Source organism: Kitasatospora sp. NPDC098663, from assembly GCF_044760075.1.
In the GTDB taxonomy this organism is placed as follows: Bacteria; Actinomycetota; Actinomycetes; order Streptomycetales; family Streptomycetaceae; genus Kitasatospora.
In genome coordinates, this window is the sequence record NZ_JBIWAP010000022.1 from 1 (window position 1) to 57,188 (window position 57,188).

At 74.1% G+C, this 57,188-nt stretch carries 44 protein-coding genes, 3 tRNA genes and 1 pseudogene; 29 read left to right on the forward strand and 19 right to left on the reverse strand.

All coding sequences use genetic code 11. The annotated features are described in order from the left end of the window. Positions 1–198: 198 nt before the first annotated feature. The 4 genes from ACIQVZ_RS23295 to ACIQVZ_RS23310 form a co-directional block, all read right to left on the reverse strand. Positions 199–873, reverse strand: a complete 675-nt coding sequence (locus tag ACIQVZ_RS23295; protein ID WP_402452570.1) for a nucleoside/nucleotide kinase family protein — start codon at positions 871–873, stop codon at positions 199–201. Positions 874–904: 31 nt separating this feature from the next. Further along, entirely contained in the window at positions 905–1,861 is a 957-nt protein-coding gene (locus tag ACIQVZ_RS23300) for an LD-carboxypeptidase (protein WP_402452571.1), read from the reverse strand. Between the two features lie 161 nt (positions 1,862–2,022). Further along, positions 2,023–3,078 (reverse strand): tryptophan--tRNA ligase, encoded by a 1,056-nt coding sequence (trpS, locus tag ACIQVZ_RS23305; RefSeq protein WP_402452572.1) that lies wholly within the window; start codon positions 3,076–3,078, stop codon positions 2,023–2,025. Positions 3,079–3,315: 237 nt separating this feature from the next. Beyond that, the gene (locus ACIQVZ_RS23310; protein WP_350882517.1) at positions 3,316–4,887 is read right to left on the reverse strand and encodes an APC family permease; all 1,572 of its coding nucleotides are present in this window, start codon (positions 4,885–4,887) and stop codon (positions 3,316–3,318) included. A 321-nt stretch (positions 4,888–5,208) separates the two neighbouring features. On the opposite strand from ACIQVZ_RS23310, the gene ACIQVZ_RS23315 reads away from it, so the two are divergent. Both ACIQVZ_RS23315 and ACIQVZ_RS23320 read left to right on the forward strand, forming a co-directional pair. Continuing rightward, a complete protein-coding gene (locus tag ACIQVZ_RS23315; RefSeq protein ID WP_350882519.1) occupies positions 5,209–6,324 on the forward strand; it encodes an iron-siderophore ABC transporter substrate-binding protein in 1,116 nt (371 codons plus the stop codon). 118 nt (positions 6,325–6,442) lie between these two features. After that, complete coding sequence (locus ACIQVZ_RS23320; protein WP_402452573.1) at positions 6,443–7,606, forward strand: hypothetical protein; 1,164 nt, start codon at positions 6,443–6,445, stop codon at positions 7,604–7,606. Positions 7,607–7,748: 142 nt separating this feature from the next. On the opposite strand, the gene ACIQVZ_RS23325 is transcribed toward ACIQVZ_RS23320, so the two are convergent. After that, entirely contained in the window at positions 7,749–8,282 is a 534-nt protein-coding gene (locus ACIQVZ_RS23325; protein WP_350882524.1) for an NUDIX domain-containing protein, read from the reverse strand. Positions 8,283–8,377: 95 nt separating this feature from the next. Between ACIQVZ_RS23325 and ACIQVZ_RS23330 the strand changes: the two genes are divergently transcribed. Next, the gene (locus tag ACIQVZ_RS23330) at positions 8,378–9,343 is read left to right on the forward strand and encodes an ATP-grasp domain-containing protein (RefSeq protein WP_402452574.1); all 966 of its coding nucleotides are present in this window, start codon (positions 8,378–8,380) and stop codon (positions 9,341–9,343) included. 56 nt (positions 9,344–9,399) lie between these two features. On the opposite strand, the gene ACIQVZ_RS23335 is transcribed toward ACIQVZ_RS23330, so the two are convergent. Together ACIQVZ_RS23335 and ACIQVZ_RS23340 are read right to left on the reverse strand one after the other, a co-directional pair. Beyond that, a complete protein-coding gene (locus tag ACIQVZ_RS23335) occupies positions 9,400–13,407 on the reverse strand; it encodes an ABC transporter transmembrane domain-containing protein (protein ID WP_402452575.1) in 4,008 nt (1,335 codons plus the stop codon). Between the two features lie 378 nt (positions 13,408–13,785). Beyond that, positions 13,786–14,427: a TetR/AcrR family transcriptional regulator gene (locus tag ACIQVZ_RS23340; RefSeq protein WP_402452577.1), complete on the reverse strand. Its 642-nt coding sequence runs from the start codon at positions 14,425–14,427 to the stop codon at positions 13,786–13,788. Positions 14,428–14,559: 132 nt separating this feature from the next. Between ACIQVZ_RS23340 and ACIQVZ_RS23345 the strand changes: the two genes are divergently transcribed. The 4 genes from ACIQVZ_RS23345 (at position 14,560) to ACIQVZ_RS23360 (ending at position 21,115) form a co-directional block, all read left to right on the forward strand. Then, positions 14,560–16,272 (forward strand): carboxyl transferase domain-containing protein, encoded by a 1,713-nt coding sequence (locus tag ACIQVZ_RS23345; protein WP_350882532.1) that lies wholly within the window; start codon positions 14,560–14,562, stop codon positions 16,270–16,272. Positions 16,273–16,459: 187 nt separating this feature from the next. After that, the gene (locus tag ACIQVZ_RS23350) at positions 16,460–18,769 is read left to right on the forward strand and encodes an acetyl/propionyl/methylcrotonyl-CoA carboxylase subunit alpha (protein WP_402452578.1); all 2,310 of its coding nucleotides are present in this window, start codon (positions 16,460–16,462) and stop codon (positions 18,767–18,769) included. Next, positions 18,766–19,752 (forward strand): hydroxymethylglutaryl-CoA lyase, encoded by a 987-nt coding sequence (locus ACIQVZ_RS23355; protein ID WP_402452579.1) that lies wholly within the window; start codon positions 18,766–18,768, stop codon positions 19,750–19,752. The genes ACIQVZ_RS23350 and ACIQVZ_RS23355 overlap by 4 nt, the downstream gene beginning before the upstream one ends. Positions 19,753–19,924: 172 nt before the next feature. Beyond that, a complete protein-coding gene (locus tag ACIQVZ_RS23360; protein ID WP_063349303.1) occupies positions 19,925–21,115 on the forward strand; it encodes an acyl-CoA dehydrogenase family protein in 1,191 nt (396 codons plus the stop codon). A 170-nt stretch (positions 21,116–21,285) separates the two neighbouring features. Here the strand turns inward: ACIQVZ_RS23360 and ACIQVZ_RS23365 are convergent, their stop codons facing one another. Next, a complete protein-coding gene (locus ACIQVZ_RS23365) occupies positions 21,286–21,765 on the reverse strand; it encodes a universal stress protein (RefSeq protein WP_350882661.1) in 480 nt (159 codons plus the stop codon). A gap of 72 nt (positions 21,766–21,837) precedes the next feature. On the opposite strand from ACIQVZ_RS23365, the gene ACIQVZ_RS23370 reads away from it, so the two are divergent. The 3 genes from ACIQVZ_RS23370 (at position 21,838) to ACIQVZ_RS23380 (ending at position 23,898) form a co-directional block, all read left to right on the forward strand. Continuing rightward, positions 21,838–21,999, forward strand: a complete 162-nt coding sequence (locus ACIQVZ_RS23370) for a hypothetical protein (protein WP_402452580.1) — start codon at positions 21,838–21,840, stop codon at positions 21,997–21,999. Between the two features lie 72 nt (positions 22,000–22,071). Further along, a complete protein-coding gene (locus ACIQVZ_RS23375) occupies positions 22,072–22,404 on the forward strand; it encodes a hypothetical protein (protein ID WP_350882541.1) in 333 nt (110 codons plus the stop codon). Positions 22,405–22,830: 426 nt separating this feature from the next. Continuing rightward, on the forward strand, positions 22,831–23,898 hold the full coding sequence (locus ACIQVZ_RS23380; RefSeq protein ID WP_402452581.1) for an HAD-IA family hydrolase: 1,068 nt from the start codon (positions 22,831–22,833) through the stop codon (positions 23,896–23,898). 196 nt (positions 23,899–24,094) lie between these two features. Here the strand turns inward: ACIQVZ_RS23380 and ACIQVZ_RS23385 are convergent, their stop codons facing one another. Beyond that, entirely contained in the window at positions 24,095–24,895 is an 801-nt protein-coding gene (locus ACIQVZ_RS23385; protein WP_402452582.1) for a GNAT family N-acetyltransferase, read from the reverse strand. Between the two features lie 991 nt (positions 24,896–25,886). On the opposite strand from ACIQVZ_RS23385, the pseudogene ACIQVZ_RS23390 reads away from it, so the two are divergent. From ACIQVZ_RS23390 to ACIQVZ_RS23410, 5 genes and pseudogenes are all read left to right on the forward strand, one after another. Then, positions 25,887–26,886, forward strand: a pseudogene (locus tag ACIQVZ_RS23390) (helix-turn-helix domain-containing protein); the annotation flags it as partial. A gap of 913 nt (positions 26,887–27,799) precedes the next feature. Next, on the forward strand, positions 27,800–28,402 hold the full coding sequence (gene orn, locus ACIQVZ_RS23395) for an oligoribonuclease (protein ID WP_350882546.1): 603 nt from the start codon (positions 27,800–27,802) through the stop codon (positions 28,400–28,402). A 126-nt stretch (positions 28,403–28,528) separates the two neighbouring features. Next, positions 28,529–28,604 (forward strand) — tRNA-His (locus ACIQVZ_RS23400). Between the two features lie 133 nt (positions 28,605–28,737). Further along, positions 28,738–29,184: a DUF4442 domain-containing protein gene (locus ACIQVZ_RS23405; RefSeq protein ID WP_350882547.1), complete on the forward strand. Its 447-nt coding sequence runs from the start codon at positions 28,738–28,740 to the stop codon at positions 29,182–29,184. Between the two features lie 110 nt (positions 29,185–29,294). Further along, positions 29,295–30,206, forward strand: a complete 912-nt coding sequence (locus tag ACIQVZ_RS23410; protein ID WP_402452585.1) for a hypothetical protein — start codon at positions 29,295–29,297, stop codon at positions 30,204–30,206. Between the two features lie 95 nt (positions 30,207–30,301). On the opposite strand, the gene ACIQVZ_RS23415 is transcribed toward ACIQVZ_RS23410, so the two are convergent. Together ACIQVZ_RS23415 and ACIQVZ_RS23420 are read right to left on the reverse strand one after the other, a co-directional pair. Next, positions 30,302–31,237 (reverse strand): fused MFS/spermidine synthase, encoded by a 936-nt coding sequence (locus ACIQVZ_RS23415; RefSeq protein ID WP_350882551.1) that lies wholly within the window; start codon positions 31,235–31,237, stop codon positions 30,302–30,304. A 116-nt stretch (positions 31,238–31,353) separates the two neighbouring features. Beyond that, a complete protein-coding gene (locus tag ACIQVZ_RS23420; RefSeq protein WP_350882553.1) occupies positions 31,354–31,872 on the reverse strand; it encodes a hypothetical protein in 519 nt (172 codons plus the stop codon). A gap of 438 nt (positions 31,873–32,310) precedes the next feature. On the opposite strand from ACIQVZ_RS23420, the gene ACIQVZ_RS23425 reads away from it, so the two are divergent. Further along, complete coding sequence (locus ACIQVZ_RS23425; RefSeq protein WP_350882555.1) at positions 32,311–33,900, forward strand: tetratricopeptide repeat protein; 1,590 nt, start codon at positions 32,311–32,313, stop codon at positions 33,898–33,900. A gap of 21 nt (positions 33,901–33,921) precedes the next feature. Here ACIQVZ_RS23425 and ACIQVZ_RS23430 read toward each other — a convergent pair whose 3' ends face one another. Continuing rightward, entirely contained in the window at positions 33,922–34,578 is a 657-nt protein-coding gene (locus tag ACIQVZ_RS23430; protein WP_350882557.1) for a histidine phosphatase family protein, read from the reverse strand. Positions 34,579–34,815: 237 nt separating this feature from the next. Between ACIQVZ_RS23430 and ACIQVZ_RS23435 the strand changes: the two genes are divergently transcribed. The 6 genes from ACIQVZ_RS23435 to ACIQVZ_RS23460 all read left to right on the forward strand — a co-directional run bounded on the left by ACIQVZ_RS23435 (position 34,816) and on the right by ACIQVZ_RS23460 (position 40,513). Continuing rightward, on the forward strand, positions 34,816–36,075 hold the full coding sequence (locus ACIQVZ_RS23435; RefSeq protein ID WP_402452587.1) for a hypothetical protein: 1,260 nt from the start codon (positions 34,816–34,818) through the stop codon (positions 36,073–36,075). Next, positions 36,072–37,697, forward strand: coding sequence for a hypothetical protein (locus ACIQVZ_RS23440; protein WP_402452589.1), 1,626 nt, complete (start codon positions 36,072–36,074; stop codon positions 37,695–37,697). Before ACIQVZ_RS23435 ends, ACIQVZ_RS23440 begins: the two co-directional genes overlap by 4 nt. Then, on the forward strand, positions 37,694–39,058 hold the full coding sequence (locus tag ACIQVZ_RS23445) for an AAA family ATPase (protein WP_402452591.1): 1,365 nt from the start codon (positions 37,694–37,696) through the stop codon (positions 39,056–39,058). The genes ACIQVZ_RS23440 and ACIQVZ_RS23445 overlap by 4 nt, the downstream gene beginning before the upstream one ends. 211 nt (positions 39,059–39,269) lie before the next feature. Continuing rightward, the gene (locus ACIQVZ_RS23450) at positions 39,270–39,644 is read left to right on the forward strand and encodes a hypothetical protein (protein ID WP_350882564.1); all 375 of its coding nucleotides are present in this window, start codon (positions 39,270–39,272) and stop codon (positions 39,642–39,644) included. 169 nt (positions 39,645–39,813) lie between these two features. Then, positions 39,814–40,371: a bifunctional DNA primase/polymerase gene (locus ACIQVZ_RS23455; protein ID WP_402452592.1), complete on the forward strand. Its 558-nt coding sequence runs from the start codon at positions 39,814–39,816 to the stop codon at positions 40,369–40,371. 68 nt (positions 40,372–40,439) lie between these two features. Next, positions 40,440–40,513: transfer RNA gene (locus ACIQVZ_RS23460), tRNA-Lys, on the forward strand. Between the two features lie 139 nt (positions 40,514–40,652). Here ACIQVZ_RS23460 and pgi read toward each other — a convergent pair. Together pgi and ACIQVZ_RS23470 are read right to left on the reverse strand one after the other, a co-directional pair. Beyond that, positions 40,653–42,314, reverse strand: a complete 1,662-nt coding sequence (gene pgi / locus ACIQVZ_RS23465; RefSeq protein ID WP_350882566.1) for a glucose-6-phosphate isomerase — start codon at positions 42,312–42,314, stop codon at positions 40,653–40,655. Between the two features lie 184 nt (positions 42,315–42,498). Continuing rightward, on the reverse strand, positions 42,499–44,082 hold the full coding sequence (locus tag ACIQVZ_RS23470; protein ID WP_167745871.1) for a Na+/H+ antiporter: 1,584 nt from the start codon (positions 44,080–44,082) through the stop codon (positions 42,499–42,501). Between the two features lie 194 nt (positions 44,083–44,276). On the opposite strand from ACIQVZ_RS23470, the gene ACIQVZ_RS23475 reads away from it, so the two are divergent. From ACIQVZ_RS23475 to ACIQVZ_RS23490, 4 genes are all read left to right on the forward strand, one after another. Beyond that, positions 44,277–45,185: an NADP-dependent oxidoreductase gene (locus ACIQVZ_RS23475; RefSeq protein WP_402452595.1), complete on the forward strand. Its 909-nt coding sequence runs from the start codon at positions 44,277–44,279 to the stop codon at positions 45,183–45,185. Positions 45,186–45,258: 73 nt separating this feature from the next. After that, a tRNA-Lys gene (locus tag ACIQVZ_RS23480) sits at positions 45,259–45,332 on the forward strand. Between the two features lie 163 nt (positions 45,333–45,495). Continuing rightward, entirely contained in the window at positions 45,496–46,467 is a 972-nt protein-coding gene (locus ACIQVZ_RS23485; protein ID WP_402452597.1) for a GlxA family transcriptional regulator, read from the forward strand. After that, a complete protein-coding gene (locus tag ACIQVZ_RS23490) occupies positions 46,467–47,102 on the forward strand; it encodes a DJ-1/PfpI family protein (RefSeq protein WP_350882572.1) in 636 nt (211 codons plus the stop codon). Before ACIQVZ_RS23485 ends, ACIQVZ_RS23490 begins: the two co-directional genes overlap by 1 nt. Here ACIQVZ_RS23490 and ACIQVZ_RS23495 read toward each other — a convergent pair. Then, positions 47,099–48,289, reverse strand: coding sequence for an MFS transporter (locus tag ACIQVZ_RS23495; RefSeq protein ID WP_402452598.1), 1,191 nt, complete (start codon positions 48,287–48,289; stop codon positions 47,099–47,101). The two genes, ACIQVZ_RS23490 and ACIQVZ_RS23495, sit on opposite strands and share 4 nt — an antisense overlap. Before the next feature lie 62 nt (positions 48,290–48,351). Further along, the gene (locus ACIQVZ_RS23500) at positions 48,352–50,067 is read right to left on the reverse strand and encodes a chitinase (protein ID WP_402452600.1); all 1,716 of its coding nucleotides are present in this window, start codon (positions 50,065–50,067) and stop codon (positions 48,352–48,354) included. Positions 50,068–50,303: 236 nt separating this feature from the next. Between ACIQVZ_RS23500 and ACIQVZ_RS23505 the strand changes: the two genes are divergently transcribed. Continuing rightward, positions 50,304–53,507 (forward strand): S41 family peptidase, encoded by a 3,204-nt coding sequence (locus tag ACIQVZ_RS23505; protein WP_402452602.1) that lies wholly within the window; start codon positions 50,304–50,306, stop codon positions 53,505–53,507. Between the two features lie 77 nt (positions 53,508–53,584). On the opposite strand, the gene ACIQVZ_RS23510 is transcribed toward ACIQVZ_RS23505, so the two are convergent. Then, entirely contained in the window at positions 53,585–53,818 is a 234-nt protein-coding gene (locus ACIQVZ_RS23510) for a hypothetical protein (protein ID WP_350882580.1), read from the reverse strand. A 173-nt stretch (positions 53,819–53,991) separates the two neighbouring features. Here ACIQVZ_RS23510 and ACIQVZ_RS23515 point away from each other — a divergent pair, with 173 nt between their 5' ends. Then, the gene (locus ACIQVZ_RS23515; RefSeq protein ID WP_402452604.1) at positions 53,992–54,798 is read left to right on the forward strand and encodes a phosphoribosyl-dephospho-CoA transferase MdcG domain-containing protein; all 807 of its coding nucleotides are present in this window, start codon (positions 53,992–53,994) and stop codon (positions 54,796–54,798) included. Between the two features lie 417 nt (positions 54,799–55,215). On the opposite strand, the gene ACIQVZ_RS23520 is transcribed toward ACIQVZ_RS23515, so the two are convergent. Then, on the reverse strand, positions 55,216–55,353 hold the full coding sequence (locus tag ACIQVZ_RS23520; protein ID WP_402452605.1) for a hypothetical protein: 138 nt from the start codon (positions 55,351–55,353) through the stop codon (positions 55,216–55,218). 102 nt (positions 55,354–55,455) lie between these two features. Here ACIQVZ_RS23520 and ACIQVZ_RS23525 point away from each other — a divergent pair, with 102 nt between their 5' ends. Then, positions 55,456–55,851, forward strand: coding sequence for a multiprotein-bridging factor 1 family protein (locus ACIQVZ_RS23525; protein ID WP_402452607.1), 396 nt, complete (start codon positions 55,456–55,458; stop codon positions 55,849–55,851). Between the two features lie 160 nt (positions 55,852–56,011). Here the strand turns inward: ACIQVZ_RS23525 and ACIQVZ_RS23530 are convergent, their stop codons facing one another. After that, positions 56,012–57,142 carry a methyltransferase domain-containing protein gene (locus tag ACIQVZ_RS23530; protein ID WP_402452608.1) on the reverse strand — a complete coding sequence of 377 codons (1,131 nt, stop codon included), beginning with the start codon at positions 57,140–57,142 and terminating at the stop codon, positions 56,012–56,014. Positions 57,143–57,188: the final 46 nt, after the last annotated feature.

Genomic DNA, 57,188 nt, shown 5'->3' on the forward strand with positions numbered 1-57,188 from the left:
CCGTCCGACGTTTCAAACTCTAGCCGATCCCCACTCCGAAAAGCGAATCGGCCGCAATCCAATAAAACGAACACGCCGAATAAGAACCAAGCCGCAGCAAGACACGACCCGACCCGAACCAGGAAATGGTGTTTCAAAAGGATTGGCCGCCCCGGGACCGTCCGCGCCGATGCGTGTCCGGTGCTCCCTGCCGAGCGACTAGAGAACACTACCCCTGGTCGGCGTCGTGGGCAAGCCGCTGCCGGGGACGGTCCGGGTGCAGAGTGCACGGCCGGCTTTCACGTACTCGCCGTTGGGGTGGTCGTTGCCGGCCACCCAGTGGCGGGCAGTGGCCTCGTCGCGGCCGCCGTCGCGGTGGCGGCGAAGCAGGCGTTCCTCGCGGAGGGCGTCGTCGGTGTCCACGTACCAGAGTTCACGCAGCAGGCGGCGGGCCTCCGGCCACGGGGTGTCGGCGGAGGCGAGGTAGTTGCCCTCGGTGATGACGAGGCGGGTGTGCGGGTGGACGACGTGGCGGGCGGCGACCGGTTCGTCGAGGGTGCGGTCGAAGTCAGGGACGTAGATGTCCTGGAAGCGGTCGGCGGCGATGCGGCGCAGCAGGGCGACGTAGCCGTGGGCGTCGAAGGTGGCGGGAGCGCCCTTGCGGTGGGTCAGGGCGAGGCGGTCCAGTTGGGCGGCGGACAGGTGGAAGCCGTCGAGCGGGACGTACGCGGCGCTGCCGGGGCCTTCGGTGCGTTCGATCTCGGCGACCAGGCGCCGGGCCAGGGTGGACTTGCCGGCGGCGGGCGGGCCGGCAAGTCCGAGGATCGTACGGGCGTTGCTGCCCGGGCCCCGGAGGAAGCCGAGGGCGAGGGCGGTGAGGCGGTCCTCGTTCATGGCCGCACCCTACTCACCGTCGGCACGGGCCTCACCGCTCGGCGAGGGCGGGTACCTCCAGGGTGAGGGTGCCGGCGTCGGCGTCGAGGAGGGCGGGGACGCCGAGCGGGACGGTCAGGGTCGAGGGGCAGTGGCCGAAGCCGAGTTCCCAGATGACGGGTATGCCGAGCGGGCCGAGGCGGTCGAGCATGACGTCCCGGACGCGGTCGAGCCGTCCGCAGCCGTCCCAGGAGCCGAGCGCGATGCCGGCGACCCCGTCGAACGCGCCGGAGCGCAGGAACTGGGTGAGGAGCCGATCGAGCTGGTACGGGTGCTCGTGGACGTCCTCCAGGATCAGGATGGCGCCGGCGTAGGAGGGCCGGGCGGCGGGCGTGCCGCGCTCGGCCGCGAGGACGTGGAGGCAGCCGCCCGCGGTGACGCCCCGGGCGCGGCCGGGGACGAGGGCGGTGGCGGTCGGTGAGGTGAGCACGGTGGTGGCCGTGGGCTCGAAGAGGGTGCGGCGCAGGTGCTCGGCGGTCGGTCCGTCGGTGATGAAGGAGCCGGCCGCGCTCATCGGCCCGTAGAGGGTGGCAATGCCGAGCCGCTGGGCGAAGGCCTCCTGGAGGGAGGAGACGTCGCTGAAGCCGATGAACGGCTTGGGCGGGACGGCGCGCATGGCGTCCCAGTCGAGCAGGTCGACCATGCGGTGGACGCCGTAGCCGCCACGGGCGCAGATGACGGCGTCGACGGTGGGGTCGAGCCAGGCGGACTTGAGGTCGGCGGCGCGGTCGGCGTCGGTGCCGGCGAGGTAGCCGAGGGTGGGGTGGGCGTCGAGGACGTGCGGGGCGACGGTGACCCGCAGGCCCCAGGAGCGGAGGATCGCGCAGCCGTCGGTGAGTCGCTGGGAGTCGATCGGGCCGCTGGGGGCGACGACGGCGATGTGGTCGCCGGGGCGCAGGTGCGGCGGGCGGGTCAGACCCTGGCCGGGTGTGGTCGGGTGCTGGTCCATGGGCCGGGACGCCTTTCGGGGGAGGCCGGGTACGGGCGGCCTCGGCGTGGTCGAGGCCGCCCGGTGACGATATGCCCCCGTGTCGACGGGCCGATGTCCGCGAGCCGACGTCTTCGGGCCGAAGGTGCCCCGAAGGTGCGCGGGAGGCACGGGGCGGTCCTTCAGATCGCCCCCATCACCTTCCTGACCTCGTCGAGGGTGGCGTCGGCGACGGCGTTGGCGCGTTCGGCCCCGTCGCGCAGGACCTGGCGCAGGTGGCCTCGGTCGGCGGCGAGTTCGGCGCGGCGGGCGCGCAGGGGGCGGAGGTACTCGTTGACGGAGTCGGTGACGGCGCGCTTGAGCGCGGCGGCCCCGCCGTCGCCGAGTTCCTCCGCGATCTCCTCGGGTGCGCGGTCCTGGCAGAGCGCGGCGAGCAGGACGAGGCCGGAGACCTCGGGCCGGTTGACCGGGTCGTAGTCGATCCGGCGGTCGGCATCGGTTCTGGCGCCGCGGATGATTCGGGCGGTCTCGTCCTCCGTCGCGCCGAGGGGGACGGAGTTGCCCCGGCTCTTGCTCATCTTGCCGCCGTCGGTGCCGAGCAGCAGCGGGGCGTCGGAGAGCAGTGCGCGGGGGGTGGGGAAGACGGCGCCGCCGCCGGCGTGCGGGTAGCGCTCGTTGAAGCGGCGGGCGATGGTGCGGGCGACTTCGAGGTGGGGCAGCTGGTCCTGGCCGACCGGGACGAGGTTCGCCTTGCAGAAGAGGATGTCGGCGGCCTGGTGGGCGGGGTAGGTGAACATCAGCCCGTTGACGGCGGACTGGCGGGAGTGCGCGATCTCGTCCTTGACGGTGGGGTTGCGGTTCAGTTCGGCGACGCTGACCAGGCTGAGGAAGGGCAGCAGCAGCTGGTTGAGGGCGGGGACGGCGCTGTGCGCGAAGATCGTGGCGCGGTCGGGGTCGAGGCCGGCCGCGAGGTAGTCGAGGACGAGGTTCTCGGTGTGTTCGGCGAGCCGGTCGGCGATGTCCCGGTCGGTGATGACCTGGTAGTCGGCGATCACGACGAACATCTCGACGCCCTGGTTCTGGAGCTGGACGCGGTTGTGCAGGGTGCCGAAGTAGTGGCCGAGGTGCAACGGTCCGGTGGGGCGGTCCCCGGTGAGGACGCGGTGGCCGGTCGGGTCTGCGGTGAAGGTGGCGGTGGTGGCCACGGACGGGGTCGTCGGGGTGGTCGCGGTGGTCATCGGGTTTCTCCCCGGTACGGCGGTGGTGGCGGCCGTCCGGGGCGGGGCCCGTTCCGTGGGAAACGCGAAAGGGCCGTCCGTTCCGGACGGCCCTGGTCGAGCGGGTGGGGTGGCCGTCCCTCAGGACGGCCACCAGCACTGGCCCGCGTAGAGCTTCATGCGGTCGAGGATAGCGTCGGTGCCCGGCGGCGTGGCCGGTTTTCGGCGCCCCCGGTCCTCCCGGTCCTCCCGCTCCTCTCAGTCCTCGACGACCAGCGCGGGGGTGTCCTTGCGCAGCGTCTCACCGCGGAAGAACTCCGGCCGGGCCAGCCCGTAGCAGGTCATCAGGACGGCGCCGAGCAGCAGGATGCCGACGCCGATGACGAACACCGAGCCGATGCCGAAGACGGCGCTGCTGCCGTAGTCCGGGTTCCAGGCGTCGGTGAGGGTCTGCAGGAAGACCCCGCTCAGCAGCACGCCGCCGAGCAGCGGGGCGATGCCCTTGAGGAACAGGTCGCGGGGGCCGGTGCGCAGCGAGCGGCGGAAATACCAGACGCAGGCGAACGCGGTCAGCGCGTAGTAGAAGCAGATCATCAGGCCGAGCGCCAGGATGGTGTCCTGGACGACGTTCTCGCTGATCAGGCTCATGCCGACGTAGAAGACGGCGGTGGCGATGCCGGCCGCGACGGTGGCGTACCCGGGGGTGCGGAACCGCGGGTGGACGGCGCCGAAGCGCGGCGGCACGGCGCGGTAGGCGCTCATCGCGAGGAGGGTGCGGGCCACCGGGATGAAGGTGGTCTGGAGGCTGGCGGCGGCGCTGGCGACGACGGCCAGGAAGAGCAGGACGCTCCACGGCGAGCCGAGGACCGGGCGGGCGAGCGCGGCGAAGACGTTGTCGGAGGTCTCCGGGTTGCTGAGGCCGGAGCCGGTGGAGCCGACGCCCGCGAACATCTGGGCGGAGATCGCGACCAGCAGGTACGAGCCGACCAGGGTGACCATGGAGACCATCGCGGCGCGGCCGGGGGTCTTGGCGCTGCCGAGGGTCTCCTCGTTCATGGTGAGACAGGTGTCCCAGCCCCAGTACATGAAGATCGACAGCGACAGGCCGGCGGTGAAGGCGCTGAAGGAGCTGACCTGGAGCGGGTTGAGCCAGGAGAACGAGAAGCCGATCGAGTCGGGCAGGTCGCCGGCGGCGGCCTTGCCGATGGCGATGGCCGAGAAGAGCACCAGCACGGCGAGTTGGAGGCCGACCAGGCTGTACTGGAACCACTTGGTGGCGGTCATCCCCCGGTAGCTCATCGCGGTGGCGCCGGCGATCAGCAGGACGACGGTGAGCAGGTGGACGGCCTGGTTCTGGTCGAGTTCGGCGACCCAGCTCCTGCCGGTCATCTCGCCGAGCATCAGGTAGAGGAAGTCGGTCGCGACTCCGGCCAGGTTGGAGAGCACGATGATGGTCGCGACGGTCAGGCCCCAGCCGGCCATCCAGCCGACCCGGGGGCCGAAGGCCTTGACCGTCCAGGTGAAGGACGTACCGCAGTCCGGGAAGTCCTTGTTCAGCTCCTTGTAGGCGAACGCGACGAGCAGCATCGGCAGGAAGCCGGCCAGGAACACGGCGGGCATCTGGACGCCGACCGCGGTGACGGTCGGCCCGAGTGTCGCGGTCAGGCAGTAGACCGGGGCGACCGTGGAGACGCCCAGAACCACACTGCCCAACAGGCCCACCGAGTTGCCCCGTAGCCCCTTGTCCCCCGCTCCCCCAGCTGTCCCCTGGTCGGGGACTCCACCACTGATGCCACTGACCGGGGCACCCTGCGGAGCGTCGGGCGCCATTGCCCGGCCGCTGCTTCCGTGCTCTGAGAGCTGCTGATCAAACACCAGCGCACCCTAGGCGCGAGCATGGAAGGTTGAGTAGACCAACCCTTGGTGATCTAAACCACTTGCTTCGATTCGTTCTCGACGAAGCCCATCAAGGTGCAGCATTAACGGCACGTTAAGCGGTGTACCTTGGTTTCAAAGGATCAGGGTCAAGAGAATTTCTCCCCTATGTCAAGGTTTGAGATGGTTCGCCCTCGGCCCGGACGGGCCGCTACGCCCCCCTCGGGCACTTCGGATAGGTTTGCCTCACCTAACCTCGATTCGAAGGAGCGTCGCGTGTCCCCCCACCCCGACGGCCTGGTCCTCGCCCCCCGCACCCCCTCCCGCCGCAGGTTCCTCTCCGCCGGGATCGCCGGCGGGGCGGTCCTCGGCCTCGGCGGACTGCTCACCGCCTGCGGCAGCTCCGGCGGCTCGGGCGGCAACGGCGGCTCCGGCGGCGCGACCCCCGGCACCGGCGGCGCATCGCCCGACCAGAAGTCGGTCAAGCAGGGCGGCGACGACTACGCCACCGTGATCGAGAAGATGAAGGGCTTCGGCACCGACGCCGCCCCCGGCGTCTACCCGCGCACCGTCAAGCACGCCATGGGCGAGACCGTCATCCCCGCCAAGCCCACCCGGGTCGTGGTGCTGGACACCGGCGAACTCGACAACGTCGTCGCACTCGGCATCCAGCCGGTCGGCATCGTCTACACCGACGGCTCCAAGTCCCTGCCGTCCTACCTCAAGGACAAGGCCGGCAACCCGGCCAACGTCGGCACCATCAACAGCCTCAATCTGGAGGCCATCGCCGCACTCAAGCCCGACCTGATCCTCGGCAGCCAGCTGCGCGCCCAGGACCAGTACGCACAGCTGTCCAAGATCGCGCCGACCGTCTTCTCGCTGCGCCCCGGCTACCCCTGGAAGCAGAACTTCCAGCTCAACGCCAGCCCGTTCGGCCTGGAGGCCGAGGCCAAGACCCAGCTCGACGCGTACCAGGCGGCCGCCACCGCGATCGGCACCAAGCTCGGCGACAAGCGGCCCACCATCACGCCGCTGCGCTTCATGCCCGGCCGGACCCGGCTGTACGCCGAGCTGTCCTTCATCGGCACCATCCTCACCGACATCCCACTGCCGCAGCCCAAGATCGAACAGGTCAAGGAGCTTGCGGTGGAGGTCAGCCCGGAGCAGATCGACAAGGCCGACGCCGACTGGATCTTCTACGGCGTGTACGGCAGCCCCAGCTCCACCAACCAGGACGCGGTGCTCGGCGGCGCGCTCTGGAAGACCCTCGGCGCGGTCAAGTCCGGTCAGGCCCGGCCGGTTTCGGACGAGACCTGGTTCCTCGGGCTCGGTGTCATGGCCGCCAACGCGGTACTCGCCGACCTCAAGGGCTTCGTCGCGCCCGGCACCTGAGTCGACACGGGGCGTAGCGGCGGGCAGTGGTCTCGCGCACACCCCCGGAACTGACTCTTGGAGCTGGTCGCGCGGTGCGGGAGGATCATCCGGACCGTCCGCCGAAGGGCCCGTGCCGATGACCTCGCTCCACCCCGCCGCAACCGACCCGCCCCTGCCCGGCCCGCCCGGGGGCAGCGGCGAGTCCGCGCCCCCGCACGCCGCGCGCTGCTCCATCGCGACGGCCGCCGAGACCGGCCCGGCCGGCGCTCCGGGCTCCGCCCCGGCCGGCACGGTCGGCGGGCCGCGCCAGGCCGGCGGCTCACGCCACGACTCGGTGCCGCAGCCGCGCGGACGGGAGGACGGCGTGGGGGACGGCGGACTCGCGACGGCGGCGGGCGAGGCGGCTGCGGACGATCCGACCACCTCGCGGCTGCGGGCGGCGCTCGCCGACCGGCTGCGGGCCGCCCGCGCCCAGGGCCGCTCGGTCGCCGACCTGGCGGCCGCGTGCCGGCGACCGGCGACGGAGGTTCGGGCGCTGCTCGGCGAGAGCACCGAGGACGGCGGGGCTGGCGAGGACGGCGAGGACGGCAAAGGCGGAGACGGCGGGGTCCGTGAAGACGTTCCGGGCGGCGAAGCCGAGGCCATGGGCGGGCGGACCGGGGGCGGCCGGTTCGGTCGGCCGGCTGTCGCGCCCGAGGGTGACCCGGCCGTGCCCGTGCTGCGCGCGGCGCGCGAGGAACTCCGGGCCGCCGTCTCCCGCCGCCCCGCGCCCTCGCGCCGACTGCGCCGGATGCACCCTCAGGCCGACGCGACCGGGCAGGGGGCAGCCGCACGGGAGACGGCCGCGACCTCCGCCACTCTCCAGGCCGAGGTCCGGACGGCAGCCGCACCCGGTTCGGGTGGACCCATCGGAGACGCCTTGGCGGTGACCGCTTCATCGGCCACCGCCCCCGAGGCGGAGCGGGCCGAGACACCGCTCGGCATCCTGATCGGCGGCAGCCCGAACCAGCCCGAGGCCGTCGGCCGCCCGGAGGAACGGGCGCCGGTCCGGGTGACGGCGGAACCGGTCCGCATCGGCCGCGGTACCAGCCTGATCGTGTTGCCTTCCTGGCGCCCCGCCATCGCCGTCTCGGTGCCGACCGAGCACCTGCTGACCGCCACCGGGCTCGCCTTCGAGCAGTTGGCCGACGCGCAGCTGACCGTGCTGATGAACCCCTGCGCGCTGCACGACCGGGAACTGGACCTGCACGCCTGGGAATCCGGCCCGGGCGGGCGGGCGCGACGCGGCGGGCGCCCATAGCGGCGTGCGCTCGTAGGGGCGTCTGGTCGCAGCAGCGCGCGTGCAGGTCCCGTCGGCAGCGGTCAGGGGACGGCGGCCGGGAGATCGCGGTCGGCCGTGTGTCGGGGAGCGGTCAGCGGGCAGCCGGTCAGCGGGCAGCCGGTCAGCGGACGACCGGGGCGTTCGGGATGAAGCCGAGGTCGACGGGTACCGGGGAGCGCCCGTCGACGGCCCAGCCCTCGCGGACAGCGTCCAGCAGCTCCGGCAGCCGGGGCGGCCAGAGCGCGTCGGCGTTCTCGTCGGCCAGGTCGGCCGGGGTCCACCAGCGCCAGTCGAGGATCCGGTCCTCGGCGTGCACCGCGCTGACGTCACCGACCGGGCCGCGGTGCGGTCCGCCCGTGAGGTAGATGTGCTCGTGCTGGCGAACAGGAGTGCCGTGCCAGGTGAAGTCGTGTTCCCACGTGCAGAGCAGCGGGCCCGGTTCGAGGTCGCTCCAGCCCGTCTCCTCCCAGAGTTCGCGCCGGGCGCCGGTCCACGGGGTCTCGCCGGGCTCCAGCCCGCCGCCCGGCATGGTCCAGTGGACGCCGACCTCGTCGTTGTCCGAACGGAGCAGGAAGACCGAGCCGTCCTCGTCCAGGACCACCGTGCGGGCCGCCTGCCGGGGGACACGTCTACGGAGTCTCAGCAGATTTCGCATCGAATCACTCTCCCAGCACCCGGCCGGGCCGTCGAGCGGGTTTGACGCGCCGAAAGCCGCCGACGCCGCCCCGCCCGGGCCTTACCCTGACGGCCATGCCCGTACCCGCGATCCTCTTCCCCGCCGACCCGCTCAACCCGCGCCGGCCCGACCCGCACTTCGCCTGGGAGGCCAGGCTGCTGCGGGAGTTGGGCGGCGAGCACCACCTGGTCGACCACGACGCGCTGCTCGCCGGGCACGCCGAGCAGGCGGTCCGGCGGGTGCCGCGGGACCGGGGTCCGCTCTGGTACCGGGGCTGGATGCTTCCGTCCGCCCGCTACGCCGGCTTCGCCACCGCGCTCGCCGCGCGCGGCTGCGCCTTGCTGACCAGCCCGGCCGGCTATGCGACGGCGCACGAACTGCCCGGCTGGTACGGCGTGTTCGAGGGGGCGACTCCGCCCAGCACGTGGATCCCCACCGCCGCTGCCGCGGTGCCCGGGCCGGAAGAGCTGGCGGCCGCCGCGGCCCGGCTCGGCGGGAGCGGGCCGGCGATCGTCAAGGACTACGTGAAGTCGCGCAAGCACGAGTGGCACGAGGCCTGCTACATCCCCGAGTTGGCCGACCTGGCGAGCATCGGACGGGTGGTGGCGCGGTTCGTCGAGCTCCAGGGCGAGTTCCTGACCGGCGGGGTGGTGCTGCGGCGGTACGAGGAGTTCGAGCGACTGGCCGACGGGCCGGGCGGCAGCTCGGGTGACCACTCGGGTGACAACTCGGGCGGAGGGCCGGATGACAGTTCGGGCCGTGGGAGCGGGCGGGCCGTGGAGGCGCGGGTGTGGTGGCTGGACGGCGAACCCGTCCTGGTCGGGCCGCACCCCGACGCGCCGCACCACGATGTCGAACCCGACCTCACCGGCGTCCGCCCCCTGGTCCGGATGCTCGGCTGCCGCTTCGTCACCACCGACCTCGCCAGCCGGGCCGACGGCTCCGGCTGGCGCGTGGTCGAGGTCGGGGACGGACAGGTCAGCGACCTGCCGCACGGGATCGACGCCACCGGCCTGCTGGCCTCGCTGATCGCCGCCTGACGATCAGCCTGCCGGGCCGCCGGCGACGGTCCGCCAGACTGATCGCGGGCAGTCGGCTACCTCGCGGCGACGGCCCCGACCGCCGGGTGGCCGTCCGCGATGAACGCCTGCCAGAGCCGGGCGTACGTGCCGCCCCGGGCGAGCAGCTCGGTGTGCGTGCCGTCCTCGACCACCCGGCCGTGGTCCAGCACCACGACCCGGTCGGCGCGCTCGGCGGTGGTCAGCCGGTGGGCGATGACCAGCGTGGTGCGGCCGCCGCTGAGCCGGTCCGCGGCATGGTTGACCGCCGCCTCGGTGGCCAGGTCGAGCGCCGCGGTCGCCTCGTCGAGCAGCAGGATGTCCGGATCGACCAGCTCGGCCCGGGCCAGCGCGATCAACTGCCGCTGGCCGGCCGAGAGGTTGCGGCCGCGACCCGCGACCTCGTGGTCGTAGCCGCCGGACAAGCGGACGATCATGTCGTGCGCGCCGACCGCCCGGGCCGCCGCCTCCACGTCGGCCGGCGAGGCGTCGGGCCAGCCGTAGGCGATCGCCTCGCGCACCGTGCCCGCGAACAGGTAGGCCTCCTGCGGCACCACGCCCAGCCGGTGGCGGTACTGCGCCAGGTCGAAGCGGGTGAGGTCGACCCCGTCCACCCGCACGGTGCCCTCCGTCGCGTCGTAGAACCGGGCGACCAGCTTCACCAGCGTCGACTTGCCGGCACCGGTCTCACCCACCAGCGCCACCGTCTGCCCGGCCGGGATGTGCAGGTCCACGCCGGTCAGCACGTTCGGGGCGCCGTCCGCGCCGCCGTTGTAGGCGAAGCCGACACCCTCGAAGGAGATCTCGCCGCGCAGCCCCTCGGGCACCGGCACGGGGTCGGCCGCCTCGGCCGTGGCGGTCGGGGTGCGCAGCAGCTCCCGGATCCGGCCGAGGCCCACCGAGGCCTGCTGGTAGCCGTCGAACACCTGGGACAGCTGGTTGACCGGTGCGAAGAACAGATCGATGTACAGCAGGTACGCGACCAGCGCGCCGACCGTCAGCGTCCCGGCGTCGACCCGGGCCGCGCCCACGATCAGCACCAGCGCGGCGGCCACGCTGGAGAGGAACTGGACGAACGGGAAGTACAGCGAGATGTACAGCTGCGCGCGCACCCGGGCCTCGCGGTAGGCGACGCCCCGGGCGACGAAGCGGTCCGTGTTGGTGTCCAGGCGGCGGAAGGCCTGGACGATCCGCATGCCCGCCACGTTCTCCTGGAGGTCGGCGTTGACGGTGCTGATGAGATCCCGGGACAGCTCGTACTGGTCCCTGGACTTCCGGCGGAACACCAGCGTCGCGATCACCAGCAGGGGCAGCACCGCGAAGACCACCAGGGCCAGGCCGGCGTCGATGATCAGTAGCGCGGCGAAGATCCCGCCGAAGGTCAGCAGGCTGACCACGGCGGTGACCACGCCGGTCTGCAGGAAGGACGTCAGCGAGTCCAGGTCGGTGGTCATCCGGGTCATGATCCGGCCGGACAGCTCGCGCTCGTAGTAGTCCAGGCCGAGCCGGTTGAGGTGGGCGAAGATCTTGAGGCGCAGCATGTAGAGCACCCGCTCACCGGTACGGCCGCTGACCCGGTTCTCGGCGCTCTGCACCAACCAGTCCAGCAGCACCACCACCAGCGCGGCGAGCGCGGCCACGGCCACCCCGGACATCAGGGCCTTGCTGACGCCCTGGTCGATGCCGTGCCGGATCAGCACCGGCAGCACCAGGCCGGAGGCCGCGTCGAGCGCCACGAGCAACAGGGCCAGGGCGAGCGGGACGCGGAAGGGGCGCAGCAGGCGGCGGAGGGTGAAGTCCGGGTCACCGGCCTCGGCCTCGGCGCGCGGGACCGCCGGGGAGTCGGCGGCCGGCGGGAGGGCCGCGACCTTGGCCAGCAGGTCGGGGTCGGCGGTGCGGGCCGCCTTGACCAGGGCGGGGGTGGGGAGGTCGGGGGTGGCCGGGGCAGGAGCCTGCGTGGGGGTCGGTTCGTGGACCGGCTCGGAGGTGGACCGCGCCTCGGCCTGCTCAGCGGCCTGCCGCGCGGGGGTCTGCTGCGCGGGGGTCTGCTGCCCAGCGGGCTGCTCGGGGGTCTGGGGCGAAGTCTGTTCGACGGTCTGCGGGGCCTCGGACGACCGCGACGTGCGGCCGGCCTCGGGGTCGGTGATCAGAGCCCGGTACTGGGGACATCGGGCGTCGAGTTCCTCGTGCGTGCCGATGTCCAGCAGCCGGCCGTGATCAAGGACGGCTATCCGGTCGGCGAGCTGCAGGGTCGAGCGGCGGTGGGCGATCAGCAGCGTGGTGCGGCCGGTCATCACCGAACGCAGCGCGTCGTGGATCTCCGCCTCGACCTGCGGGTCCACCGCCGAGGTGGCATCGTCCAGCAGCAGGATCCGGGGGTCGGTGAGGATCGCCCGGGCCAGCGCGATCCGCTGGCGCTGGCCGCCGGAGAGGGTCAGGCCCTGCTCGCCGACCCTGGTCTCGTAGCCGTCCGGCAGCGCGCGGACGAACTCGTCGGCCTGGGCGGCCCGCGCGGCCGCCACCACCTGCTCGTCCGTGGCGTCCGGACGGCCGTAGGCGATGTTGGTGCGGACCGACTCGGAGAACAGGAAGCTCTCCTCGGGGACGATGCCGACCGCCGACCGGACCGAGTCCAGGGTGAGGTCGCGCAGGTCGTGGCCGTAGAGGCGGACGGCGCCGGCCGCCGGGTCGTAGAAGCGCGGCACCAGCTGCGCCACCGTCGACTTGCCGGAGCCAGAAGCCCCGACCAGGGCGAGGGTCTCGCCGGGGGCCAGCTTCAGGCTGAGGCCGTGCAGGACGGGGGCGGGGTGCTCGGGGTCGTAGCGGAACTCGACCTGGTCGAACTCCAGGGCGACGTCGGAGGTTCGGGGGCCTGTGGTGGCGCGGGTGTCAGCGGTGGCGCGAGGGCCTGCGGTGCCGCCTTCGCGGACGCCGGTGGTGGCGCCTTCGGGAGTGCCGTCCCCGGTGAGGTCCAGGGTGAGCGCGTCCGGGCGCTCCTGGACCAGCGGGCGCTCGTCGATCAGCTGGAGGACGCGCTCCACACCGGCCCGGGCCTGCTGGCCGACCGTGATGACCATGGTGAGCATCCGCACCGGTCCGGTCATCTGCGCGACGTAGGTGGAGAAGGCGACGAAGGTCCCGAGCGACACCTGGCCGTCGACGGCCAGCCAGCCGCCGAAGGCCAGCACCGCGACCTGCGCGAGCGCCGGGATGGCCTGCATCGCCGGGTTGTAGCGGGCGTTGAGTCGGATCGACCGGAGCCGGGCGGCGAACAGGTTGCGGGAGGCCCGCTCCAGCTTGTCCAGTTCCTGCGCCTCCTGGCCGAAGCCCTTGACCACCCGGACGCCGCCGATCGCGCCGTCCACCACGCCCGCGACGGCGGCCGCCTCCTGCTGGGCGGCCCAGGTGGCGGGGAAGAGGCGCTTGCGGCTGAGGACGGTGATCCACCACAGCGCGGGGGCCATCACCACGGCTATCAGGGTGAGCGGCGGGGAGAGCCAGACCATCACGACCAGCGACATGACGAACATCAGCAGGTAGCCGGTCATCATCGGCAGCATCGAGAGCAGGCCGTTGATCAGCTGGAGGTCGGAGGTCGCGCGCCCAACCACCTGGCCGGTGTCCAGCCGGTCCTGGCGGTGGCCGTCGAGCCGGCCGAGCGAGCGGAACAGGTCGCTGCGCATGTCGTGCTGGACGTCGAGGGCGAGCTGGCCGCCGTAGTAGCGGCGGACCTGGGTGCAACCGAAGACTACGGCGGCGGCGAGCAGCAGCACCACCGCCCAGGGGACCAGCGAGCGGGTGTGCGCGGTGATGACGTCGTCGATGATCAGCTTGGTGACCAGCGGCACCAGCGAGGTGACGGCCATGCCGACGAGCGAGGCGCCGAAGGCGAGCAGCACGCTGCGGCGGGAACGCCAGCAGTAGCCGACCAGGCGGCGCAGCCAGCCGACGGCCTGCGGGTGGTCGCCGTCCGGCTGCGGGCTCGCGCCGGGGTCCGGTGAGCCGCTCGGGGATTGCTCCACCGTGGATCCGTGAGTCTCAGGCATATTTAGGGATGCTAACCATTTCGTCGGGTGGCCGCCATGGCGTTTCCGGCCCGGATAGGGCCGGAGCGGGCCGGAGCAGCCCGGATCGTCCGGTCCGGCGGACTGGCCAACAGCCTGCGGCCTGCGGTGATTCCCGGCCGAACGCGTCCGGGTCGAACGCGCGCACGGCCCGCCGACCCCGCCCGCCTCCAGGGTCGCCTGACTCCAGGGTCGCGGACGACCCGCCGAAGGCCCAGCGGCCAGGGGCGGGCGGGCGCCGTCCTTTGGTCCTAGACCTCCGGTGGCCCTAAACGGCCCTAGACCTCCGACCTCGGAGCCGGACCGGACCGCCGGCCCTCGGGCCCGGACTGCCGGGCAGGCCCTCCGTTGGCGCGGGGCTCAGGCCCGCGCGGACACCGACTCGGCCGCCGCCGCGAAGGCGCCGTGGGCGAGGGCCTGCAGCAGGATGGCCATGCCGTCGCGCTGGAGGCCGGAGCGCTCGTCCTGGGCGGGGCCCGATCCGAGGCTGTGCGGGGTCGAGTTGATCAGGCCGAAGACGGCGTGGACGGCGGCCCTGGCCACCGGCTCGGCGGCGGGGCCCGTCAACTGCGGATAGACCTGCCGGACCACGTCCACCCACAGCTCGACGTAGCCGCGCTGGAGCCGGCGGACGGTGCGGCGGTCCTCCTCCTTGAGGTTCAGCAGCTCTCGGTCGTGGAGGGTGATCAGGTCGCGGTCGTCGAGGGCGAAGTCGACGTGGCCGCCGATCAGCGCGTCCAGCGCGGCGGCCGGACCGCCACCGCCCCCCGCCCGGCGCCGCCCCTCCTCCAGCAGGCGCTCGCTGATGCCGATCAGCAGATCGGCGAGCATCGCGTCCTTTCCGGCGAAGTGGCGGTAGAGCCCTGGGCCGCTGATGCCGACGGCCTTGCCGATCTCGTCCACACCCACCCCGAGGAAACCCCGGGCCGCGAAGAGTCGCGCGGCCTCCCGACGGATCTGGTCGCGGCGTGGGAGCGCGGAGGCTGCGGGAACGTTCGGCATGCTGCCCATCGTAGACAGTGGGGTTATCGGCCGTTAACCTGGATGCGTAAGTTAACGTTAATTAACGTGGGGTCCACGGGCGCACCGCATTCGGCCGCCCACCTGGTGCCGAGGGCAAGGGAGCTCTTGGGAATGGTCATCTCAACCGCCGGTGTACCCACCGGCGTCCATGGCAGCGCAGCGGCCGGCACCACGGCGGCGCCGGGTGCCGTACCGCCGGGAGCCGCTGCTCCCGCGCCCCGGCTCGGCACCGCGGTCGATCCGGGCTCCACCGCCTACCGCGCCAACACCGAGGCGCACCGGGCCCTCGTCGCCGAGCTGCGCGAGAAGCTCGACGCGGCGGCCCTCGGCGGTGGCGCCAGGGCCCGCGCCCGGCACACGGCGCGCGGCAAGCTGCTCCCCCGCGACCGGGTGGACACCCTGCTCGACCCGGCCTCGCCCTTCCTGGAACTGGCCCCGCTGGCCGCCGACGGGATGTACGACGGGGCGGCGCCCGCGGCCGGGGTGATCGCGGGCATCGGCCGGGTCGCCGGACGCGAGGTGGTGGTGGTCGCCAACGACGCCACCGTCAAGGGCGGCACCTACTACCCGATGACCGTGAAGAAGCACCTGCGCGCCCAGGAGGTCGCGCTGGAGAACCGGCTGCCCTGCGTCTACCTGGTGGACTCCGGCGGCGCCTTCCTCCCGATGCAGGACGAGGTCTTCCCGGACCGCGACCACTTCGGCCGGATCTTCTACAACCAGGCCCGGCTCTCCGCCGCGGGCATCCCGCAGATCGCCGCCGTGCTCGGCTCCTGCACCGCCGGCGGGGCCTACGTCCCGGCGATGAGCGACCAGGCCGTGATCGTCCGCAACCAGGGCACGATCTTCCTGGGCGGGCCGCCGCTGGTGAAGGCCGCCACCGGAGAGGTGGTCACCGCCGAGGAACTGGGCGGCGGCGACCTGCACTCCCGTACTTCGGGGGTGACGGACCACCTGGCCGAGGACGACGCCCACGCCCTCTCGATCGTCCGCACGATCGTGGCCGGGCTCGGCCCGCGCTCGGCCAGGCCGTGGCCGCTCACTCCGGTCGAGCCGCCGGCCGTGGACCCGGCCGGCCTGTACGGGGCCGTCCCGGTCGACCCGCGCACGCCCTACGACGTGCGCGAGGTGATCGCCCGACTGGTCGACGGCAGCCGGTTCGCCGAGTTCAAGGCCGAGTACGGCGCGACCCTGGTCACCGGCTTCGCCCGGATCCACGGCCACCCCGTCGGCATCGTCGCCAACAACGGCGTGCTGTTCTCCGAATCGGCCCTCAAGGGCGCCCACTTCATCGAGTTGTGCGACCAGCGCGGCATCCCCCTCCTCTTCCTGCAGAACATCACCGGGTTCATGGTCGGCCGGCAGTACGAGGCGGGCGGCATCGCCAAGCACGGCGCCAAGATGGTCAACGCCGTCGCCAGCACCCGCGTCCCGAAGCTGACCGTGGTGATCGGCGGCTCGTACGGAGCCGGCAACTACTCGATGTGCGGCCGGGCCTATTCACCTCGCTTCCTGTGGATGTGGCCGGGTTCGAAGATCTCCGTGATGGGCGGCGAGCAGGCGGCGTCCGTCCTCGCCACCGTCCGCCGCGACCAGTTGGAGGCCCGCGGCGAGCAGTGGCCGACCGAGGCGGAGGAGGAGTTCAAGCGCCCCGTCCGCGAGCAGTACGAGCGCCAGGGCAACGCCTACTACGCCACCGCCCGCCTCTGGGACGACGGCGTGATCGACCCGATGGACACCCGCACCGTCGTCGGCCTCGCCCTCACCGCCTGCGCCAACGCCCCGCTCCCGCCGCCCGGCCCGTACGGGGTCTTCCGGATGTGACCCCGCCCCGGCGGGTGTGACCCGCCCCTCCCGCGCGACCTCTCCTCTCCTGTCGGTGTGACCCCGCTCCTGCGGGCGTGACTCCCGCGGCGCCGGCGCACCGCCCGGGCCGGCGCCCTTCCCTCCACCGCCGCCCCCGCCGCCACCTCCTTCGTACGGCCCCCCTCGACCCGGAGGAACGCCTCCCATGTTCGACACAGTTCTGGTCGCCAACCGCGGCGAGATCGCCCTCCGGGTGATCCGCACCCTGCGGCGGCTCGGCGTGCGCTCGGTCGCCGTGTTCAGCGACGCCGACGCCGACGCGCCGCACGTCCGCGAGGCGGACGTCGCCGTCCGGCTCGGCCCGGCCGACCGCAGCGACAGCTCGGCGGCCGAGACCTACCTGCGCACCGACCAGATCCTCGCCGCCGCCCGCCGCACCGGGGCCCAGGCCGTCCACCCCGGTTACGGCTTCCTCGCCGAGAACGCCGGCTTCGCCCGTGCCTGCGCCGACGCCGGCCTCGTCTTCATCGGACCTCCTCCCGGTGCGGTCGAGCTGATGGGCGACAAGATCAACGCCAAGGAAGCCGTCCGAACCGCCGGCGTTCCGGTGGTCCCCGGCAGCCAGGCCACCGCGCCCACCGACGGGGATCTCCTCGCCGCTGCCGAGGAGATCGGCTACCCCGTCCTGCTCAAGCCGTCCGCCGGAGGCGGCGGCAAGGGCATGCGCCTCGTGCGGGACCGCGTCGACCTGCCCACCGAGATCGCCGCCGCCCGCCGCGTCGCCCGGACCGCCTTCGGCGACGACACCCTGCTGCTGGAACGCTGGGTCGACCGGCCGCGCCACATCGAGGTGCAGGTGCTCGCCGACGCCCACGGCACCACCGTCCACCTCGGCGAGCGCGAATGCAGCCTCCAGCGCCGCCATCAGAAACTGATCGAAGAGGCTCCCTCCGTTCTGCTCAATGCCGAGACCCGCGCCGCGATGGGCGCCGCGGCCGTCCGCGCCGCGGAGTCCTGCGGCTACACCGGCGCCGGCACCGTGGAGTTCATCGTTCCCGGCATCGACCCGGACTCCCCCGCCACCGCCTCCACCGAGGGGGTACGGGACTTCTTCTTCATGGAGATGAACACCCGCCTCCAGGTCGAACACCCCGTCACCGAACTCGCCGTCGCCGTCGGCGACGATTCAGCCCGACTCGACCTGGTCGAGTGGCAGCTGCGGATCGCCTCGGGCGAACGGCTCTCCTTCGACCAGTCCGACATCTCCTTCCTGGGCCACGCCATCGAGGCCCGGATCTGCGCCGAGGACCCGGAACGGGACTTCCTGCCCACCGGCGGCCGCATCCTCCTCCTGGACGAGCCCCAGGGCGAGGGCGTGCGCGTCGACTCCGGAGTCGCCCCCGGATCCGTCGTCACCAGCGCCTACGACCCGATGCTCGCCAAGGTCATCGCGTACGGGCCCGACCGCCCGACCGCGCTGCGCCGGCTCCGCGCCGCGCTGGCCGACACCCGCATCCTGGGCGTCACCACCAACACCGGCTTCCTGCGACGGCTGCTCGCACACCCCGAGGTCGTCGCCGGCCGACTGGACACCGGCCTGGTGGAACAGACGGCCCAGCAGCAGCCCGCCCTGCTCGCCTCGCCGTACTCCCCGGCGAACGCGCCGAGCGGCGCGCACGAGACCGGCGAGGCAGACAAGGCCAACGAGGCCGATGACGCGCACGAGGCCGCTGCCACAACTGCCGACCCGCTGACGGCCGAGACGCCACCACCTGCCCACCTCCTCTACTACGCGGCCGCGCTGGCGCGGCACCTGGACCTCACCCCGGCCGCCGACCCCGGCGGCTGGACCGACCCCTTCTCCCTTCCCTCCGGCTGGCGCCTGAGCGGCACCCCCGCCTGGACCACCCACCGACTCCGTACCCCCGGCCGGGATCCGGTCTCGGTGCGCATCCGTTCGATCACTGCGGGCAACGTAGCCGATGCCACTGACAATCCCGCCGAGCTCACCCGCGAGGTCGAGCTCCGGCTCGGCGCCGGGCCCGTCCACCGCGCCCGCGCGACCCGGACCGCCGACCGGCTGCACCTGACCGTCGACGGCCTGCAGACCACGTTCGCGCTGGCCACCGACGCCGCTCCCGGCCTCGTCTCCGGACCGGTGACCTGGCTCGGTGTCGAAGGCGACGCCTGGTCGCTGCACGCCCACGACCCGGTGGGCGAGCGCGCCGCCGGAACCGCCGCCCACCACGGCGCCCTGACCGCCCCGATGCCCGGGACCGTCACCGTCGTCAAGACCACGGCGGGCGAGACGGTCCGCAAGGGCCAGCCCCTGCTCGTGCTGGAGGCCATGAAGATGGAACACGTGATCGCTGCCCCGCACGACGGCGTGGTGGCCGAACTGCGGGCCGCCGCCGGCGCCACCGTCGCGATGGAGGAACTGCTGGTCGTGGTCGCCCCGGCCGGGGACGGCGCCGACGAGCAGGCCGCCCCCGCGGCCGCCGGGGTGCGGTCATGACCGCACCCGCCCGCGAACCCGACGCGCTGGACCTGGGCCTCCCCGACCCCGTCCGCGCCCCCGGCCTGCCCGAGGAGGTCCGGATCCACGAGGTCGGACCGCGCGACGGGCTGCAGAACGAGGGCTCCCAGGTGCCCGTGGAGGTCAAGGCGGAGTTCATCGCCCGGCTCGCGGACGCCGGGCTGCGCACCGTCGAGGCGACCAGCTTCGTCCACCCGAAATGGGTCCCGCAGCTGGCCGACGCCGAGGAGCTGATGCCCCGGCTCGCCGGCCTGCCGGAGCGCCACCCCGGCCTGCGGCTGCCGGTGCTGGTGCCCAACGAACGCGGCCTCGACCGGGCGCTCGCCCACCACGCCACCGACGTCGCGGTGTTCGCCAGCGCCACCGAGACCTTCGCCCTCCGCAACCTCAACCGCTCGGCGGACGAGGCGATGGCGATGTTCCGCCCGGTCGTGGCGCGGGCGACCGAGGCCGGGCTGGCGGTCCGCGGCTACCTCTCGATGTGCTTCGGAGACCCCTGGGAGGGTCCGGTCCCGGTCTCCCAGGTGGTCGGGCACGGCGTGCGGCTGCTGGAGATGGGCTGCGCGGAACTGAGCCTCGGCGACACCATCGGCGTGGCCACCCCCGGGCAGGTCGGCGCCCTGCTGGCCGGCTTCGCGCGGGCCGGGGTGCCGGCCGACCGGCTCGCCGTGCACTTCCACGACACCTACGGCCAGGCGCTCAGCAACACCCTGGCGGCCCTGCGCGAGGGGGTCACCACGGTGGACGCGTCGGCGGGCGGCCTCGGCGGCTGCCCGTACGCGAAGAGCGCCACCGGCAACCTGGCCACCGAGGACCTGGTGTGGATGCTGCACGGGCTCGGCGTCCGGACCGGGGTCGACCTGCGCGCGCTGGTCGCCACCAGCGGGTGGATGGCCGAGCGGCTCGGCCGTCCGAGCCCGTCCCGCACCGTCCAGGCGCTGCTCGGCGCCGCCCGGGGCTGACCCCGCCCCACCACCGCTCCCCGGTGCCGGCCGCGCGGAATCCCGGCCGCGGCCGGCGCCGGGCACCGCCTTCACCGCCCAATCACACCGTGCGACCGTCACACCGTCAGACGGACGCCGGTCGCCCCGCTCACGCCCGCGGCCACCCCGGCCGGGCTCCAGGAGGATCACCGTGTTCGACCACCGACTCAGCAGCGAGTACGAGGAACTGCGGCGCACCGTCGCCGAGTTCGCCCAGGACGTGGTGGCGCCGAAGATCGGCGGGTTCTACGAGCGGGAGGAGTTCCCCTACGAGATCGTCCGCGAGATGGGGCGCATGGGCCTGTTCGGCCTGCCCTTCCCGGAGGAGTACGGCGGCATGGGCGGCGACTACTTCGCACTGGGCATCGCCCTGGAGGAACTCGCCCGGGTCGACTCCTCGGTGGCGATCACCCTGGAGGCGGCCGTCTCGCTCGGCGCGATGCCGATCCACCGGTTCGGGACGGAGGAGCAGAAGCGCGAGTGGCTGCCCCGGCTGACCTCCGGCGAACTCCTCGGCGCCTTCGGCCTGACCGAGCCCGAGGGCGGCTCGGACGCCGGCGCGACCCGCACGACCGCGCGGTACGACGAGACCACCGACGAGTGGGTCATCAACGGCACCAAGTGCTTCATCACCAACTCCGGCACGGACATCACCGGTCTGGTCACCGTCACCGCACTCACGGAACCGATCGCTCGTTCGAGTGAAGAAGGCGAATTCCGCTCGCCAACGCGCGAAATCTCTTCCATCATCGTGCCCACCGGGACCCCGGGGTTCCAGGTATCGAAGAAGTACTCGAAGGTCGGGTGGAACGCATCCGACACCCGCGAACTGTCCTTTACCGACTGCCGTGTTCCCGCGGCCAACCTGCTGGGCGAGCGTGGCCGAGGCTACGCCCAGTTCCTGCGGATCCTCGACGAGGGCCGCATCGCGATCGCGGCCCTGGCCACCGGCCTGGCCCAGGGGTGCGTCGACGAGTCCGTCAAGTACGCCGGCACGCGCCGGGCCTTCGGCCGGCCGATCGGCGCCAACCAGGCCATCCAGTTCAAGCTCGCCGACATGGAGCTGCGCGCCCACACCTCCCGCCTGGCCTGGCGGGACGCCGCCTCCCGGCTGCTGCACGGCGAACCGTTCAAGAAGGAGGCCGCGATCGCGAAGCTGTACTCGTCCGAGGCCGCCGTCGACAACGCCCGCGAGGCGACCCAGATCCACGGCGGGTACGGCTTCATGAACGAGTTCCCGGTCGCCCGCTTCTGGCGCGACTGCAAGATCCTGGAAATCGGGGAGGGCACATCGGAGGTTCAGCGCATGCTCATCGCCCGGGAGATCGGCGCCGGGTTCTGATCCGGCCCCACCGGAGCAACGCCCGGCTCCTCAGGCGGTGTTGAGGAGCGCCTGACGCAGAGGAGCGGGCCGACGCCGACGGGGCGATCGACACCATCGACGGCCGACACCATCGGCCGACAACGGGGAGACGTCTCCGGGGGCGCCGAAATGCGGCGCCCGACGGAACGTCAGGGAATCACGATCACCGGGCGGTTGGCCCGCCGCGCCAGCCGCCCGGAGACCGAGCCGAAGATCTTGCCGAGCAGGCCGTGCGTCGTGCCGACGACGATCGCGTCGGCGGCGTACTCGCGGCCGACCTCCTCAATCTCGTGGCAGATGTCGCCGCCCCGCTCGATCAGGATCCACGGCACCCCGGTGAGGAAGTCCGCGCAGGCGAGCTCCAGACCCAGGACCTCGGTCCGGTGGTCGGGGAGGTCGACGAAGACGGGAGGTTCACAGCCTGCCCAGACAGTGGCGGGCAGGCGGTTGGCGACGTGCACGATCACCAGGCCGCACTGCGAACGGCGCGCCATGCCCACCGCGTACGCGAGGGCGCGCTCGCTCGACAGGGAGCCGTCGAAGCCGACGACCACGCCGTGCTGGAAGACCGGGTCGAGGGAGCGTGCGGACGCGTCCCCGGCCGTCGACTCGGTGTGCGCGCCGGGCAGGCCGGACGCCTCCGGGCGTTCGGCGCCCGGGCCCAGGCGGCCCGTCACCGGAGACCCTGCGGGGTCGGCCGGGTGCCCGCCACGCCGCTGGCGAGGCCCTGGACGGTCGTGCCGGGCGAGGCCGCCCCGTCGGACCAGGCCGTACAGAGCGCGCACGAGGCCCCGGGGAGCGCCCGGCTCCGGGCCGGCCTCCTCGGCGCCCGGGATGCGATCGGCGGTACCAGCGACGCCTGAGGTGCCAGCCGGTTCGTCGGCTCGCTGGGCGGCGGCGTCGCCGACCCGCTCGCCGCCAACCCGCTCGCCGGCGTGCTCGTCGACACGGTCATCAGCCCTCTCGCCCCCACGCTCGCCCCGGTGCTCGTCGGCCGGTACGCAGCCCGGCTCGTCGGCCTGGGCGTCGGCCTGGCCATCGGCCTGCCTGCTGGCGGGCAGGCGACCCGATACATCGGCGTCACCGTCGGCTGGAGCGAGGTCCGCGCGGCCGCCGTCGTCTCCGGTGTCTGCGCCCGCGTCGCGGGGCGCGTCCGGCTCCACCGGTCGGAAGGACTCAAAACCAGCCATGGCTCACGGCTCTTCATGGGAGAGGGGCCGACAGGAGAGGACAACGCCGCCCGGGCAGCAGGCCCGCCCACGGGATGACGTCGGTCTGCGCCGCGCAGCACCGTATGTGACCTGTTCCTTTCAGAGTACGACGGGTGTGAGGCCCAGCCCAGCGGTGAGGCCTCGGAGCGGCATTGTTCCCGCGAAAGGAGGATGCGCCCGCCGTCGACAGTGCGCCCTGCCCGCAGGCCACGCGCCCCCTCCAGAAAGGAGGTTCCCTGGAGCTTGACTGAGCGGACCGGGCGACGCAACAGGCCTGCCGGACACCGTGACCGGACTGTCATGGATCGGCGACGATCCGTTGCGACACGTCGCGAACCGTCACGTCCCGCCAGCCTCAGCCGGCCCGCCCGGACCCACCCGTACGCCGGGTCCTGGAACCCGTTTCAGCCACTACGTACGGCTTCGCGACGCGGTCTGGCATTTGCCAGGTGCATAGGCGCGGCCGCTGGCACCATGCTCGGCATGCCCCTGCTCCTGTTCGACCTCGACAACACGCTGCTCCCCAGGGACGCCGCTTTCCGGGCCTGGGCTCAGGATTTTCTCTCCGAGCGCGACCTGCCGCCCGGAGACCTCGACTGGTTCGTCACGCTCGACGGCGGCGGCTACGTGCCGCGCAGCACCGTACTGTCCGCCGTCCGGCGCCGCTACGGGTTGGACGTCTCCGCCGAGTTCCTGCTCGCCCACTACCGACGCGGCATCAACTCCCACATCCACTGCCCGCCCGGACACGTCGAAGCGCTGCGGGCGGCACGGGCGGCCGGGTGGACGCTCGGCATCGTCAGCAACGGCGGCACCCGGCCGCAGTTGGAGAAGATCCGGCTGACCGGGCTGGGGCCGCTGGTCGACGGCTGGGTCATCTCCGAGGAGGCCGACTGCGTCAAACCGGATCCGCTGATCTTCGAGATAGCCGCCCAGCGGTGCGGTGTCGCGCCCACCGGGACGTGGGCCGCGCACACCTGGATGGTCGGGGACCACGCGCCCGCGGACATCGCCGGCGCCGAACTGGCCGGCCTGCGTAGCGTCTGGCTGCACCACGGCCGGCCCTGGGCCGAGAGCGGCTACCGGCCGACGCTGAAGGCGGCCGGTCTGCCGGAGGCCGTCGGCCAGGTGCTCGCCGCACGCGGCGCGCCGTCGGCCCGGCCGGGCCTGCGCGCGGGCGGACCGGTCCAGCGGCGGGCCACCGGCGTACCGGTGCGCGCGGGGGCGCTCGCCAGCGCGCGCACCGGCGCACAGCTGGCGGGATGCGCTCCTGACGGCCCGTTCGCGCCTGCTGCCGTGAACGCCGGAACGGCGAGTGCCCCCGATGGTTCGACGGCGGGGTCGGATGTCCGAAACCGAACCGGCGGGTTTGCCGTGGTCGCCGACAGCCGTCCTGGCCTGATCCCCGGCGCGAACCCGGCGGCGGACCCTGGGGCGAGCGTGCTGCGCCCCGCTGCGGCGGCGCGCCCAACGGCCGTCCGCAGGAAGGAGGATGGGGCTGGGCCCGCGCGGACCACGTTCGCCGTGGCACCGGCGGCGGCCGCCCCGTAACGCCCTGCTTGAAAGCGCCACCTCGCGCACCTCGCCCCGCACGCCCTTCACACACCCCACCCCACCGCACCCCACCGCAGCGCAGCGCAGCGCAGCGCACCGCACCGCACCGCACCGCACCGCACCTGGCGACCCGAACCACACCTGGCGACCCGAACCACACCTGGCGACGACCCGCCGCGGGGCGGCCCGGCCGTCAGCCGTGCGCGGAGGTCCGGGTCCACCAGCAGGTGCGGGCCTGCTCGGTGAACCCGAGCTTGCGGTAGAGCGGTTCGCCGAGCGAGGTGGCGACCAGGGTGGCCGGGCGGTCGGGGCGCGCATGGGCCAGGGCGGTCTGGAGCACGGCACGGGCCACGCCCTGACCGCGCCGGCCGGGCAGGGTGGCGACCCAGTACACCCCGGTGGCCTGGCCGTCGTCGTAGGTGAGGCAGGTGCCGGCGGTGGCGCCGGCGACGCGGCCCAGCCAGGCCCGGAGCCCGGGTTCGTGCAGGAGCTGTTCCGGGAGCGCTTCGCCACGGGTCCAGGGCTGCCGGGCGGGCAGCGGGAAGCCGTCCACGATCGCGCGCTCGACCTGCGCGAACGCCTCGCCGTCCAGCGCCTCATCGACCGTCAGGGAGCCACCGCCGTGCGCCTCCGAGAGGAAGGGGAGGACGGCCGGGACTCCGTCGACCGGGCCGGGTTCACGGGTCATCACCGGCATGACCGGCATCCGGGTGGCACCGAACCGGGTCAGGTCGAGTGCGCCGTACGGGTCCTCCAGGGTGAAGCAGATGGTCTCCCACTCCTTCAGGATGTCCGCCAACTCCCTTTCCACCAGCGCCGATTCGACATACGGGCTGGTGACCACGAAGCGGTGCGAGTCCTCCGGGGTGCGGGCGCAGCGGACCGCCGTCAAGCCCGGGCGGGTGCGGAACCGCCAGCCGTGCACGCGGGCTTGGGCCAGCCAGAAGGCGGCGGCATTGTCGTTGGCCTGTTCGAGCCGGCTGTTGGTGTTCACGGCAGGACGGTAACCCGGACGTCACGCCCCGGTTTCGCCGCCCCGGCCCTGGCCGGATGAAGCCTGGGAGGCGCACGAGCTCATTTCGTGCGCCCTCTCGTGCACCGCCGATTTTCGGTCAATTTCGCGCCAATCCCTCCCGCTTGGGCAAATCCGCAGCCCAGACCCGCCGACCGGGCGCGCGCGGGCCGGACGCCCCAGGACCGGCCCCTCGACAACCAGCCACCGTTGCACCGGCCCTCTTCCCAGAAGGGTCGACGGGTGCCACGCTTCGTGATCGAATGCATCACGCCAAATTGCCATGTCGACATAGCGTCGGATGGTGAACTTGTCACAACGGCAATGGTCAACCCGATAGATTTCGATCTTGGCGAGCAGTGCCGCACCACCCACACCACACCACCGAGGGGGCTTGAGCGCCTTGAGCAGGGTGAGCAGGAGCGACGCGGGTCCTGACAGCGGCCAGGCGGCGGCCGGTATCGCGGCTCGGTCCGCGAGAAGTACCGGCACCTCCGCGACCGCCGCCACCACCCGCAACTCCGGCACCCCGGGCGCCGCCTCGCACTCCTCGTACCCCGCAGTGCCCTCCCCCGGCACCGCCGCCACCGGCACCCCGGCGACGGCCGCAGAGCACGGCGGAGCGGCACACGGCGGGCAGGCGTACGGCGGTCCCGCGTACGGCGGGCAGGCGTACAGCGGGTCGGCACACGGCGGAGCAGTACACGGCGGTCAGCAGGCGCACTCCGGACAGTCCGTCAGCCGAGGCGCCGTCAGTCCGGCGCAGGCCTACGGCGCCGACTTCCCGTCCTACCTCGGCTACCCAGGAGCGGGCGCGACGAACGGCGCGAACGGGGCGAACGGCACCCCTGGCCTGAACGGGGCCCCCGCCGGCTCCCTGGGCGGCCCGCTCGCCGGCCTCCCCCTGGGCTCCCCCGGCCACGGCCCGCTGGGCCACGGCAGTGGCCCGGGCGCGAACGGCTCGTCGACCCCGATGACGGTCTCCGCCCCGCGCAAGCTCTCCGGCCGCCGCCGGGAGACCGTCGCGGTGCTGATCTTCGGCGGCGCCCCGATCTTCGAGAGCTCGATCCCGCTGTCCGTCTTCGGCGTCGACCGCCAGGACGCCGGGGTACCGCGCTACCGGCTGCTGGTCTGCGCCGGCGAGGACGGCCCGCTCGCCACCACCGGCGGCCTCACCCTCTCCGCTCCGTACGGTCTGGAGGCCCTCGCCCGGGCCGGCACGATCGTCGTACCGGCCTGGCGCTCGATCTCGCAGCCGCCGCCGGTCGAGGCGATCACCGCCCTGCGCAAGGCCCACCACGAGGGCGCGCGGATCATCGGGCTCTGCACCGGCGCCTTCGTCCTGGCCGCCGCCGGCCTGCTCGACGGCCGTCCGGCGACCACCCACTGGATGTACGCGCCGACGCTGGCCAAGCGCTACCCCCGGGTGCACGTGGACCCGCGCGAGCTCTTCGTCGACGACGGCGACGTGCTCACCTCGGCCGGCACCGCCGCCGGCATCGACCTGTGCCTGCACGTGGTGCGCAGCGACCACGGCGCCGAGGCGGCCAACGCGCTGGCCCGCCGCCTGGTGGTCCCGAGCCGTCGCAGCGGCGGCGGACAGGCCCAGTACATCGATCAGTCTTTACCTGAAGAGATCGGCAACGACCCGCTGGCCGAGGTGGTCACCTGGGCGCTGGAGAACCTCAACCAGCAGTTCGACGTCGAGGTGCTGGCGGCCCGCGCGTACATGAGCCGACGCACCTTCGACCGGCGGTTCCGCACGCTCACCGGCAGCGCGCCGCTGCAGTGGCTGATCACCCAGCGGGTGCTCCAGGCGCAGCGGCTGCTGGAGACCTCGGAGCTGTCGGTGGACGACGTCGCCCGCCGGTGCGGGTTCCGTTCGCCGGTGGCGCTGCGCGGGCACTTCCGCCGCCAGCTCGGGGTCTCGCCGGCCGCGTACCGGACCAGCTACCGGGCGCGTCGGCCCGGGCCGCAGTCGGCGGTGCCGACCGGTCCGCACGGCGGCGACCTGCGGCTGCCCGGTGCCCTGCCGCACGCGGCGGCCGGGTCCGCGGCGGGCGCGACGATGTTCGGCGGGGCGCACGGCGCACAGCACGGCAGCCAGCACGGCGCGCAGCCCGCGTACCCGTTCCCGGCCGGGAACGGCACACCGGCGCAGGTCGGCCCGCACGGCCAGCCGCTGCCGCACGGCGCGTCGCCGGCCGCGGCGGGGCAGCCGGGCCCGCACGGCCAACCCGGCCCGTTCGCTCCGGGGCAGGCCGGGACGCCGGCCGACCGGGCCTTCCACGCCCGTGCCGGGCAGCCGTACCCGCACCAGCAGGCCGCGCAGCAGCCGCACCCCGGGCAGCAGGGTGCGGGGCGCGGTCCGGTTCGGTCGCCGCTGGTGCCGCCGCAGGCGGGGTCGGGGGCGGGGCGTCCGCCGCGCACCGCGGAGCACGCGGCGGCGGAGGACGGCCACCCCCAGCCGGGGGCGCGCGGCCAGGGGCAGGGGCACCGCAGTGCGGTCGAACGGCCCGCGGACGAACCGGGTGCCACGGCGGGCTCCGCCCGCGGTCACGGCTCGGCGAGCGGCCGGGTACCGGCCCCCGCCCCCACCGGGCAGCCGACGACCGGGGCGGGCGAGCTCCGGGGCCGGCAGGCGCGGGTGCCGCAGGCCCGTCCGCAGGGCGGCCGGGCGGCGGCGGCCGACGGCGCCCGGTCGGCGCGCGAGGCCCGTCCGACCCGGGACGGCCACGCGGTCCGGACCGGGCGGGAGGGCGAGCGGCCGGACGGCCACGGCCCGCACGGCGGCGCGGAGGAGCACCAGGCCGAGGGCTGTGCCCCGGAGCCCCGCTCGGCTCCGCCGGTCCCCGCGGCGCGTGATCGCGCCGTAGGGTGAGTTGTGTGAATGACCGTTTGGTATGGATCGACTGTGAAATGACCGGCCTCGACCTCGACCAGGACGCCCTGGTCGAGGTCGCGGCACTGGTGACGGACTCCGAGCTCAACATCCTCGGCGAGGGTGTGGACGTCATCATCCGCCCGCCGGCGGAGGCGCTGGCGGGCATGCCCGAGGTGGTGCGCGCGATGCACACCTCCTCCGGCCTGCTGGAGGAGCTGGAGCAGGGCGTGACGCTGGCCGAGGCCGAGGCGCGGGTGCTCGCGTACATCCGCGAGCACGTGCCGGAGGCCGGCCGGACGCCGCTGTGCGGGAACTCGGTGGCCACCGACCGCGGCTTCCTCGCCCGGGACATGCCGGCCCTGGAGAAGCACCTGCACTACCGGATCGTGGACGTCTCCTCGATCAAGGAGCTGGCCCGCCGCTGGTACCCGAAGGCGTACTACAACAGCCCGCAGAAGGGCGGCAACCACCGGGCGCTCGCCGACATCCGCGAGAGCATCGACGAACTGCGGTACTACCGCGAGGCGGTGTTCGTCCCGCAGCCCGGACCGGACACCGACACCGCGCGCGCCATCGCCGAGAAGTACCAGGCCTCGGAGGGCTGACCCGGGGGGCCGGGGGAGGTGCCCGCGTTCGCCTGGACGAAAGCCTGGCGCGAGCACCCTCTCGGATCCTGTAGAGTTCTTCCTGTCGGAACGGGAACGCGGAAGCGGGAACGAGCCGGACAGATGGTGGGTGTAGCTCAGTTGGTAGAGCACCTGGTTGTGGTCCAGGTGGCCGCGGGTTCAAGTCCCGTCACTCACCCCAGAGCCTGAGGGGCCGATCTCTTCGAGAGATCGGCCCCTCAGGCGTTTTCGCGTTCCCTCAACTGCCCGCCGTGGTTCGGGTTTTCCCGGCGCAGGCCTGCCGCCAGATGCTACCGGCTAGTAACATTCCTGCCATGACCACACCTTCGATCGGCCAGCAGCTCGACTCCACCGTGCCGATGGCGCACACCCTCAAGCTGGAGTACCTGGAGACCACCGCGGACCGCGCCGTGCTGCGACTGCCCGACCAGCCCGCGTACCACAACCACGTCGGCGGACCGCACGCCGGCGCGATGTTCACCCTCGCCGAGTCCGCCAGCGGCTGCATCGTGCTCGCCGCCTTCGGCGACCAGCTCTCCCGGGCCGTGCCGCTCGCGGTGAACGCCGAGATCGCCTACAAGAAGCTCGCCATGGGCGAGGTCACCGCCACCGCCCTCCTCGGCCGCCCCGCCGCCGAGGTCGTCGCCGAGCTGGACGCCGGTGGCCGCCCCGAGTTCCCGGTCACCGTCGAGATCACCCGCGCCGACGGCGCCGTCACCGGTGTGATGACCGTCACCTGGACGCTGCGCCCCAACTCCTGACCGCGCCACGGCCGGTGGCCCCGGGCAACCCGGCCCCGGGGCCACCCGTGCGATGACTGTCCGTGACGGCGGGCGTGACCTCACGACCCGTCCGCTCGTTCTCAACTCACATGCGAGCCAATCACGCGACCAAGCCCCTGGAACCCGCCCCCCGCGGCGTCGGCGCACGGCGCGCGATCGGCCGGTGGCTGCCCCGCGTCCTCGCCGCCGGCGGCGCCCTCCTCGCCCAACTCGGGGGCTTCGGCGCGCAGAGCGCCTCCGCCGACCCGCTGCCGGACCAGACCCGACCCGCCGTCCGCCGCACCCTGGCCGGCGGGCCGGCGCCCGGCCGGCCCGTCCAGGCCGGGCGGCCCGCGTACGACGGGCCGTCGGCCGAGCGGTCCGACGAGCCCGGGCGCCCGACGGCCGAGGAGACCGACCGCCCCTCCCCCGGGCTCGTCGGGGAACTGACCGGCGCCGTCCCCGACGCCGGGATCGACGGCGCCACCGGCACGGTCGGCAGCGTCTTCCAGGACCGGATCCGGGCCGGCGGCCTCCCCCTGCCCGGGCAACGGGCCGCCGTCCCCGACGCCTTCGCGATCGCCTCCGGCCTGCTCGACACCGCCCCCGCCCAGGGCCGCCCCGCCGAGACCCGTGCCTCCCGGGAGGGCGGGCCCGCCGAACTGCCCGCCACCGCACGGTCCGGCGCCGCCGGAGGCCGCTCCGCCGCACCGGCCGCCACCACCCGACCGTCCGGGGCGACCGACGCGCCCCCGGTCCAGGAGGCCACCGCTCCGGACGGGCGGAGCGCGACCGGAGCCGCCACGGGCCGTGACCGGACGGGCTCCACCACCGCCCCGCCGGTCGGGGCCGGCGCACCCGCCCAACCGTCCGAAACGCTCGCGCTCGCCGACACCGCCACGGTGACGGTCGTGGGCGACGGTTCCGCCACCGCGACCGCCGTCCTCGCGCCGATCGCCGCCGGGCTGCTGCTGACCGGCGCGGCCATGTGCAAGCACCGCGGCCTGCCGCGCGGGCACTGACCGGGCTCACGCTCCTGGCGACGGTTCCAGCACCGGCCGCGGGCGTGCCCGCCCGGGGGCGAACCGGGCGCCCCGTCAGGCAGTCGGCCGGGAGGTCAGCGGAAGACGCCCGGGGGCGGGGCCGGGGAGGGGGCGGCGGTGGCGTCCGTGGCGGGGACGGCCCCGGCGGCGAACGCGGTGAGGGCGGGGCCGTGTTCGACCCGGCCGAGGGCGGCGTCGGAGGCGACGCGGCGGGTGAGGTCGGCGATCGGGAGGGGGGCGTGGGCGCCGGCGAGGACGAGGTTGCCGAAGCGCTTGCCGCGCAGGACGGCGGGGTCGGCGACCAGGCACAGTTCGGGGAAGACCGCGCCGAGGGTGGCGATCTGGGAGCGGGCGAAGGGCAGCGCCGAGCCGTCGGCGATGTTGGCCGCGTACCAGCCGCCGGGGGCGAGGGCGCGGGCGGCGAGGGCGGTGAACTCGACGGTGGTGCAGTGGGCCGGGGTGCGGGCGCCGGAGAAGACGTCGGTGATGACCAGGTCGGCGCTGCCCTCAGGGGTGCGTTCGAGCACGCTGCGGGCGTCGGCGCCGCGCACCTTGATCTGCCAGCCGCGCTCCAACGGCAGCTCGGTGCGGACGAGTTCGGTGAGCGCGGTGTCGATCTCGGCGACCTGCTGGCGGGAGCGGGGCCGGGTGGCCGCGACGTAACGGGCCAGGGTGAGGGCGCCGCCGCCGAGGTGCAGCACGGTGAGCGGGCGGCCGGGCGGGGCGACCAGGTCGATCAGGTGGCCGAGCCGGCGCTGGTACTCGAAGCCGAGGTGGGTGGGGTCGGCGAGGTCGACCATGGACTGCGGGGCGCCGTCGATCAGCAGCGACCAGGCCGCGGGGCGGTCCCGGTCGGGGCGCAGTTCGGCGAGGCCGGAGCCGACCGGGCGGGTGAGCGGGCCCTGGGCGTGGGTGCGGCCGCCGGGGCCGGTGACGTCCGGCCCGGTGTCGCGCTCGGTGCCGCGGCCCGTGCCCCGGGCTGCTCTGCTGCTTCGTCCCATGACCGCCATTATCGCCGCCGGGCGGGGCGGCCTCGCTGGTCAGGAGGTCGGGGGCGTGCCAGGTGGATCCGGCCGGAGGGGCGGGCCAGGCTCGCGGGCCCGGCGGGATCCGCACGGCACGCCCGCTAGAACGGACCGAGGCCGCCTGCGGTGAGCGTGCAGGCGGCCTCGCAGAGGGCGGATCGGAGCACCCAGGCATCGGTGGGACGGGCGGCGCAGGCGGCGCCGGAGGGGGGCATCACCCACCGTGGGTCGGTGGCGGTCGGCAGCAGGGCGCCGGCGGTACAGGAACTGCCGGGCAGGTGCCAGGTCTCGCTGGTGCCGGCGGGGACGAGGAAGGTGACGGTGCTGCCGTTGCGGCTCTGCAGGACGGCCCCGCAGGCCCTGCGCAGCCGCAGGATGTCCACCGCCTCCAGGCCGTGCCGCAGGGCGACCGTCACGGTGTCGCAGGTGGTGACGAGGGTGTCCTGGTCCGGGCCGAGGCGGTGGCCGGGGTGCCGGCCGCCGCGGGGGGCGCGTCCGCCTTCGACCGGGCCCCGGCCGGGGATCCGGTCGTCGGCCGGGTCGGGGAGCAGGGCGGGGGCGGCGCCGGCGAGCACGCCGCCGGCGGCCGGTCGGTACTGCGGCAGTCCGGTGGCCATCATGGGCCCTCCTGTATCTCGTCGGGTCGGAAGCGCCGCCGCCCGGGAGGTGGGGGCCGCGGGGACGGACGACAGGCCGGGGCGACGGCCCGGGCTTCCACGTATCAGGACAACGCCGCGGACACCTCGCAGGCCACGGGGCGCCTTACAGCAAGGCATGGCATTTCATGGCGGATAACCCGCAACCACGCCCGCTTTATACCGAATTGGGGGTACATCTCCCATGAACCGGCTGTGGTCGACCGGTCACGCCCGGTACTGTCGGTGGCGGGTCACGACGATCCCACCGGCCACACCGGGCCGTTCCCGCACCGTCGCGCACCACCGTGCCGACACCCGGACCGTACCCGCACTTCGCCCCCTCACCCGACACCCGCGCACCTCCGGCGCCGCCGGCCGCGCGCCCGCACCACCACCCTCCGCACGACCACGGAGCGCACCATGGCAGCCACCCCACCGGCCGAGCCGAACCGCCCGTCACCCAACGCCGTGATGCGCGCACTGCGCGGCAACCGCTCACCCGGCGAGTTCGCCATGGCCGTGCGCCGGGCGGCCCGAGAGATCGGGGAGCACGTCTCCTGCGACGCCCGCTACGTCGGGCGGGTCGAATCCGGCGAGATCCGCTGCCCCAACTACGCCTACGAGCGGGTCTTCCGACACATGTGGCCGGATCGCACGCTCACCGAACTCGGCTTCTCCCCCCGGACCGCCGTCCGCCGCCGCCCGGCGGACAGTGCCGGCGGGAGGGCCGAAGCCCCCCCGCTCCACCCACCGTTCCCGCCCCCGCCCGCCCCGCGCTCACCAATCTCCACTCAACTCCCGTACGCTGCCTCGCCGTACGCGGATCCAGCCGCTCCGACCAGGCCCCCGTGGCCGAGGGCCGTCGCGGTGCCCCGGGGGCCTGATGGATCGCCCTATCTCGACGAGGAGAACGACGACGTGCGTCGCCGTACGTTCCTGGCCGGCGGCCCGACCGCGCTGGCCGCCGTGATCGGCATCGACCGGCCGACCGTGGCCGCCGCCGCGGCCACCGCCAGTGCCGCCGCCGACCCCGCCGCGCCGGTGCTGTTCGAACCCGGCCCCGGCGCCTTCGTGCCCGGCCGCCCCGGGCCGGTACCGCCACCCCGCAAGGTCGGCGCCGCCGAGGTGCTCGGCGTCGAGGAGGCCGTCCGGGAGATCCGGCTGGCCGACGACGCGCACGGCGGCGACACCCTGTTCGAACGCGCCGGGCAGTCGCTGCGCACCGCCTACCTGCTGCTCAACGAGGGCGAGTACAGCGCGGAGACCGAACGCCGGCTCCAGGCCGGGGCCGGCGAACTCGCCATCTCGGTGGGCTGGTTGGCACACGACTCGAACCGGCTGGCGGACGCCCGCTCGCTCTACGCCGAGGCGCTCGCCACCGCCCGCATGGCCGGCGACGCCGCACTGGAGGCGCACGTGTTCTGCAACAGCGCCTTCCTCGCCCGGGACGCCGGCCGCCCCCGCGAGGCGCTGCGCGCCGCCCAGGCCGGGCAGGTCGCCGCCCGCCAGCTGGACTCCCCCCGGCTGCTCGCGCTGCTGGCCATGCGGGAGGCCGGCGGCTGGGCGCTGCTGCAGGACCGCGCCGCCTGCGAACGCGCGATCGCCCGGTCGTACGCGCTGTTCGGCCGCGGCCGCTCCGAGGACGATCCGGAGTGGATGTCCTTCTTCGGCGAGGCGGAGATCGCCGGCCTGCAGTCGCAGTGCTGGTCCGCGCTCGGCGACTGGGACCGCGCCAGCGAGCAGGCCGCGCTGGCCATAGCACTGCAGAAGCCGCACTTCGTCCGCAACCGGGTGCTGTACACCGCCGAACTGGCCCACGACCGGCTCGGCCGGGGCGACCTGGCGGGTGCGGCGCACCACGGTTCGGCCGCCGTGGCGCTGTTCGGCGAAGTCCGTTCGGCCCGGATCCGGAGCATGCTGGCGGACACCGCCGAACGGCTGCGCCCGCACGTCGCCGTGACCGAGGTGCGTCACTTCCTGGCCGGGTACGACCAGGCGGCGGCCGCCTGAGGCACCGATCCTGACGGGACGTCAGTGGCCGGTGGCCAGGCCCTCCAGGTGGGAGAGGTCGTTCCAGACCTCCACGGCCGGCGCGCCGTACTCCCAGGAGAGCACGCAGAGCGCGGCGGTGCCGAGCTTGAAGCGCTGGGCGAACTCGGGCGGCAGGCCCAGCCAGCGCGCGGTCAGGATGCGCAGCAGGTGGCCGTGCGCGAACAGGACGACGTCCCGGTCCGCGCAGTGCATGACGGTGGTGTCCGGCTCGGGGACGCCGTGCTCCTCGTTGAGGCCGGCGAGGAAGGCGTCCACCCGGGCGGCCACCTCGGAGAGCTTCTCGCCGCCGGGCACGCCGTCGCGCCAGATCAGCCAGCCGGGGTGGTCGGTGGCGCGGATGTCCGCGCCGGTGCGGCCCTCGTACTGGCCGTAGTCCCACTCCATGAGCTCCGGGCGATCCACCGCCCGGTCGCCGAAGCCGGCCAGGGCGCAGGTCTCCCTGGCGCGGCCGAGCGGACTGGTGTAGACGAGCGCGTCCGGCAGCCCGTTCCAGGGGGCCTTGGCGAGGCGGGCGCCGAGCGCCCGGGCCATCGCCCGGCCCTCCTCGGTCAGCGGGATGTCGGTGCGGCCGGTGTGGCGGCCGGTGGCCGACCATTCGGTCTCGCCGTGGCGGACCAGCACGATTCGGGCGGGCATGGCAGGCTCCTCGCAGCGGGGCGGTGGCAACGGTCGGTCTCACCCTTGAGCACCGGGTTCCATGATCCCTCACCCGGACGGCGGGCACGATCGCGGGCCGGGTCGGGCCGAAACGGTCTCGGCACCCGGGCCGACCGGGGCCCGGGGTGTCCCCGTCCGGCACGCACGCGCGGTTCAGGCCGGAACAGGCCGGTCCGCACCGCATTGTCGGACCCGGGTGCGACACTGGGCCGCACCATGAACGTCTCGACGAACGTCCCGTCCACCGGGCACGCTGAGCCGCTCTCCCAGCGGCTCGCCGAACTGCGCGGTCCCGCGCCGCAACGCAGCCTGAACGCCCGTTCCCTCGCCGCGCTCGCCGCCAATCCGGGCTGCCACCGCCGCGCCGTGCTCGACGCGGCGGGGGTGGACAAGTCGACGCTGGCCGCCCGGCTCGGCCGCCCCGCGCCCTTCGGGCAGTCCCCGTTCGCGATCGCCCGCGGCGTGATCTTCGAGTCCCGGCTGAAGGCGGACGACTACGCCGCGCTGCTGGAGCCGCTGCGCGGCCACCTCGGCGTCCCGGCGGACGGCGGCACCCCCTTGCAGGTGCCGGACCTGCTGCACCGCTCCGGTCCCGCCGTCCGGGCCGACCGGACGGTCGAGGCGCTGGCCCGGGCCGCCGCCGACCCGCAGGCCTGGACGCTGCTGGACCACCCGATGCTGCGCCTGGACGTGGCCGGCGGCACCGCCTACCTGGAGCCGGACGCGGTCGTGGTGCACGGCGGCCGGTGCACGGTGGTCGAGATCAAGTCCTTCCCGGTGCTGGACGGCGGCGCGGACCCGGCCAAGGTCGGCGCCGCCGCCCGCCAGGCCGCCGTGTACGTGCTGGCGCTCCAGCGGACCGCCGCCGCGCTGGCCGGCCACCCGCTCGACGCCGACCCGTACGCCGAGCAGCGGCTGCCCGGCAGCCCCCGGTCGATCGTGCTGCTGGTCTGCCCGAAGGACTTCGGCAACCGGCCGACGGCCGTCACCGTCGACGTCCGCCGCGAGCTGGCCACCACCCGCCGCCAGCTGAGCCGGATGACCGGCATCGAGCGGCTGCTGGCGGAGCTGCCGGCGGGCGCCGACTTCGACCTGGCGGCGGACGAGGAGGGCGTGCCGGCCCGCTCCGCCGAGGAGCTGGCCGCCTCGGTCGAGGCGGTGCCCGCCGCGTACGGCCCGGACTGCCTCTCCACCTGCGAGCTCGGCTTCCACTGCCGCGCCCAGGCCCGCTGCGGCGACCGGGTCGAGCAGCTCGGCCGGGGTGTGCGCGGCGAACTGGGCAGCATCCGGACGGTGACGCGGGCCCTGGCCGCCGCCGAAGCCGGCATCGCCGCCGGCACCGGCCTGGACACCGCCGACGCGGACGAGGAGGCGGGCGTGGACGCGGGCGTGGACGAGGCGGCCGAACGGCTGGCCTACGCGGCCGCGCTGCGCGCCGAGGCGCTGGGCAAGGCCCCGACGGCGGGCCACGCATGAGCCTGCTGACCACCCTCGCCCGGCTGGAGGCCGTCCGCAGCGGGCAGGCCGAGCCGCTGGCCACCGTCCGGCACCGGCACCTGTCCGACCGCCCGATGGTGGTCGTGCCGCTGACGGCCGCCGGTGAGGCCGGCGCGCCGCTGGCGGTGCTGCTCGGCACCGACCGGGACGCACCCCGGCTGCACCTGGTGCCGCAGCCGCTCAACCGCACCCTGCGGTTCGACTTCCTGGCCGAGCTGGCCGCCGACCTGCTGCCGTACCTGGAGTCCTTCGCCGAGGACGTGGAGCAGATCGAGGGCTCCGAGAAGGACCCGGAGACCGGCGAGAAGACCCAGGTGTTCCGCGAGCTGTGCGCCGACGCGCCGCAGCTGATCGTGCCGAACGGCGCGGGCGTGCGGCACCTGGCCCTGCTCGGCCGCTCCACCCGGTTCCGCCGCACGGTCGAGGACGACGAGCCGGGGCCGTACCCCGCGCCGGTGCGGGTGCCGCTGCTCGGCCGCTGGCTGACCCACCTCACCGACCGCGCCCAGGTGCCCGGCACCAGCCTGCTGCTGCCGATGACCGGCCTGCTGGCCCGGCACTGGGCCACCGGCCAGAGCCACCTGGAGGACCAGCACCTGGCCGCCCACCTGGCCTGGCACGCCCCGCCGGACGGCCTCACCGGTGCCGAGGCGGCCGAGCGCGCCGAGTCCGCCCGGGACGACCGGGGGCAGTTGCTGCACCCGCCGGCCGGCCCGGCCACCGATCCGCGCTTCGACGAGTTCGTGCTCGCCCCGGCGATCGCCCGCTACGACACCGCCACGGCCGCCCTCCAGCACAGCACCGAGCAGCGCGACGAGGCCGCCGCCGAGCGTGCCCGGGCGGCCGTCCGGGCGGCGGTCGAGCAGTTGCGCGAGGTGCTGGCGGCGGTGCTGCTGCCCACCTGGCGGGACGTCTGGCGCGGCCTGGATCTGCTGCGCGGGCTGCCGCCCGCCGGGCACCTGGCGGAACGCTGGACCGGCGACCGCTGGTCCTACACCGGCCACCGGGACCGGCTGGCGGCCGGCGAGCCGCCGCAGCCGCGGCAGGACGACGCCGTCACGGCCGCCCGCAAGCTCGCCCAGCGCGAACGCGAGCAGACCCGGCTGGACGTCCAGGAAGCGCTGGACGATCCGCTGGCGATGGCCGAACACCGGCTGTCCGGCGAGGCGTTCAGCGGCGTGGTGACCGAGGTGGTGCCGGACTACGACACCACCGGCCGCTCCCCCAAGCCGCGCCCGCTGATCACCCTGCGCACCGCCGACCGCCCGCACGCCGACCTCGGGCGGGAGGCGCACCGGGTGTGGGGGTCCCCCCAGCCGGAGGCCGGCGGCGGCCGGTCCCCGCAGAAGGCGGAGATCGCGGCCGTCGACCCGGCCGGGGGCACCATCACCCTGCGCGTACTGTCCGGCATGGGGCGCAGGAAGGAGCCCGAGCCGGGCAGCCTGCCCGAGCCCGGCGATCCGGTCACCTTCACCCTGTTCGAGCTGACGGTCCGCCAGTCCGCGCCGCTGCCCGAGCCGGACGACACCCCGTGGACGCACGGCGGCCCGCCCGGGGCCGCGACCGTACCCGCCCCGTCCGTCTCCGAGGAGTGGGAATGATGGCCGAGTCGAACACCGGGCAGGCACCGGGCGCGGCCGCCGACGCCGCCGTGGCCCGGATCCTGGCCGCGACCGTCCACCCGGCGGCCGGCGCCCCGCGCGGCGTGGTGGTCGATTCCCCGCCCGGCGCCGGGAAGTCGACGCTGGTGGTGCGGGCGGCCCGGGAGCTGGTCGAGGCCGGCGAGCGGCTGATGATCGTCGCCCAGACCAACGGCCAGGTGGACGACCTGGTCGGCCGACTCGCCGAGAAGGCACCGGACCTGACGATCGGCCGGCTGCACGCCGCCGACGCCCGGCCCGGCCCGGAGGTGCTGAAGCACGCCAACGTCACGCCCTCCGACAAGGTCGCCGAGCTGGTCGAGCACGACGTGGTGATCTCCACCTCGGCCAAGTGGCAGTGGGTACGGGCCGAGGCGCCGTGGCGGCACGCGATCGTCGACGAGGCGTACCAGATGCGCTCGGACGCCCTGCTCGCGGTGGCCCGGCTGTTCGAGCGGGCGCTGTTCGTCGGCGACCCGGGCCAGCTGGACCCGTTCACCGTGGTCGGCACCGAGCAGTGGGCGGGCCTGTCGTACGACCCGTCGAGCAGCGCCGTGGTCACCATGCTGGCGCACAACCCGCAGATCGAGCCGCACCGGCTGCCGGTCTCCTGGCGGCTGCCGGCCAGCGCGGCGCCGCTGATCTCGCGGGCGTTCTACCCGTACACGCCGTTCCGCTCCGGCACCGGCCCGGACGACCGCCGGCTGAGCGCCGCCGTCCGGCCCGACGGCGGCGCGCTGGACGCCGCCATCGACCGGGCCGCCGAGCACGGCTGGGCGCTGCTGGAGCTGCCCGCCCGGCACACCGTGCGGACCGATCCGCAGGCGGTGGCGGCCGTCGCGGCCACCGTCCGGCGGCTGCTGGAGCGCGGGCTGACCGCCCGCTCCGAACAGGGCGAGGCGCCTCTCACCGCGGACCGGATCGCGGTCGGCACCGCCCACCGGGACCAGGCCGCGGCCGTCCGCGCGGCTCTGCTCAAGGTGGGCGTCCCGGTGGACCAGGCGGCCGGCCCGGCCGTCACGGTGGACACCGCCAACCGGCTGCAGGGCCGCGAGTACGACGTCACGGTGGTGCTGCACCCGCTGTCCGGGCGGCCCGACGCGACGGCCTTCCACCTGGAGACCGGCCGGCTGTGCGTGCTCGCCTCCCGGCACCGGCACGCCTGCATCGTGGTCGCCCGGGCCGGGATCGGCGAGCTGCTGGACGAGCACCCGTCCACCGAGCCGGTCCAGCTGGGCGTCCCGGTCGCCTTCCCGGACGGCTGGGAGGCCAACCACCAGGTGCTGCACCACCTGAGCGGCCACCGGGTGCGCCTGGGCTGACCGGCCGGGCGCGCCAGGCCCCGGTCTCGGTCTCGGTCTCGGTCCACCCGGAGGAGTAGCGCGACCCCGGCGCGTGCGGGGGAATAGCGCCCGCACGCGCACCGTTCCGTTACGGGCCGCCGCCGCGCGACAATGGACGGCGGCCACGGCCGTGCGGCGCGGCCCGGAGCAGCCGCCGCCCACCCCCACCGAGACCCGGAGGTGTCCGTTCATGCCCGACTCCCACACGAAGGCGTCCGACCACGGCGGTCAGGCCGACCCCGCGCGGCGTCTGCGTCCGGTGCAGCTGCTGTTCGAGCCGCAGTCCGCCGAACCGGAGCCGGAACGATTCTTCGATCTGGAGTCGATCGACGACCCCGCGGACCTGCTGCGCCGCTCCACCGAGCTGGCCCTGGCCTTCCGAATGGCCGCCGAGCGGGCCACCGACTTCCAGGCGGTCGCCGCCGCGCAGCTGGCGGACCCGCGCCGCTTCGACGCGCTGTCCGACGCCGAGATCGCGCAGCGGGCGGACTGGACCCCCGACTACGCGGCCAAGATGATCGAGTACGGCCGCGGGCTGCTCCAGCCCCGCCGCCACGAGGACTGAGCGCAGCCGGACACGAGGCGCCGGAGCGGCAAGCCCTGGCGCTCCGGCGCCCCGGCATCGGCCGCTGGCATATGCACGAGCGGGGAAGGGTACGCGGTTCCCCGTCGTCCTGTCCGGCAAACCGCGCTTTCCCTCCCACCCGGCCCGCGGACGGCACAGGCTGCTGTCCGTGGACATCTGGACGTATCAGTCGGTGGAGTACGTCACCGTGGCCGGCGAGGCCTGGCTCGCCTCCGCCAGCGAGTACCCGCGCAGCATGCGCGCCCTCTGGGAGACCCGGCCGTGGGCGCCCTCGGTGCTGCCCTGCGGGCGCGCCTTCGACGTGATCAGCATGCCGTCGCTGTTCGGCCGCCGGGTGCTGGACGAGCTGTGGGCCTCCGGGCCGGGCTGCGGGCCGGTCGCCTCCTACCGGGGGCGGACGCTGCTGTTCGTCCAGCCCGGCGCGGGGCCCCGGCTGCGCCGGCTGCTGGCCTGGGAGGAGTGGGCCCGGGACGTGCCGCCCCTGCTGTGCCACGGCAAGGGCGACGCGGTGACCGTGCCGCCGGTGCAGCGGATGGTGAACGGCCCGGACTCCCCCGGGCCGGGCTCCGGCCGGTGGATCGTCGCCCCGGAGGACCGGGAGCCGTGGCTGCCGGGCGCCTCGGTGGTGCTGTGGGCGTGCGTGCGGGCGGCCCGGGAGCCGGCCGCGGCCGTGCCGGCCGGCGCGGCGGCCGTGACCGGAGGGTGAACGGAGGACGGCCGGTATTCGATTTTGGCGCGGACCCCGGGCGCTGCTAAAGTCTTCTCTGTCAGCAGGCGCCGCTAGCTCAGTTGGTTAGAGCAGCTGACTCTTAATCAGCGGGTCCGGGGTTCGAGTCCCTGGCGGCGCACAGACAGCCGGAAGGCCCCTTGCGAAAGCGAGGGGCCTTCCGGCGTTTCCCGTGCGAACCGGCGAACCGGCGAAAGCCGATCCGGCGAACAAGGAGACAGGACCGGGCCGCCCGCCGGAGCGGACGGCCCGACCGGGGCTCAGCGGCCGCGCAGCGCGCGGTAGCGGGCGACCAGCTCGGCGGTGGAGCTGTCCAGCTGCTCGGCGCCCTCGCCGGTCAGCAGCACCGGCTCGATCCGCTTGGCGAGCACCTTGCCCAGCTCGACGCCCCACTGGTCGAAGGAGTCGATGTTCCAGATCGCGCCCTGGACGAAGACCTTGTGCTCGTAGAGCGCGACCAGCTGGCCGAGCACCGAGGGGGTCAGCTCGGCGGCCAGGATGGTGCTGGTCGGGTGGTTGCCCTGGAAGGTCTTGTGCGGGACGAGTTCCGCGGGCACGCCCTCGGCCGCCACCTCCTCCGGGGTCTTGCCGAAGGCCAGCGCCTGGGTCTGGGCGAAGAAGTTGGCCAGCAGCAGGTCGTGCTGGGCGACCAGGCCCGGGAGCAGGTCGGCGACCGGCTTGGCGAAGCCGATGAAGTCGGCCGGGATCAGCTTGGTGCCCTGGTGCAGCAGCTGGTAGTAGGCGTGCTGGCCGTTGGTGCCGGGGGTGCCCCAGACCACCGGGCCGGTCTGCCAGGTCACCGGCGAGCCGTCACGGGTCACCGACTTGCCGTTGGACTCCATGTCCAGCTGCTGAAGGTAGGCGGTGAACTTCGACAGGTAGTGCGAGTAGGGCAGCACGGCGTGCGCCTGGGCGTCGAAGAACGCGCCGTACCAGACGCCGAGCAGGCCGAGCAGCAGCGGGACGTTCTGCTCAGGCGGCGCGGTGCGGAAGTGCTCGTCGACCAGGTGGAAGCCGTCCAGCATCTCGCGGAAGGCGTCCGGGCCGATGGCGATCATCAGCGAGAGGCCGATCGCCGAGTCGTAGGAGTAGCGGCCGCCGACCCAGTCCCAGAACTCGAACATGTTGTCGGTGTCGATGCCGAAGTCCCGCACGCCCTCGGCGTTGGTGGACAGCGCGACGAAGTGCTTGGCCACCGCCTCGGTGCCGGCGCCCAGCCCGGTGAGCAGCCAGTCGCGGGCCGAGACCGCGTTGGTGATGGTCTCGATGGTGGTGAAGGTCTTCGAGGCGACGATGAACAGCGTCTCGGCCGGGTCGAGGTCGCGGACCGCCTCGTGCAGGTCGGCGCCGTCCACGTTGGAGACGAAGCGGACGTCGAGGTCGCGCTTGGCGAACGAGCGGAGCACCTCGTAGGCCATCGCGGGGCCGAGGTCGGAGCCGCCGATGCCGATGTTGACGACGGTGCGGATCGGCTTGCCGGTGTGGCCGCGCCACTCGCCGCCGCGGACCCGCTCGGCGAAGCCGGCCATCTTGTCGAGGACGGCGTGCACGGCGGGCACCACGTTCTCGCCGTCGACCTCGATCACGGCACCGCGCGGGGCGCGCAGCGCGGTGTGCAGGACGGCGCGGTGCTCGGTGTTGTTGATCTTCTCGCCGCGGAACATCGCATCCCGCAGCTCGGCGACGCCGGTGGCCGCGGCGAGTTCGCGCAGCAGCTCCAGCGTCTCGTCGGTGACCAGGTGCTTGGCGTAGTCCACGTGCAGGTCGCCGACCTGGAGGGTGTAGCGGCGGCCGCGCTCCGGGTCGGCGGCGAACAGCTCGCGCAGGTGCGTCTCGCCCAGCGCGGCCCGGTGCTTGCCGAGGGCGGCCCACTGCGGGGTGCGGTCGAGCGGGGTGCGGGCGTCGGCACGGGTCTCCGACATCGGTGGTTCCTCGATTCATCTGGGTGCGGAAACCGGCAGGGCCAGGCGGTGAGGGTCTCGCGAGGTCGTGCGGGTACTGGTGGTACTGGTGGTGCGCCGACTCCGTTGACGGCCTGCCCGGGCTCAGCCTATGCAACCGCGGAGCAGGTCGCGCACATTCCGCCCGGCGGGGCCGGACAGGCCGTCACTTGCGTTCCGAGCGCAGGTCCAGCCCCCGCAGCACCTGGTCGACCAGCTCCGGGTCGGCGCCGAGTTCGCTGCGGGCGGCGAGCATCTCGCGCCGGGAGGCGGCGATCATCTCCTGCTCGACCTCCCGGGCGGCCCGCCACTGGCTGAGCCGCAGCTTGGCCTCGGCGGCCTCCTCCTCGGCGTAGTTCTCCGGGCAGAGCCGGGCCAGCCGGTCGTGCTGACGGTCCCGCAGGCGGTCGGCGACCTCGGCGGGCAGCCGGTCCTGCTCCTCCAGTTCACCCAGCCTCCTGAGCCCGGCCTTGGCGGCCCGCCACCAGAGCTGGCGGACGGCCTGCTCGTGCTTGTCCTGGTCGATGTCCAGTTCGAACCGCTTGGCCAGCCAGGGCAGGGTGAGGCCCTGCACCAGCAGGGTGAACAGCACCACGCTGAAGGCGATGAAGACCAGGCGGCCGCGCTCGGGGAACTCCTCGCCGGAGTGGAGGGTGAGCGGGATGGCGAGGGCCAGGGCGACGGTGGCCACGCCGCGCATGCCGGACCACCAGAGGATCACGCTCTCCTTCCAGCTGAACGGGGTGTCCTCGTCGTCGCCGCTGCGCAGCTTCTTCGACAGCCAGCCGGCCGGCAGCAGCCAGAGCAGCCGGACCACCACGACCACGCCGATGACCACGGCGGCGTCGCCGATGAAGCCGGTCCAGCCGCGGCCGGCCTCCTTGAGCACGGTGGCCAGCTCCAGGCCGATCAGGCCGAAGGCGACGCCGGTGATCAGGATCTCGACGACCTCCCAGAAGGCGTTGCCGACCAGCCGGAAGGAGACGGCGTCGGCGTCGGAGGCCCGCTCGGCGAGGTAGAGCGCGCAGACCACGACGGCGAGCACGCCGGAGCCGTGGATCTCCTCGGCGATGGCGTAGGCGGCGAAGGGCACCAGCAGGTTGAGCGCGACCTGCTGGGTCGGGTCGTCCAGGCGCTCGGCGAGCTTGGTGTTGACCCAGCCGAGGGCGATGCCGACGACCACGGCGAGCACCGCGGACAGGATGAAGCGCAGCACCGCGTGGCCGACCGAGAAGTCGCCGCTGACCACGGCCTCGATGGCCAGCGAGTAGACGACGATCGCGGTGACGTCGTTGAACAGGCCCTCGCTCTCCAGGATCGACACCAGGCGCCGGGGCAGGCCGACGCTGCCGGCCACCGCGACGGCGGCCACCGGGTCGGGCGGGGAGACCAACGCGCCGACCGCGATCGCGGCGGCGACCGGCAGGGCGGGTAGCAGCCAGTGCACCGCCCCGGCCACGGCGGCCGTGGTGACCACCACCAGGGCGACGGCCAGCAGCAGGATCGAGCGGACGTTGGCCTTGAAGTAGCGCACCGAGGAGCGCCGGGCGACCGCGAAGATCAGCGGCGGCAGGACCAGCGGGAGGATCAGCTCGGGCTCGATGGTGACGTCCGGGATCTGCGGGACGAGCGCCATGACGATGCCGAGCAGGGTCATCAGGACCGGTTGCGGTACTCCGGTCTTGCGTGCGAGCGGCATGGTCACCACGGAGGCGAGCAGCACCAGGAAGAACAGGGGCAGCTGGCCCACGGAAACGTTCCTCTCCACAACGGACGGCTGAGCGCCGCCCAGGATAAATCTGACAATGCGCCCATCAGTGAAGACACGCCGAACAATGGCTTGACCTCAAGCGGACTTCAGGTCCGAGGATCGGGGGTGGCCGAACAGTTGATTCGAACAGTCAAGCGGTCGGATGTCGAACATTCGAGAGGGCGGGAGCAGACATGAAGGCGGTCACCGTGACGCGGTCCGGCGGTCCGGAGGTCCTGCGGGTCACCGAGGTGTCCGCCCCGGAACCCGGGCCGGGCGAGGTGCGGGTGCGGGTCTTCGCGGCCGGGGTGCAGCCGGTCGACCTCGCGATCCGGGAGGGCTTCCGCCCGCCGGGGGCCGTCGCCGAGCCGCCGTTCGTCCTCGGCAACGAGTTCGCCGGAGTGGTGGACCGGCTCGGGCCGAACGGCTCCGGCTGGCAGGTCGGCGACGAGGTGCTGGGCTTCCGCCTCCTGGAGAGCCAGGCCGAGCTCGTCACGGTGGACGCCGCCCAGCTGGTGGCCAAGCCCGCCGGCATGCCCTGGGAGCAGGCCGGCTCGCTCTCCGCCTCCGGCCAGACCGCGCACCTGGCGCTCACCCTGCTCGCGGTCGGCCCCGGCGACACCGTCCTGGTGCACGGCGCCTCCGGCGGGGTCGGCACCGTCGCCGTCCAGCTCGCCCGGGCCTGGGGCGCCACCGTGATCGGCACCGCGAGCGAGCGCAACCACGACTACCTGCGCGGCCTGGGCGCGATCCCGGTCGCGTACGGCGAGGGGCTGGTCGAGCGGGTCCGGGCGGTGGCGCCGCAGGGCGTGGACGCCGCCTTCGACGCCGCCGGGCGGGGCGCGCTGGCCGCCTCCGTCGAGCTGGTCGCCGACCGGAGCCGGATCGGCACCGTGGTCGACTACGCGGAGGCCGAGCGGCTGGGCGCACGGGGGCTGCGGGGGCCGCGCACGGCCGCGCGGCTGACCGAGCTGGTGCGGCTGTGGGAGGCGGGCGGGCTGCGGCTGAAGATCGCCGAGGCGCTGCCGCTGGAGCGGGCCGCCGAGGCCCACCGGCTGGTCGGCGCCGGGCACGTCCGGGGCAAGGTGGTCCTGGTGCCGTGACGGCCCGCGCGCGGCCGCCCGGGCCGATTGTGTGTTTCGGCTGCTGACCAGGTAATGTTCTCCGCGTCAGCAGGCGCCGCTAGCTCAGTTGGTTAGAGCAGCTGACTCTTAATCAGCGGGTCCGGGGTTCGAGTCCCTGGCGGCGCACAGACAGCCGGAAGGCCCTTCGCGAGAGCGGGGGGCCTTCCGGCGTTTCCGCGCTCCCCGCCGGCGCCACCGCCGACACCCCGCCGGCATCCCCGCCGGCCGTGGCAGGAAAGGTGGGAAACGGGTCATTGCTGCCACTGCGGCCCGGTGACAGGCTGGTCGCATGAGAGCGCGCAGCGTGGTCGTCGTCCTCTACGAGGGCGTGCAGAGCCTCGACGTGGCCGGTCCCGTGGAGGTCTTCACGGGGGCGGGCGCGGCCGCCGGACAGCCGGGGGCGTACCGGGTGACCACCGCCTCCCCGGGCGGCGGGCCGGTACGCAGCCACAGCGGACTGCGGCTGCTGCCGGACGCGGACCTGGCCGAGGTCGGGCCGGTGCACACCCTGCTGGTCCCCGGCGGGCTGGGCAGCGGTCTCCCGGACGGTGCGCTGGTCGCACGGATCCGGGAGCTGGCCGACCGGGCCGAGCGGGTGGTGTCGGTGTGCACCGGGGCCTTCCTGCTCGCCGAGGCCGGGCTGCTGGCCGGGCGCCGGGCGACCACGCACTGGGCGTACTGCGAGGAGCTGGCCCGGCGGTTCCCGGACGTCGAGGTGGACCCGGACCCGATCCACGTCCGGGACGGGAACGTCGCCACCTCGGCCGGGGTCACCGCCGGGATCGACCTGGCGCTGGCCCTGGTCGAGGAGGACCTGGGACGCGACGCCGCGCTGCTGATCGCCCGCCACCTGGTGGTCTTCCTGCGCCGACCGGGCAACCAGGCCCAGTTCAGCACCCAGCTGGCCGCCCAGGTGGCGGTCCGGCAGCCGCTGCGCGAGGTGCAGCGGTGGATCGCCGAGCACCCCGAGGCCGACCTGTCGGTCGAGGCGCTGGCCCGCAGGTCGGCGCTGTCACCGCGGCACTTCGCCCGGGCCTTCGCCACCGAGGTGGGGGTGACCCCGGGCCGGTACGTGGACGGGGTCCGGCTGGAGGCCGCCCGGCGGCTGCTGGAGGACACCGCCGACGGCATCGAGGAGATCGCGCGCTCCTGCGGCTACGGCACCCCGGAGGCGATGCGGCGCGCCTTCGTCCGGTCCCTGGCCGCCTCGCCCGCCGAGTACCGACGCCGCTTCCGACCCGATCCTGCTGGAGGACACTGATGCGCATCGCCGTTCTGCTCTACGACGAGTTCACCGCCCTGGACGCCGTGGGCCCCTGCGAGGTGCTGTCCCGCATCCCCGGCGCCGAGGTGGTGTTCACCGCCGCGAAGCGCGGCCCGGTCCGCACCGACATGAAGACCCTGTCGCTGACCGCGGAGGCCGCCCTGGACGAGGTGGACGCGGCCGACGTGCTGCTCGTCCCGGGCGGGCCCGGGACGGAGGCCCGGCTGGCCGACCAGGCCGTGCTGGAGTGGGTGCGCGCGGTGGACGCCACCACCACCTGGACCACCTCGGTCTGCTCGGGCTCCCTGCTGCTGGGCGCCGCCGGGCTGCTGGCGGGGCGCCGGGCCACCTCGCACTGGTGCTGCCTCGACGCGCTGAAGAAGTTCGGGGCGGAGCCGACCGGGACGGAACGGGTCGTGGTCGACGGCAAGTACGCGACCGCGGCCGGGGTCTCGGCCGGGATCGACCTCGCGCTGACGCTGACCGGCCTGATGGCCGGGGACGCGACCGCGGAGGCGATCCAGCTGGTCATCGAGTACGACCCGCAGCCGCCGTACTCGGCGGGCTCGGTCGCGTCGGCCCGGCCCGAGCTGGTCGCCGAGCTGCTGGCCAACGGGCTGCAGCTGCGCTAACCACGATCGGCCGGGAAGCCGTGTCGGCGGGCGCCGGTGACCACTGCCAGGACGGGCAGCATCAGGGCGAGCACCGTCCAGGGCAGGGCGCCGGTGCCCAGGCGGCCCAGCACCAGGCCGCCGACCACGCCGCCGCCCGCCATCGCGGCGTTCCACAGGGTGACCAGCACCGCCTGGGCGGCGTCCGCCCGCTCGCCGCCCGCGTCGCCGACGGCGGTCTGCAGCAGGGTCGGGGCGCCGCCCCAGCCCAGGCCCCAGAGCGCGGCGGCGGTGTACACCAGCGGTGTGCTGTGCGACCAGAGGCCGAGCAGGCCCGCGGTCAGGGCGACCAGCAGCGCGCCGCCGATCGTCAACCGCCGTAGCCGGCGGTGGATGTGGGCGCCGGTGAACCAGATGCTCGCCAGCGAGGCCAGGCCGAAGACCAGCAGTACGGTGTCGGTCGCGTCGCCGAGGCCGGTCCGGTCGAGGAAGGGCGCGATGTAGGTGAACAGGACGGTGTGGGCGAGCACGAGGAGCACCGTCACGGCGAGCACCGGCGCCACCCCGGGCACGGTGAGCACGGTCCGCACCGGGGCGCGCTCACCGGCGCGTTGTCCGGGCTGGTCCGGCAGCAGGGCCGCGATCCAGCCGATCACGCCGAGCGCCAGTGCCGTCATGGCCAGGAAGGGCACCCACCAGGCGAGCGCCCGGCCGAGGAAGGCGCCGACCGGCACTCCCAGCGACAGCGCCACCGGCACGCCCGCCATCGCCACGGCCATGGCCCGGCCCTGCCGCTCGACCGGCACCAGCCGGCGCGCGTACCCGGCCAGCAGCGCCCAGGCGAGGCCGGCCGCGACGCCCGCGAGGAAGCGGGCGGCCAGGGTGAGCGGGTAGTTCGTGGAGGCCGCGGTGACGGTGTTGGCGGCGGCGAAGCCGGCCATCGCGGTGAGCAGCAGCCGCTTGCGGCCCCAGCCGGCGGTGGCCGCGGTGAGCGGGATCGCGGTGGCGGCGGTCCCGAGCGCGTAGACGGTGACGGTCTGCCCGGCGGCCGACTCGCTGACGCCGAGGGCGCCGCTCATCCCGGGCAGCACGCCGGCGGGCAGGGTCTCGGTGAGCGCGGTGACGAAGACGGCGGTGGCCAGGGCGAGCAGGGCGGGCAGCGGAAAGGGGCTGCGGGCTACGGGAGTCGGGAGCTGTGTGGTCGCCATGGGAACCATGCTCGATCCTCACACCGGTGTCAGGTTCAAGCACGGTTCCCGGCGACGTCACCTCAGCGGCGGAAGTAGCTGTCGAAGTTCTTGGAGAACTCCCGGCCGCCGAACTGGTCCCAGTTGACGGACCAGGTCATCAGCCCGCGCAGGTTCGGCTGGGCGCCCGAACGCGGCACGTACGAACCGCAGTTGGCCAGCCTGGTGAGACAGTCCAGGGCCTTGTTCACCTCGGCCGGGGCGACGTAGCCGTTGCCGGCGTTGGTGGTGGCCGGCATGCCGATGGCCACCTTGGAGGCGGGCAGCGGCGGGAACACGTTGTTCGCGTTGCCCGCCACCGGGAAGCCGTTGAGCAGCAGGTCGGTCATCGCGACGTGGAAGTCGGCGCCGCCCATCGAGTGGTACTGGTTGTCCAGGCCCATGATGGAGCCGGAGTTGTAGTCCTGGACGTGCAGCAGGGTGAGGTCGTCGCGCAGCGCGTAGATGACCGGCAGGTACGCCCCGGCGCGCGGGTCCTGTCCGCCCCAGGGGCCGGAACCGTAGTACTGGTAGCCGAGTTGGACGAAGAAGGTCTCCGGCGCCATGGTCAGCACGAAGCCCGGGCCGTACTTGGCCTTGAGGGTCTTCAGCGCGGAGATCAGGTTGACGATGACCGGGCTGGTTGGGTTCTTGAAGTCGTTGTCACCGGTGTTGAGGGAGAGCGAGTGCCCCTCGAAGTCGATGTCCAGGCCGTCCAGGCCCCACTTGTCGATGATCGCCGAGACCGAGCTGACGAAGGTGTCGCGGGCGGCGGCGGTGGTCAGCTGGACCTGGCCGTTCTGGCCGCCGATCGAGATCAGCACCTTCTTGCCCTGGGCCCGCTTGGCGGCGATGGCGGCCTTGAAGTCGGCGTCGGACTCCACGGTCGGGCAGTCGGTGACGGAGCAGCGGTTGAACCGGATGTCGCCGGAGGTGACGGAGGTGGGCTCGCCGAAGGAGAGGTCGATGAAGTCCCAGGAGTTCGGGACGTCGGCCATCCGGGTGTAGCCGGCGCCGTTGGCGAAGCTGGCGTGCAGGTAGCCGACCAGGGCGTGGCTGCCGGGCGGCGGCGGGGTGGTCGGGGTGCCGGTGGGGGTCCCCGTCGGCGTCCCGGTGGGGGTGTCGGTGGGCGTTCCCGTCGGGGTCCCGGTCGGGGTGCCGGTGGGCGTCGCGGTCGGCGTGGGCGTCGGGGACCCGGTGGGCGTCGGCGTCGGGCTGGGGGCGCCCGGCCCGTCCAGCGAGACGTCGTCCGCGTAGTAGGTCCCCTGGCCGTACCAGCCGTGGGTGTAGACGGTGGCGCTGGTCTGGGTGGCGCCGGTGGTGAAGCTGACGCTGAGCTTCTGGTAGCCGCCGCCGGTGCCGGGGGTCCAGGTGCTGGGGCCGCCGCCGTCGACGCCCAGGTAGACGTACGAGCCGTTGACGTACGCGCTGAGCGTGTACGTGGTGCCGGGGGCGACGGTGACGGTCTGGCCGCACTGGGCGGTGTCGCCCGCGGTGGCCGCGGCGGCGAGGGCGTAGCCGCCGCCGTGCACCGGACTGGTGACGACGCTGCCGGAGTTGCCGGTGCAGCTCCAGGGGCCGAGCGAGCCGGACTCGAAGCCGCCGTTGACCAGGAACTCGCCGGCCGAGGCGGCGGGCGCCAGGCCCAGGGTGACGCCGACCAGGGTGGCCGCGGCGACGACGGAGGCGGTGCCGGCGGCGAGCAGGGTGCGGGACTGCTTCCGGCGGGCGGGGGCGGGTACGGGTGTGGTTCTGCGCATGCGGGGGCTCCTGCGATGGCGCGGTCGTGGGGGACGTCCGAGGGCACGCCGGAGCACGCGCCAGTGGGGGGAGGAACGGCCCGGCCTGGCACCCAAGTTGGACTAGACCACTGAAGTGGATTCGACACTGCGGTGTCAATGGTCCAGACCGGTCAGCGGCCTACGCACCGACCGCCGGGCGGCCCCGACGGGCCGCCCCGGTTGCCGGGGGTGACACCCCGTCGAAGGATGGAGGGGTGACCCCGCCCGGCTACCTCCGCTACCCCCACCTGCACGGCGGACTGCTCGCCTTCACCGCCGAGGACGACGTCTGGATCGCCCCGCTGGACGCCGACGGCGCCACCGGCCGGGCCTGGCGGGTCAGCTGCGACCGCACCCGGGTCAGCCACCCCCGCTTCTCCCCCGACGGCCGCACCCTCGCCTGGACCAGCTGGCTGAACCTGACCCCCGAGGTGTGGACCGCCCCCGTCGAGGGCGGCGAGGCCGAACGGCTCAGCCACTGGGGCAGCCAGGACACCCGGGTACGCGGCTGGCTGCCGGACGGCGAGGTACTGGCCGTCACCTCCTACCACGAGCCGTTCGGCCACTACACCTGGGCGCACGCCCTGCCGCCCGACGGCTCCCCCGGCCACCGGATGCCCTGGGGCCCCGTCGGCGACGCCCAGCTGAGCCGCGAACGCACCGTGCTGCTCACCGGCGCCGCCCCGCACGAACCCGCCGCCTGGAAGCGCTACCGGGGCGGCGCCACCGGCCGGCTCTGGGCGGACGGCGAACAGATCCTGGCCGGACACCCCGGCCACCTCGCCTCACCCATGCCCGTCGCCGGGCGGATCGCCTTCCTCTCCGACCACGAGGGCATCGGCAACGTCTACTCCTGCCGCCCCGACGGCACCGACCTGCGCCGGCACACCGACCACGCCTCCTACTACGCCCGCGAGGCCGCCACCGACGGCACCCGGATCGTCTACCAGCACGCCGGCGACCTCTGGCTGCTGGAGAGCCTGGACGCCCCCGCCCCGCGCCGGCTCGCCGTCCCGCTCGGCGGCGCCCGGGCCGGCCGCCGCCCGTACCAGGTCAACGCCGCCTCCCAGGTCAAGGACCTGGCCTGCGACCAGAGCGGCCGGGCCGGGGTGATCACCGTGCGCGGCAGCCAGTACTGGCTCACCCACAAGGACGGCCCGGCCCGCGCGCTCGCCGACACCCCCGGGGTGCGGACCCGGCTGCCGGTGATCCTCGGACACACCGGCGAAGCCGCCTGGATCACCGACGCCGAGGGCGCCGACGCGATCGAGGTGATGCCGCTGCCGGGGCACGAGGACACGGAGAAGCACCGCCACCGGGTGCTCGCCGCCGACCGGATCGGCCGCGTCCTGGAACTCACCGCCTCCCCCGACGGCGCCCACCTCGCCGTCGCCGCCTCCGACGGGCGGCTGCTGCTGGTCGCCGCCGCCGACGGCGCCGTCCGCGAACTCGCCGCCTCCGGCTACGGGCCGGTCTCCAGCGCCCGCTTCTCCCCCGACTCGCACTGGATCGCCTGGTCCCAGCCGGTCGCCGGGCGCTCGCTGCGCCGGATCCGGCTCACCCGCACCGAAGCACCCGGGCCGGTCACCGAAGTCACCGACGGCCGCTTCGAGGACGAGCAGCCGGTGTTCACCCGGGACGGCCGCTACCTGGCCTTCCTGTCCTGGCGCGGCTTCGACCCCGTCCACGACGTGCACACCGGCGACCTCTCCTTCCCGCTCGGCTGCCGCCCCTACCTCGTCCCGCTCACCGCCGACACGCCGTCCCCGTTCGCCGCGCCCGCCGAGGACGGCGCCCCGCGCGGCGACGGCGGCGGCGACGGCACCGTCCGCGTCGACCCGCAGGGCATCGGCGAGCGGCTGCTGCAGTTCCCCGTGATCGCCTCCAAGTACTCGGCCACCGACGCGGTGCGCGGCGGCCTGGTCTGGCTGCGCTGGCCGATCTCCGGCACCCTCGGGCAGACCTTCGCCAGCCCCGACGACACCTCCGGCCGCCCCTCGCTGGAGTACTTCGACCTCGCCCGGGGCACCCGCACCACCCTCGTCGACAAGCTGGACGGCTACGCCGTCTCCGGGGACGGCGGCTCGATCGCGGTCTACTCGGCCGGGACCCTGCGGATCGTCCCGGTCACCGGCGGCGCCGGCAGCACCGTCGACCTGCGGCGGATCACCCACACCGTGCACCCCGCCGCCGAGTGGCGCCAGGCCTACCACGAGGCCGCCCGGATCGTCCGGGACCAGTTCTGGGACGAACGGATGTCCGGCCTGGACTGGCCCGCCCTGACCGCCCAGTACGAGCCGCTGCTGGAGCGGGTCTGCTCACCCGACGACTTCGCCGACCTGCTGCGCGAACTCCTCGGCGAACTCGGCACCTCGCACGCCTACGTCACCCCGTCCCGGCGCGCCGAGGGGCCCTCGCTCGGCCAGCAGCCGCTCGGCCTGCTCGGCGCCAACGCGCACCGCTCCCCCGACGGACGCTGGCTGGTCGAGCGGGTGCTGCCCGGCGAGACCTCCGACCCGCGCGCCCGCGCCCCGCTCGCCGCCCAGGGCGTCCGGGACGGCGACGAACTGCTCGCCGTCGGCGGCCGCCCGGTGGACCCGGTGCGCGGCCCGCTGCCGCTGCTGGCCGGCACCGGCGGCACCACCGTCGAACTGGCCCTGCGCGGCAGCCCGGACGGCCCGGTACGGCGGATCACCGTCACCCCGCTGACCGACGAACGGGCCGTCCGCTACCAGGACTGGGTGGCCAAACGCCGCCTCCTGGTCCGGGAGTTCAGCGACGGCCGGTGCGGCTACCTGCACATCCCGGACCTCGGCGGCTCCGGCTGGGCGCAGTTCAACCGCGACCTGCGGCGCGAGCTGGACAAGCCCGCACTCGTCCTGGACGTGCGCGGCAACGCCGGCGGCAACGTCTCCGAACTCGTCCTGGAGAAACTCACCCGGCACGTCCTCGCCTGGGACTTCGGCCGGGACCGCCAGCCGGTCCGCTGGCCCCGGCACGCACTGCGCGGCCCGCTCGTGGCGCTCGCCGACGAGGCGACCAGCTCGGACGGCGACGTGGTCATCGCGGCGATCAAGCTGCTCGGCCTCGGCCCCGTCGTCGGCAGCCGGACCTGGGGCGGGGTCGTCGGGATGACCGGGCGGCACACCCTCGGCGACGGCACCCGGATCTCGGTGCCCAAGAACGCCTCCTGGTTCGAGGGCGGACTCGGCTGGTCGGTGGAGAACCACGGCGTCGAACCGGACGTGCACGTGCTGCGCACCCCGCGCGACTGGGCCCGCGGGCGCCACCCCGAGCTGGTCGCCGCCGTCCAGCTGGCGCTGGACCTGCTGGAGGACGCGCCCGCCGCGGCGCCTCCGCCGCAGGACACCCCCCGGCCGGACCTGCGGCGCCCGCCGCTGCCGCCGCGGGCGCGGTGACCTGGGGGCCGGGGGCCGGGGGCCGGGGGCCGGGGGCCGGGGCTTGAGATTCGGGGCTCGGGGGGTCTTCCGGGGTTTCAGCCCCAGGGGTCGCCCTCGGCCGTCATGTTCTCGGCCGCGCGCCGGTCCGCCTCCTCCTGGGCGACACGGGCACGCCGCTCCGACTCACGGGCCTCCTGGGTCTCGCGGGCGCGCTCGATCTCCGGGCTGTACGCGTCCACGGCCTCGTCGTGGGCGATGGCGGCACGCTCGGCGGCGTCCTGCCCGGTCCCCTCGTGCGCCTTGTGGCGGAACCTGTCGAAGATGCCCATGACTCCTCCTCCGAACGGATACCGGGCTTCCCCCACTCTCACACCGGGCACCCGGAGCCGCACGTTGAGCCTTTGGTCCCTGGTGAACGCGCCCAACGGCCGTGGCGCGGAGGTGGCCACCCGGCGCAGATTGGAGCCGTCGGCCGAACTGACGCCACCGTCTGGAGCCCACCGTGACCGTCGTACCTTCCGCCCGCCAAGCCCGGCGCCCCGCCGAGGACCCCCACGACGGGCCGCGCCGGCGGGTCGGGCCGCTGGCCGTGCTGGACGGGCGGCTGCCCGGCACCCACGACCTGCTGCTGATGCAGTGCCCCAGTTCGCTGCACCCGCTGGCGGGCGGCGAACTGCCGGACTGGGCGCGCGCCGTCCTGCGGGTGCACCCGTGGGTGACGGTCGGCCGGGCCCCCTCCCTGGTCGGCGCCCCGGCGGACGTACCGCACCCGCAACGCTGCACCCGGAGCCCGGAGGCCGCGCCCGAACAGTGGATCCCGGTGACCGTGCGCGGCCCGCGCCCCGGGCAGCGACTGGACGCCCTGGCGCCCTGGGCCGCAGTCGCCCGCACGCTGCGCCCCGAGCAGCTGGCCGGGCGGTGCGGGCGGCTCGACCCCGAGCGGGTCGCCGGAATCCCGGCACTGGCCCTGCTCCCGGCGGTCGGCCGGATCGTCGCGGACCACCGGCTGTCCTGGGGCCCGATCGGCGCGGTCGGCTACGAGCTGGGCACCGGCGTACCCGTCGCCGGGCCGCTGAGCCCGCTGCGACTGGTCCTGCGCACCCCGCACCCGATCAGCCGCCGGGACGCGCTGCAACTGCGGCGGGCGCTCAGCAGGCTGCCGGTCCCGGTGCAGGCCGAACTGGAGACCCGCTACGGCTCGGTCCAGCTCGCCGAGTACGCGGCCTCGCCGTACACCCTCACCCTGCTGACGCCGGACGGGCCCCGGGAGGTCCGCGATCCGTGGTTCCCACGCGGCCCGTTCGTCTGAGCCGTCAGGTCAGTCGGGCCGGTTGGCCGGTTGGGCGGCCGGGACGCCGGCCGGCGCTGAGCCACCAGCAGGCGGCCCGGGCCTCACGCATCAGGCCGAGGACCGCGCGGCCGAACCTCGGCATCACGGTTCACCACCGTCCGGACCTTCCGGCGCCCGAGGACGACCAAGGGGTCTTCGAACGGCTGGTTCGCCAGGTAGCCCGCCGACCAGGCGACGCCCCACCGGGAACAGTTCGGGCAGTTCCACGTCCGTCCGGCGGCGTTGGCGTCGTCGAACAGATCGACCGGGGCGCAGCAGTCCGGTGCGGGACAGGAGGGGTGGTCGGTCATCGGCGGCGGCCCCGGCCGAGTCGCCGCCAGGTGGCCCGCCGGATGGGGGACTCGGACGCGACGATGCCGAGGGCCGGTCGGCGCTTCACGCGGTCCGGCCACGGGGCTCGGCGGGGACGCCCACGTGGACGACCTCCTTGTCGGCCGTCCCGTCCTTGACCAACTTGACCGACTCGCCGACCTGCGGGCGGCAGAGCGGCCCGGTCGGGGACTTCTCGCCCATCACGACTGACTCCGTTCCGTAGCTTGATGACTACCCGGGGTCGTCACTGTCCTCTAGCATTGGACGTCCTTCAACCTCTCAAACGTGCCTGGAGAGTGGCCCATGGACAAGGCCGAGCTGGACCCCGGCTCGTCTCCAACCGCCGAGTTCGGTGCATTCCTCCGCAGCTCACGAGGGGTAAGGGGTTGGCGGCAGGAGGATCTGGCGAGCGCCATCGACTGTTCACCCACGCACGCGTCGGCCGTGGAAACCGGTCGATGTCACCCGACAGAGCGCCTCGCTCGCGAACTTGACGAGGCCTTCGGATGGGATCGCGCCTTCGCCCGCAAGGCACTCGACCTCAAGACCTCGGCACTCCTCGAAGGCCTCCCGGAGTACGTCGCGCACGAGTCAAGGCCGGTGGAGCCGAGACTGTTCGATCTGGGCCTCCTCTTCCCGGCCGAAGCCTGGCAGTCCTTCGTCTCCGCCCTCCGAGCCGGCGAGTTCGACACCGGCTGACGTCCGGTCCGAACACCAGAGTCAGATAGGCAGGTTCCAGCCCGGCCCGTCCACACTTCCTCCCGACGTGCTCACGAGTCGGGGCCCTTCTCCAGTTGGTCGGCGATGGCGCGGGCACTCGCCGAGGCGATGTCGACACCCTGCCAGGCCCATTGGCCGGTCAGATCACCTGGGCCGGGTCGTCCAGCCAGACCTGCCAGCAGTCGGGGGTGACGGTGAGTCCAAGCCGGTCGACACCGGGCCGGCCCGCCTCCTGCCACCAGGCGAGAACCTGCTCGAACTCCTCCCACAGCCGCCGGCCACCGTACTGGCGCACGTGGTTCGCGGTGTCGCCGTCGCGACAGGTCGCGGCGGCCCAGGCCGGAATGGTGAGGGAGTACAGCCACAGGGTGCGGGATCCGTCGTCGTGCGGCTGAACGGCGTGTGTCACGTCCCGCAGGCGCAGTCCGGCGGCGAGCGGGAAGGGGTCGAACTTGCCGTGCGACGGCGGGGTGGCGGTGGTGAGGTGTTCGATGACCGTGCCGCCGCTGTCCGGGCTCTCAGGGCGGACGAGGCGCTGGGAGCGCATCTTCATGAACTCGACCGGCTGGAGGAACGGCCCCGTGGCGGTGCCGTCGTCGGCGACGGTGAGGCGGACCAAGGCGTCGGCGTTGGAGTAGTGGGTGCCGAACGGGGCGAGGATGATGCCGCCGGGCCGGGTCTGCTCGATCCAGGCGTAGGGGATCTCGCGCAGGCCGTAGGTCGCGATGGTCCGGTCGTACGGGCCACCGGGCTTCCAGCCGAACCGACCGTCGGCGCAGACCGTGGTGGGGCGGCGGCCGGCGCGCTCCAGGGCTGTGCGGGCCCGTGCGGCGATCTGCGGGTCGATCTCGACGGTGACGACGTTCGCATCGCCGAGGCGGTGGCCGAGCAGCGCGGCGTTCCAGCCGGTGCCGGTGCCCTGCTCGATCACTTGCATCCCGGCCTCGACCTGGAGGTCGTCGAGCATGGAGGCGACCAGGGACGGCATGGAGGCGGAGCTGGTCGGCACCGTGCCCGGCTCGACGCCCTGGTGCTGACCGTCGTCCCACTGCGTGACGATCGGGATGTCCGCGGCGGCGGCCTGGAGCCAGCCGGGCTCGTCCGCGCCGCGGTCGACGAGGCGGCTGGTATCGGTGGCCAGGTCGTGCGCCCACACCAGGCCCGGGAGGAACAGGGAACGCGGGACGGCCTCGAAGGCCGACACCCAATCGGCGGCGACGGGGAAGGGCCGCCCGTCCGAGCGGCCCTTCTGCTCAGGTTCGAGCGTCACTTGCGGCGCCCTCCGTCGCCGGGCGGCGTGGTGCCGTCGGGGGTCG

Bases quoted from the DNA above. Each gene is read 5' to 3' on its own strand.
- ACIQVZ_RS23320 (WP_402452573.1), top strand. From the start codon at position 6,443: ATGACCTCGCTCCACCCCGCCGCAACCGACCCGCCCCTGCCCGGCCCG.
- ACIQVZ_RS23425 (WP_350882555.1), top strand. From the start codon at position 32,311: ATGGCAGCCACCCCACCGGCCGAGCCGAACCGCCCGTCACCCAACGCC.
- ACIQVZ_RS23420 (WP_350882553.1), bottom strand. From the start codon at position 31,872: ATGATGGCCACCGGACTGCCGCAGTACCGACCGGCCGCCGGCGGCGTG.
- ACIQVZ_RS23450 (WP_350882564.1), top strand. From the start codon at position 39,270: ATGCCCGACTCCCACACGAAGGCGTCCGACCACGGCGGTCAGGCCGAC.
- ACIQVZ_RS23520 (WP_402452605.1), bottom strand. From the start codon at position 55,353: ATGGGCGAGAAGTCCCCGACCGGGCCGCTCTGCCGCCCGCAGGTCGGC.
- ACIQVZ_RS23485 (WP_402452597.1), top strand. From the start codon at position 45,496: ATGAGAGCGCGCAGCGTGGTCGTCGTCCTCTACGAGGGCGTGCAGAGC.
- ACIQVZ_RS23355 (WP_402452579.1), top strand. From the start codon at position 18,766: ATGACCGCACCCGCCCGCGAACCCGACGCGCTGGACCTGGGCCTCCCC.
- ACIQVZ_RS23475 (WP_402452595.1), top strand. From the start codon at position 44,277: ATGAAGGCGGTCACCGTGACGCGGTCCGGCGGTCCGGAGGTCCTGCGG.
- trpS (WP_402452572.1), bottom strand. From the start codon at position 3,078: ATGACCACCGCGACCACCCCGACGACCCCGTCCGTGGCCACCACCGCC.
- pgi (WP_350882566.1), bottom strand. From the start codon at position 42,314: ATGTCGGAGACCCGTGCCGACGCCCGCACCCCGCTCGACCGCACCCCG.
- ACIQVZ_RS23335 (WP_402452575.1), bottom strand. From the start codon at position 13,407: ATGCCTGAGACTCACGGATCCACGGTGGAGCAATCCCCGAGCGGCTCA.
- ACIQVZ_RS23430 (WP_350882557.1), bottom strand. From the start codon at position 34,578: ATGCCCGCCCGAATCGTGCTGGTCCGCCACGGCGAGACCGAATGGTCG.
- ACIQVZ_RS23445 (WP_402452591.1), top strand. From the start codon at position 37,694: ATGATGGCCGAGTCGAACACCGGGCAGGCACCGGGCGCGGCCGCCGAC.
- ACIQVZ_RS23510 (WP_350882580.1), bottom strand. From the start codon at position 53,818: ATGGGCATCTTCGACAGGTTCCGCCACAAGGCGCACGAGGGGACCGGG.
- ACIQVZ_RS23380 (WP_402452581.1), top strand. From the start codon at position 22,831: ATGCCCCTGCTCCTGTTCGACCTCGACAACACGCTGCTCCCCAGGGAC.
- ACIQVZ_RS23300 (WP_402452571.1), bottom strand. From the start codon at position 1,861: ATGGACCAGCACCCGACCACACCCGGCCAGGGTCTGACCCGCCCGCCG.
- ACIQVZ_RS23345 (WP_350882532.1), top strand. From the start codon at position 14,560: ATGGTCATCTCAACCGCCGGTGTACCCACCGGCGTCCATGGCAGCGCA.
- ACIQVZ_RS23490 (WP_350882572.1), top strand. From the start codon at position 46,467: ATGCGCATCGCCGTTCTGCTCTACGACGAGTTCACCGCCCTGGACGCC.
- ACIQVZ_RS23310 (WP_350882517.1), bottom strand. From the start codon at position 4,887: ATGGCGCCCGACGCTCCGCAGGGTGCCCCGGTCAGTGGCATCAGTGGT.
- ACIQVZ_RS23325 (WP_350882524.1), bottom strand. From the start codon at position 8,282: ATGCGAAATCTGCTGAGACTCCGTAGACGTGTCCCCCGGCAGGCGGCC.
- ACIQVZ_RS23340 (WP_402452577.1), bottom strand. From the start codon at position 14,427: ATGCCGAACGTTCCCGCAGCCTCCGCGCTCCCACGCCGCGACCAGATC.
- ACIQVZ_RS23525 (WP_402452607.1), top strand. From the start codon at position 55,456: ATGGACAAGGCCGAGCTGGACCCCGGCTCGTCTCCAACCGCCGAGTTC.
- ACIQVZ_RS23405 (WP_350882547.1), top strand. From the start codon at position 28,738: ATGACCACACCTTCGATCGGCCAGCAGCTCGACTCCACCGTGCCGATG.
- ACIQVZ_RS23440 (WP_402452589.1), top strand. From the start codon at position 36,072: ATGAGCCTGCTGACCACCCTCGCCCGGCTGGAGGCCGTCCGCAGCGGG.
- ACIQVZ_RS23330 (WP_402452574.1), top strand. From the start codon at position 8,378: ATGCCCGTACCCGCGATCCTCTTCCCCGCCGACCCGCTCAACCCGCGC.
- ACIQVZ_RS23350 (WP_402452578.1), top strand. From the start codon at position 16,460: ATGTTCGACACAGTTCTGGTCGCCAACCGCGGCGAGATCGCCCTCCGG.
- ACIQVZ_RS23295 (WP_402452570.1), bottom strand. From the start codon at position 873: ATGAACGAGGACCGCCTCACCGCCCTCGCCCTCGGCTTCCTCCGGGGC.
- ACIQVZ_RS23435 (WP_402452587.1), top strand. From the start codon at position 34,816: ATGAACGTCTCGACGAACGTCCCGTCCACCGGGCACGCTGAGCCGCTC.
- ACIQVZ_RS23415 (WP_350882551.1), bottom strand. From the start codon at position 31,237: ATGGCGGTCATGGGACGAAGCAGCAGAGCAGCCCGGGGCACGGGCCGC.
- ACIQVZ_RS23410 (WP_402452585.1), top strand. From the start codon at position 29,295: ATGCGAGCCAATCACGCGACCAAGCCCCTGGAACCCGCCCCCCGCGGC.
- ACIQVZ_RS23495 (WP_402452598.1), bottom strand. From the start codon at position 48,289: ATGGCGACCACACAGCTCCCGACTCCCGTAGCCCGCAGCCCCTTTCCG.
- ACIQVZ_RS23500 (WP_402452600.1), bottom strand. From the start codon at position 50,067: ATGCGCAGAACCACACCCGTACCCGCCCCCGCCCGCCGGAAGCAGTCC.